The organism is Streptomyces siamensis (genome assembly GCF_039543605.1).
GTDB classification, from domain to species: Bacteria; Actinomycetota; Actinomycetes; order Streptomycetales; family Streptomycetaceae; genus Streptomyces; species Streptomyces siamensis.
Genome location: NZ_BAABKB010000075.1, coordinates 1 through 56,568, shown reverse-complemented (window position 1 = coordinate 56,568; position 56,568 = coordinate 1). Strand labels below are relative to the sequence as shown.

Below are 56,568 nucleotides of genomic sequence, written 5' to 3'. Positions count from 1 at the left end.
CCACGGCGACGGCGGGATCCCCCACCACCGGTGAACGCGAACCGAGGGTGCGGACCGGGCGCTGGTTCACCGCCCTCTTCGCGTCCTACACCCTCGAAGGCATCGGCTACATCGTCGCCGGTACGTTCCTGGTCGCCGCGATCGAGCAGGGCTCACCCGGCTGGATCGGCAGCGGCGCCTGGGTGCTGGTCGGCGTGGCCGCCGTGCCGTCGTCGGCGCTGTGGGCCTGGCTCGGGCGCCGCTGGTCGCGTCCCGGCCTGCTGCTCGCGGCGCTCGTCATCCAGGCGGTCGGCATCGCGCTGCCCGCGCTGTTCGACGGCGTGACGGCCGCTCTGGTCTCGGCCGTCCTGTTCGGGGCGACTTTCATCGGTATCAGCACGCTCGCCCTCGCCGCGGGCGCGCACCTGCGCTTCCCGCGGTCCGTCGCCCTGCTGACCGCCGGATACTCCGTCGGTCAGATCCTCGGGCCCCTCGTCGTCGCACCACTGCTTCGGCACGGCTACCACCAGGCGCTGCTCCTGGCGTCCGGCGTGGTGCTCGCGGCGGCGGTGGCGGCGGCCGTCCTGCGCAGCGGGTTCCCGCACCACGTCGTCGTTGTGCACCACGGCACGCCCGAGGGACGCTCGGGAGCCGTCGAGCGCGTTCCGACTCCGGACGGGAGCGGTGCCTGAGCGAACCGGGCCGGGGCGGCGGGCGAGGGGTCCGCGTCCTGGGTCCCTCGTTGTCACGGCACCGCGTGGCCGGTGCACGGTCACGGCATCGCGTGGCCGGTGCACGGTCACGGCATCGCGTGGCCGGTGCACGGTCACGGCATCGCGTGGCCGGTGCACGGTGGCCGAACCGCCTGACCTGTTCGCGGTCGCCACACCGGTCACCACACCGCATGACCCGTTCGCGGTCGCCGCGTGACCGGTGTCAGACCGCGGCCACGGCCTCCCGTGGCGCGGCGGCACCGAGCAGCGCCAGGCAGTTCGCCCACAGGGGGCCGAGCCGCTGGGTGCTGTTGTAGAGCTTGGCGAACAGGACCTGGCCCTCCAGCTGGGCCACCACCGCTCGTGCGGCCTCCCGCGTGTCGGTCACGGTGACGTCCTGGCGGGCGAGAGCCTCGGCGACGACCGATTCGACCATGTCGACCTGTGCCTCGAAGATCTCCTGGAGCCGTTCCCGGATGGACTCGGTCTGGTTGCTCATCTCCAGCGTGAGGTTCCCGAACATGCAGCCCGACACGGTGCCGCAGCTCTGCTGCCCGGCGCGCTGGGTGGCTTCCGTCTCCTCGAACAGCGTGCGGAGCCGTTGCAGCGGTTCCGCGTCGCTGCCGAGGATGCGCGTCCAGGCCTGCTTCTGCGCGGCCCAGTGCTCGTCGATCACGGCGAGGGCGAGGGCTTCCTTGGAATCGAAGAAGTAGTAGAAGCTGCCCTTCGGCACACCGGCCGCCTTGCAGATCTCGGCCACACCCAGGGCCGAGTAGCCGCGCAGCTCGATGAGCGCCTGCGCGGCGCTGAGGATCTTGTTCCTGGCATCGCTGGTGCGTCCCATGAGAGCAGTGTACGACCGGTCGTCTATAGCCGGCGTGTCGTCCGTCGGTTTCCCGCGTCGCGCCCGGTGATCCGCGCACCGGGCGCCGGGCCGTGCGGGGCGAGCTGCCGGGCGCAGGCGTCCCGGGCCGCGGCGGACAGCAAGGGGCCCGCGCCGTCGAACAACCGGTACAGAGCGGGGCCGTACCGCTCGGCGAGCTCCTCGTTGTGGGCCAGTACGTCGAGCTCGTTGGCGGCGGTGATCTCCAGGAAGGCGCGCAGGTCCGCGTCGGCGACGATGTGCTCGCGACCGGTGAAACGATCCCTGAAGGCGACGGGCCGGCCGGGGCCGATCCGGGGGTAGACGGTGCCGCGGTCGCAGCTGCCGTAGAGGTGGACCAGTGCCTCGGCGCGGTCGCCGATGACCTCGGCCAGGGTCGCGCGCTCGGCGACGGGCAGCAGGTGCCGGTCGAAGCCGTCGGTCCCGTAGGCCGCGTGGCACATGCCCGCCGCCTGGACCGCTTCGTCGGCCCCCCACTCCGCGAGCAGTTCCCGGACACGGCACAGGTGTGCCAGCAGGGTGCCGCCCGGGTGCGGGATCCGGGCGGCCCCGTGAGCGCGCAGAAAGGCTTCGGCCCGGGACCAGCGGGGTGCGGTCTCGGCGTGGTCGGCCGTGCCGGCGTGATGGGTCAGGGCGGCGGCATCGGGAGTGTCGGCTGCATCGGCGTCATCGGTCACCTCACGAGTCTTAGTCGTGGCCCGGCCGCGGAGACAACCCCCGCGCCAGTTGGGCGGCGGCGCTGTCCAGCAGCATGTCCAGGGCCGTCGGATAGGCGCTGGTGACCATGCGGGTGGCGAGCAGAGGTGCGGCCTCGGCGATACGGGGGTGGGTGGCTGCGGGCAGTCCGGCGTACGTGGAGCGCCACATGGCCTCGTCGGCGCGCAGCGCGGCACTGGGCAGGGCCAGGGAGGCGGCGTCGAGCGCGGCGAAGGCGAGCGTCTGGTCGATGAAGGCGTGGTAGATCCGCACCGTGTCGGGCAGCGGGAACCCGGCGGTGCGCAGCACCTCCAGGACCGCCTCGTCGGCCGCCAGCTCGTTGGCCCGGCCGCTGACACGGCTGGCGGTCAGCTGGGCGGCCTGGGGGTGGGCGACGTACTCGGCGTGGATGCGCAGTCCCACGGCGCGCAGGTCGGCCCGCCACTCCCCCGTCGGCCGCCAGCCCCGCAGGGCCCGCCCGATGAGGGCGTCGCCGATGGCGAGGGTCAGGTCGTCCATGCCTCGGAAGTAGCGGTAGAGCGTGCTCGGGTCGCAGTCGAGTGCCAGGCCGAGGCGGCGCGCGGTGAAGCCGGCACTGCCGTGCTCACGGAGCATGCGCAGCGCGGTCTCGACGATCAGCCGCTCGGACAGCACGGTGCCGCTCCGGGTGGGACGGCGGCGTCGCCGCTTCTCCTCGGGCACCACGGGTTTCGCCACGGCGGCCTCCTCACCGGACCTCTTATGCCAACGCCATTGACCTTACGGGACGCCGAGGCGTTGTATCTGCCGCGAGGGGCGCGCCTCGTTCTCCGTAGGACCGACAGGGAGTTCTTGCCATGCGTGTACTGCTCGTGGGCGCCGGTGGCGTGGGTACCGCGATCACCCGGATCGCGGCCCGACGCACCTTCTTCGAGGCGATGGTGGTCGCCGACTACGATCCGGCCCGGTCCGAGGCCGCGGTCGCGGCCGTTGGCGACGACGGCCGGTTCGTCGCGGCCCGTGTCGACGCGGGTGACACCGCGGCGGTCGCGGAGCTGCTGGCCCGGCACCGCTGCGACGTGCTGCTGAACGCCACCGACCCGCGCTTCGTCATGCCGCTGTTCCAGGCGGCGCGGGCCGGCGGCGCGGCCTATCTCGACATGGCTATGTCGCTGTCCCGGCCGCACCCGGACCGGCCGTACGAGGAGTGCGGGGTCAAGCTCGGCGACGCCCAGTTCGCGGAGGCCGCCGACTGGGAGAAGGCCGGCGCGCTCGCACTCGTCGGCATGGGCGTCGAGCCGGGCCTGTCCGATGTGTTCGCGCGGTACGCGGCCGACGAACTCTTCGACGAGATCGAGGAGATCGGTGTCCGCGACGGCGCGAACCTCACCGTGGACGGCTACGACTTCGCGCCGTCCTTCAGCATCTGGACCACCATCGAGGAGTGTCTGAACCCGCCCGTCGTGTACGAGGCCGGGCGCGGCTGGTTCACCACCGCGCCGTTCAGCGAACCCGAGGTGTTCGACTTCCCCGAAGGCATCGGTGAGGTCGAGTGCGTGAACGTGGAGCACGAGGAGGTGCTGCTCGTGCCGCGCTGGGTCGACGCCCGCCGTGTCACCTTCAAGTACGGCCTCGGGCGCGAGTTCATCGAGACGTTGAAGACGCTCCACCTGCTCGGGCTCGACCGCACGGAACCGGTGACGGTGCCGGGCGCCGACGGCCCGGTCGCCGTGTCGCCCCGGGACGTCGTCGCGGCCTGTCTGCCCGACCCCGCGACGCTGGGCGAGCGCATGCACGGCAAGACCTGTGCGGGCACCTGGGTGCGCGGCAGCAAGGACGGCGCACCGCGCGAGGTGTACCTGTACCACGTGGTCGACAACCAGTGGTCGATGGCGGAGTACGGCTGCCAGGCGGTCGTGTGGCAGACGGCGGTCAATCCGGTCGTCGCCCTCGAACTCGTCGCCACCGGCGCCTGGACCGGTTCGGGTGTCCTCGGTCCGGAGGCCTTCCCGGCCGGACCCTTCCTGGACCTGCTGACGGCGTACGGCTCTCCGTGGGGCATGCGCGAGCAGTGACCCGTACGGGCGGTGGCAGCCGGCGGTCGGACGTCCGGCGGGACCGGGCGTCCGGAGCGGGGGTGTCCAGGAAGGCCTCGCCGGCGCCGTGGGCGAGCGGTGCGCACCCAGGTGTCCGCCTCGACGGCGTCCCGGAATTCGGCGGGGCGTGCGGTGCGCGCCCAGGCGTCCGGCGGGGTCCGGTCACGCCGCTTCATGGCGTGACCGTGGCGGGCTCGGGCGCCTGCCGAGGCCTCACGAAGCGGTACGTGCGGCCCGCAGGTGCCGTGCCGTCTCCGCGGCCCGGTACGTGGGCGCGACGCCGTCGACCAGCAGGAGGTCGCCGTCGATGTGCCGGGTGCGCAGGGGCAGCAGCTCCTGGTACGCGGGCGAGTCGTACCAGGCCCGCGCGTCGGCGAAGGAGGGGAAGACGAGGATGACGATCGCGTCCGGCCAGCTGCCTTCCCGGACCTCGCGTTCCGGTGCTCCGTGGACGAGGAACCGGCCGCCGAACGGGTCCATCGTGTCCTGCACACGCTCCATGTAGGTCAGGACCTCGTCGTGGGGCTCGGCGGACGGGCGCAGGTTGGCGATGGCGTAGGCAGGCATGCGCTGTCTCCTCTTGTTCGCGGCGCTCCGCACTTGAGCACCGAAGTCCGGTGCGGTTCACGGCACTTGGCTGCCGCTCCGCATGGACAACACTGCCGGGTCGTACGGCGCGGGTCGATTACCCGGGGGGTAATGGGCGCCGGAGTCAGGCGGTCACCTTGGCGATGAACGCGGCCAGGTTCACCACCGTGCGCTCGGTCTTCTCCTCCAGCGTGAGCGACTCGTGGAGTCGGGCGCCGATTCCGGCCTCCTTCTTGCCCCGCACGTAGAGCGAGCAGCAGAGGTCGCTGCAGATGTAGGTGCCCACCGAATTGCCCTGCTGCCCGGCCTTGCCCGCCCTGGGGGCGACCATCAGGGAGACGCCTCCGGTGTGGGTGGTCAGGCATATGGAGCACATGCTGCGTCGCGTCTGCCCGAAGGCGGGGCCGCTGGTCCGCAGTCGGACGGCTCTCGGCAGGCCGTCGAGTTCGGTGACGAGGTAGGCGCGGTCGGGGGCCTGTGGGTCCCGCCAGCCGAGGTAGTCCAGGTCGTCCCAGGGTGTCTCGGCCAGCTCACGGGGGACGGACAGGCGCTTCGCCTCGCCCTTGGTGCAGTTCACGAACGCGGCGCGGATCTCTTGCTCGGTGAGTGGCTTCATGAAAGGCACGTTAATTTGCCTAAAGCTTTTAGGCAAATGCATAATGGCATCAGGCTCATGAAGGGATGGTCATGGCAGGACGTGTAGGACTGACCACCGAACGACTGGTCCGCGCGGGGGCCGAACTGGCCGACCGGGAAGGCTTCGACCAGGTGACGGTCTCGGCGCTGGCCAGGCAGTTCGACGTCAAGGTCGCGAGCCTGTACTCGCATGTGAGGAACTCGCAGGACCTCAAGACCAGGATCGCCCTGCTGGCCCTGGAGGAGCTGGCCGAACGGGGGGCCGACGCCCTGGCCGGGCGGGCGGGCGGAGCGGCACTGGCCGCGTTCGCGAACGTCTACCGCGACTACGCCCGCGAGCACCCCGGCCGGTACGCCGCCGCTCAGCTGCGGCTCGACCCGGAGACGGCGGCGGCGAGCGCCGGCGTCAAGCACGCGCAGATGATGCGGGCGATCCTGCGCGGTTACGACCTGACGGAGCCGGAACAGACGCACGCGGTGCGGCTGATGGGCAGCGTCTTCCACGGCTACGTCAGCCTGGAGATGGCCGGCGGGTTCAGCCACAGTGCTCCCGACTCGGAGGAGTCCTGGTCGTGGGTGCTGGACCACCTCGACGGGCTGCTGCGGAGCCGGCCCGCGTCCTGAGTCGGGCCGTTTCCTGAGCGGTCCCGGAGCCGGGCCGTTGCTTCAGGCGTCCCGGAGCCGGGCCGGGGTCTGCCCGCCCCGCGCCGTGCCGCAGATGCCGACATCCACACGATCGAGATCCACACCACCGACATCCACGCCACCGAACAGGAACCATGAACAGCACGCACCACTGGGTCACCACGCCCATCACCGCGGAGATCGTGCGCGGCGCCCTCGAACTGGAGCACACCGCGCACGGTGTGCTGCCGCACCGGCTGCCGGGCTGGGCCCGTGCCCAGTGCTCCGACGGGCAGCTCGCCATGGCCGAGTCCCAGCCGTCCGGCGTCCGGCTGACCCTGCGCACCCGGGCCACCGCCCTGGAGCTGGACGTCCTGCCCACCAAGCGGGTGTACACCGGTGCCCCGGCCCGCCCGGACGGGGTGTACGACCTGCTCGTCGACGGACGTCTGACGAGCCAGGCGTCGGTGAGCGGCGGTAACGTCCTGACCATCGACCTGGCCACCGGAACCGTCGAACACCGGCTCGGCACGGCGGGAACGCTCACCTTCGCCGGCCTGCCCGACGGCGTCAAGGACATCGAGATCTGGCTCCCGCACAACGAGAGCACCGAACTCGTCGCGCTGCGCAGCGACGCCCCTGTCGAGCCGGCGCCGGACCCGGGCCGCAAGGTGTGGCTGCATCACGGCAGTTCGATCAGCCACGGCTCCGACGCGCTGAGCCCGACCGGCACTTGGCCCGCGCTCGCAGCCGCGCGCGGCGGGGTGGAACTGATCAACCTCGGACTGGGCGGCAGCGCGCTGCTCGACCCCTTCACCGCCCGCACCCTGCGGTACACCCCCGCGGACCTGATCAGCGTCAAGATCGGCATCAACGTCGTCAACGCGGACCTGATGAGGCTGCGCGCGTTCGCCCCGGCCGTGCACGGCTTCCTCGACACGATCCGGGAGGGTCACCCCACCGCGCCGCTGCTGGTCGTCTCGCCGATCCTGTGCCCCATCCACGAGGACACCCCCGGCCCGTGCGCACCGGACCTCAGCACGCTCGGTACCGGACGGCTCCAGTTCGCGGCCATGGGAGACCCGGCGGAGACGGCGAGCGGGAAGCTGACCCTCACCGTCATCCGCGCGGAACTCGCGCGGATCGTGCGGGAACGCTCGGCCGACGACCCGCATCTGCACTACCTCGACGGTCGTGACCTCTACGGCGAGGCCGACTTCGCCGAACTGCCCCTTCCCGACCAACTGCACCCGGACGCCGCCACGCATCAGCTCATCGGTGAGCGCTTCGCCCGGCTGGCCTTCACCGGCGACGGAGTCTTCGCGGACGGCACGGCCTGACATCGGCGGGCCGCCGGTCGCGCGCTCAGCTCGCCGCTCAGCTCCGCGGTCGGCTCCGCGTCCCGCCCGCGGCGTCCCGTGCGCGCAGCCAGGTCTCGAACTCGGTGGCGACGATGCGCTCGTCGTGCACGTCGGCGGCGGAGTCGGACGCCAGCCAGACGATGGGCGGCCCCATCACCTCGGGCTCCAGGAACTGCCGCCCCTCGGGCACGGCCTCCAAGGGCAGCATCCCCGTCAAGGTCGGTCCTCCGGGCAGCAGTTGGTTGACGGTGACCCCCGTGTCCCGCAGGTCCGCCGCCATGATCCTGGAGAGGGCGTCGCTGCCGGCGCGCGAGGGTCCGTAGGGGACGAATCCGGCCCGGTGCATGGTCGATTCACTCACCGAGATGTTCACGATGCGGCCACCACCGGCGGCCAGCATCCGCGGGGTGACGTCGCGTGCCACGAGGAAGTAGCCGGTCAGATTGGTGTCGATCACCGCGCGGAAGCCGTCGGCCGACACGTCCCAGAAGCCCTGCGGGTGTGTCATGAAGCGTGGGTTGACCGTGCGCATGCCGATTCCGGCGTTGTTCACGAGCATGTCGATGCCGTCGAGCCGGGACCAGGCCAGGTCGACCGCCTCGGCCACGGAGGACTCGTCGCGCACGTCCATCTCGATGCCGATCGCCCCTGCGAGCCCGGCGGCGACCTCGTCCGCGCGTCCACCGGACCGGCCGGTGAGCGCGACCGTCGCCCCGGCCTCGGCCAGGGCGGCGGCCATGGCGCGCCCCAGCCCGCTCGTCCCGCCCGTCACCAGCACCTTCATCGGATGGTCTCCGTCCCACGCCCCGCGTGTCGGCCCGCGCACCGCGTGCTCTTCGGCACCTCGACGCGCTCGTGAAGACGACGCTAGATCTTGGAGCGCCCTCCAAGTCAAGCGACCGCACGGCGGGGGCCACCCGCCCGTGGGCGCACGCCCCGGTCCGTCCCCGTCGCCAGGACCGCTCGGGGCGCGCCGCGGACCGAGCCGCACGTCGGCGTCCGCGCAGGGGTCTCGGGACCGGATGCGGCGCTCGTGTTTCAGCCGGAGACCCTTGGGAAGTCGTGACGAGTCGGACATCAGGGTCACCAAGAGGGAGGTGCGACCCCATGTCAACAGGGACAATCCTCGCCATCGTCATTCCCGTGGTGGTGGTGATCGCCCTGCTCGCCGTGGTGGTGTCGATGCTCATGCGCCGCAACCGGCTGCGCGAGCGTTTCGGCCCGGAGTACGAGCGCACGGTGGAGGAGGCCGACAGCCGCACGGCGGCCGAGCGGGAGCTCAGGGCCCGCGAGAAGCGGCACGACTCGCTGGACATCAAGCCCCTGGACCGAAACGTCCGGGACCGGTACGCACGGGACTGGACCAGTGTGCAGGAGGAGTTCGTCGACCGTCCGGAGGACTCCGTGCACGACGCCGACCGCCTGGTGACGTCCTTGATGCACGAACGCGGTTACCCCACCCAGGATTTCGACCAGCAGCTCAAGGACCTCTCGGTCGAACACGGACGCACACTCGAGCATTACCGAGCCGCCCACGAGGTCGACACGCTGAGCACCGAGCACAGGGCGACCACCGAACAACTGCGCGGTGCGATGGTCCACTATCGCGCCCTGTTCGAGGAGCTCCTCTCCGACGGCGGCGGCGCACGCCACGCCCGGGTCTGAACACCCGCCGCACGAACCGCCACCCTCCGAGACACCGAGACTTCCGGAACGGAGAAGACATGCGACGCGCACACACACCTGACAGCGCCCGCAAGAGCGGTCTGTCGACCGAGGATCTCGCCAGGCCCCGCGAGGGGAGCGACGCCCGACGCGACGCACCCGTGTTCCCCGGAGAAAGCACGGGCTCGACGGGCAGCGCCCCCGGCACCCCGGCAGGCAGGTCCTCGGACACACCTGACTCCACACGCTCGGGCCCACCTACACGTACGCCGGACACGGCGGCGACCAAGCCCCCGGGCTCCGGGACGGACGCGCCGGACTCGGGAACCGCGCCCGGCGCGGCGGAACCTGCCGCACGCACCGGCACCCGGACGCAGCCCGAAGAGGCACACGCCCCGCGGGAGAACGGCGACGCTCGGGACGACGACGTACAGCTCCTCAGCCGGCAGGACGAGGAAGGATTCCGCACGCGCTGGCAGGAGACCCAGAGTCAGTTCGTCGACGACCCTCGCGATGCCGTGCACAGCGCGGACGCCCTCGTCGCCGACGTGATGCAGGAGCTGGCCTCGACGTTCGCCGATCACAAGCGGGAGCTCGAGGACCAGTGGAACCGGGGTGAACAGGCCGACACCGAGGATCTGCGGCTGGCCCTGCGCCACTACCGCTCGTTCTTCAACCGTCTCCTGGCCGCCTGAAGCGTCCCGTCGCCTCAGCGCCGCAGGTGCCCCGTGGCCCCCGCGGCGCCGGGGCGACCCGTGCGAGAGGTACCGGTCCAGCGGGTGAGGGCGGCGGTGGCCTCGGCGCGGTCGGCCGGGGACAGTTCCGCGATGGTGGCGTGATGGTTGCCGCCGGGAGCCCACAGGACCCGGGAGTCGCGCGGGCCGGGGCGGAAGGCCTCGGCGACGGAGGGGTCCTGGGTTCCGTTGACGAAGAGCAGACGGGTGCCGCGACGGCGGACCCAACGGTCGATGTCGGGCATGGCCTCGGCGTCGAAGGTCATGGGAATGTCGCGGGGGACGAAATTGCGGGGTTCGATGGCGCCCGGGTGGCGGAGAAGACCGGCCAGATGCTCCTGCGGGACGTCCAAGTAACCGAGCTGAGTGCCCAGTTGGTAGAAGTACGGGATGAAGTCCTGTGCGACCGTGTCCGTGTAGAGGGCCAGCCCGGCGACGTCGTCCAGCCACGCGTACAACGCGTCGGTGGTCGCGCTCGCGGCGGGTATGCCGGCCGCATCCGGGGCGTCGGAGTACTGCCAGAACATGAACGGCGTCCGCAGGACGGCGGTTTCGAGGGCCTTGTCGGCGCTGCCGACGATACGGAAGGTCCTGCCGGTGGAGGCGGCCCAGGCCTCGTACCGGGCGACCATGTCCTCGCGGCGCAGCAGGATCTGCCGCTGCGCCTCCTTGAGGGCGTCACGGCACTCGCGGGTGCCCACGGTCTCCAGGAAGCGGACGTACGCCGAGTCCTCGCGGTCGTCGACGTTGTCCGGGGCGGAGTACACCACGCTGCCGTCCACGTCGTGGGGGTGGAACCGGCGGTGGTACACGGTGGCCATACCGCCCTTGCTGCCACCGGTGGAGATCCACGCTCCGCGGTACAGGCCGCGGAAGAGGCGCACGACGCGGTGGTGGTCGTCGGCGGCCTGACGGATGGTCAGAAATCCATAGCCGTGTGCCGCCGGGCGTGAGGTGCCGAAGTACCGGTGCTCCACCTGGATCTGGTTGCCGCCGAGCAGTACGGCCGGTTCCGTCCGCCGGGGCTTGAGCACGGCCTCGTAGCCGGTGGTGAACAGCACGGTGGGCCGGTCCACCGAGGTGTGCAGGAGCGTGAGGCGCTGCTCGAACGTGCCTGCCGAGGGGTCCGTGTGGTCGACGGGCTGGCGCAGGCCGAGGACGAAGAAGCGGTAGCCCGGCTCCGCCCCGGCCAGTTCCTCGATCACCCTGAGTCCCGGCAGGGCCCGCAGGGCGTCCAGTACGCCGTCGTCCGTGGGGGCGGGCAGGCGGGCGGCCGCGGCCGCCGGGTTCGCGGTCACGGTCGCCGCGGCGGTGAGGGCCGCGGCGGAGGCCGTCGAAGCGAGCAGATGCCGTCTCGTCCACGTACGCATCCTGAGTCCTTCCCGAGCGGGGCGGCGCCGGTGTCACCAACTCCCCGGCGCGGCACCACGGTCTGTGTCGCTGACCGCTTCAGTACATCCGCCGGACCGGTGCGCGAAGATCCCGCTCGTTGGGGAAGTGCCTCCCCCTGACGGGGGAGACGGCGCGAGCGTCCCGTGCCGCCGACACCGCGCGCGGCTGCGCGACACGCGCCTGACGATGCCCGCACGCCCTCGGAACAACGGGCGTACAAACGGCCGAATGGCCGCGTGGCGACCGGCGCGGAAGACCCGGGGTGACGGAAGGAAGCCGCCTCGGTCGCGGCGCGCCTCCACCTCAAATGCCCTCATTTCAGCGCGACTTCGGTCGACGCGCCCTCGCCGGAATCGTGTCGGCCGGTCACCCCGGGGCGGCCTGCCGGTAGGGGCGGTCGTGCCGGGGCGGCCGGCCGCAGGGACGGGCGAGGGGCGGTCGTGCCGGGATCTGCGCCGTCTCAGGCGGCGACCCGCTCGGGCGAGATCAGCCACCGCCAGCGTGGACGCTCCGTCAGAATTGTGGCCGCAGCCATCGCGCTCACCAGGACGGCGGCCCAGAGCGGCCAGACCACCCACGACGAGACGACGGCGGCGGCCAACTGGAGGAGCACGAGCAGGATCGTGACCGGACCCGGCACCGCGACGATCACGTGCGCCTTGTCCCCCGGAGTGGAGAACACCGTCGGAAGCCCGATCAGCAAGACGACAGACAGCACAGCGAGCAGCCAGGAGTGACCCGCCAACGCCCAGGGAGTCGCCACCCAGGCGACGATCTCGGTCGCGAACCGCAACACGGACGCCGTCCGGTCGTCCGGCCGTCCCGAGGTCGTTCCCCCACCCGCAGCATCGGTCACACCGGGACCCTCTCACGGCACACCGGCCACTGTCACCGGTCCGCCGAGCGCACACCCGGCGCCCGCCACGGCGAGACACCTCTCCCCGCCCGGCATTTCTCGACACCGCCGGACAGCCCCTCCCACCTCACGGACAGCAGCAGGTCACAACCGACTCCGACGCACTGCCGGAGAAGCACCTCAAGCCCGTCTTCGTGCGCTCCTCCGTGTGACCGCCGGACGGACGGCGCTCGTGCCGGGCGCGACGCCCGTCACGTTGCGGCGCGATGGGCGCAGTCCAGGAGGGCCAGGTCGTCCTCGGACAGACGCAGCGCGCCGGCGGCCACGTTGTCGTCGAGATGGCCGGGGTCGCCGGTGCCGGGGATGGCCAGCACGTGCGGCCCCTGGTGCAGCGTCCACGCGATACGGACCTGGGCCGTGCTCACTGCGTGTGCCCGTGCCACGGCGCGCACCTCGTCGCTGTCGGTGCCGCTCGCACCGCCCTGCCGACCCGTGCCGGCGATGGCGTAGAAGGGCACGAACGCGATGTCCTGCCGCCCGCACGCGCGAAGGAGTTCGTCGTGTTCGGGCCCTACGCCGATGCCGTACATGTTCTGGACGCAGACCACCGGCGCGATCGCGCGGGCCTCGGCGAGGTGGTGCGGCTGGATGTTCGACAGGCCGAGGTGCCGGACGAGGCCCGCCCGGCGGAGTTCGGCCAGCGCGCCGAAGCGTTCGGCTATCGAGTCGTTGCCGATGATGCGCAGGTTCACCACGTCGAGGTGGTCCCGGCCGAGTTGGCGCAGGTTCTCCTCGACCTGCCCGCGCAGGCGCTCGGGGGTGGCGGGTGGCAGCCAGGCGCCCGAAGGGTGGCGGCCCGGGCCCACCTTGGTGGTGATCACGAGATCGTCCGGGTAGGGGGCCAGGGCCCGGTTGATCAGCTCGTTGGCGGAGCGCAGCGAGGAGAAGTAGAACGCGGCGGTGTCGATGTGGTTCACGCCGAGCTCCACCGCGCGGCGCAGCAGGCCGATGGCCTGGGCGCGGTCGCGGGGCACGGCGTCGTGGGTGAGGGCCGCGCCGGTCTGCGTCAGGCGCATCGCGCCGAAGCCGATCCGGTGGACGGTGAGGTCGCCGAGGGTCCAACTGCCCGCTGCCGCGGCCGTGATGGTCGTCGAGGTCATGCCCGGATGTTCTCGGCGCTGTAGGCTCCGGGCCATTGATTAAGACATGGGTGAATCCTCGGGGTGGCCGTGCTGGCGGAGCTGGCGTTCTCGGTGGGCGATCTGGCACGTGTGCGGTTCGTGGTCTCCCCGATGTGGGAGGTGGGGCCCAGCATGCGGCTGCTGCGGTCCGGCACCGCGCACCCCGTGCACCGGGCCTGGGCCCGGCAGGTGGGGCCACGACTGGCCGCCGCCGGGCTCGACCGGGGATGGCTGGCCGCACTGATCCCGCCCTCGGGGTATGTGCCCGACTTCCTCAACCCGGCACCGAAAGGCCCTGCTCCCACGCTTCAGGAGGAACTGGCCGCGATCCGGGCCACGCCGGACGGCCGGGTCCGCGAGGAGCTGGACCGGCTCCGTCAGGACGGAAGCCGACTCGGGCCGCGACTCGGTCACTTGTACGCGGAGCCGAGCGTCCACCTGGTCCGGGTGACCGAGGAGATCGCCGCTTACTGGGAACTGGCGCTGGCTCCCTACTGGGCGCGCCTGCGCACCTGCCTCGACGCCGACGTCTACCACAGGACCCGCCAGGTCGCCGAGCACGGCGTCGGCCGCCTGTTCAACGACCTTCACCCGTCGCTCAGTTGGGACGACAGCGCGCTGAGGCTGTCCTCCCGGCCGGGGCCGCTGTCCCGGCGGACGGCGGGTGCCGGGCTGCTGCTGATCCCGTCGGTCTTCACCGGACCGGGCCTGTTCACCCGGGTGACGCCGCCGGATCCGCCGCAGCTCGCCTATCCCGCCCGCGGCACGGGCACCCTGTGGGCACCTCGGCCCGTCGCCCGCACCGATGCCGTCGCCGCCGTACTGGGCCGCTCACGGACCCTGCTGCTGGCCGAACTGCAGTCCCCCGCGTCCACGACCGAGCTCGCCCTGCGCACCGGGCTCTCGGCCCCGGCCGTCTCGCAGTGCCTCACCGCGCTGCGCGACGCCGGACTGGTCAGCGCCCACCGGGCGGGCCGGTCGGTGCTGTACGCGCGCACCTTCGCGGCCGAGACCCTCCTCGCCGCCTCCGCCCCTTCTCCTCACCTCTGAAGGGCAGCCTCGCCGCACCTTGGCCCAGGACGGCCCGTGCTCCCCTCCGGCAGGCTCTCAGCGGCTCACCAGCGACGCCGACGCGGGTGCAGGGCCCGCCAGGAGAGAAGCTCGAAGGACTACACGCCAGGCATCGGTGCCCTGTTCTCCAGTGCGTGGAGCCGTCGACGCACTGCCGTCGACTGCTCCTCGACGGGTGGCAGAGCGGCCACGAGCTTGTCGAGGCTGACAAGAATCTCCTGGACCTGCCACCGCGTCGGTCCTGAGGAGGCGAACTCCGACAGCCTGCGCTCCGCCGCGTCCCCTCGCCGGCGAGCACACTGCACGAGAAGCAGAAAGCCTCGCGCTCGCGCCTCCATCGCGGGAAGGGCGGCTTCGTGCAACAGCAGCCGTTCCGCCTGGTCCAGCCTCTCCGCAGCAGCGTCTTCGTCCCCCACCGCGCCGAGCACGAGCCCGGCCACGTAGTGGGGTATGCCCGCGCGAGGTTTGAGTTCCACCGCACGATCCAGATCGGCGAGTGCCTCAGGTCCGCGGTCCAGGCTCCTCAGTACCTCCCCTCGACTCGCCAGGGAGTCTGCTTCCCTGTGGCTCGTCAGCTGCACCACGCGGTCGAGATCCGTCAGCGCGTCGTCGAACCGGTCCAGCGAGTAACGGACCAGGGCGCGTTGAAGGAGCGCCCTCGAACTGTCGGGATCGACTGCGACCGCCGCGTCAGCCGCCTCGGAGGCCTCTTCGAATCGCCCCAGTACGCGCAGAACACCCGCGGCGTAAGGCAGATACGACCCCTCAGGTCGCAGTGCTCGGAGAAGGTCGAGGTCGCTCAGCGCTTCAGCGTATCGGCCGGAGAGGCAGCGGACACCCACGCGCCGTGACAACGCCTCCACATCGGGACTCTCCGCGATGAGCCGGTCGAGGGGCGACTCGCCTTGCTCGTACCGCTCGGTGATGGAGCGGGACGCAGCGAGCGCCGCACGGGTCCACGGGTCGTCCGGTGCCAGGGCGGCGGCACTCTCGAAGTCCCCGCGAGCACGGTGGTGCCGGCCGAGTTCCTGGTACGCCACACCTCTGCCGACGATCGCCGCGGTGTCCGTGGGCGTGGTGGCCAGCACCCGTTCGAACTCGTCGAGGGCATCACGGTGACGACCCTGGAAGTTGTAGAGATGCGCACGATTGCCCCGGACCGGAAGGCTGTCCGGGTTGATGTCCAGCGCCCGGTCCAGATCCTCCTCGCCGGAGCGCAACTGTCCGGCGAGAATCCGGGTCATGCCACGGACCGCCAGCGTCCAGTCGTCCTCAGGCGCAAGCGCGAGGGCGCGATCGGCTTCCGCGAACGCCTCGCCGAACCGCCCCAGGTGCCTGAGCACCTCCGCGCGACGTGCTCGAGCCCAGACATGGTCCGCGTCGTGCTCCAGGACCGCGTCGAACACGGAGAGCGCGTCGCTGGGACGACCGCTCAGCCGCAGGGCCTCGCCCCGCACGGAGATGGCCCAGACGTCGTCCGGGCTCACCTGGATCACCCTCTCTAGATCGGCGACGGCCTGAGGGTAACGACCCGAAGCGAAGTGGAAGTCGGCGCGGAGTTTCAGAACTGACGGGTCGTCGGGGGACAGGGCGACGGCGCGTTCGAAGTCGGCGAGTGACTCTTCGGTGCGCCCCAGACGCCGGCAGACCACGGCACACGCCGCGTGAAGCAGTGCGTGGTCCGGGCGGAGTTCACTGGCGCGGCGGAAGTCCGCGAGGGCCGCGCTGTTCTGGTCCATCGCGTAGTACGTCAGTCCGCGGTACCGCAGAGTCCACTCGTCGGCGCTCATCGCCACAGCCCGGTCGAGGTCGTCGAGCGCCTGCTCGTACCGGCCCATCAGCCGGTTCGCCTCACCTCGGTGCGCGAGGAACCAGGCCGAGTTCGGAGAGAGCCGGACCGACCGGTCCAGGTCGTCGAATCCCTGTGCGTTGCGGCCCAGGGCGATGCGTACGACGCCTCGCAGGGCGAGCGACCACGCGCCTCCCGGCTCGAGCTCCAGGGACCGGTCGAAGTCAGCGAGGGCGTCCTCGTAGCGGTTCATGAGCCGGTAGGTTTCACCGCGCCCCTCATAAGCTCCCTGCCGCTCCGGCGCGAGCCGCATACTGCGGCCGTACTCCTGGAGGGCGCTGCTGTACTCCCCTCGGCTCCGGTACTCGCGGCCGCGCAGGGCGTGGGCCGCCGCACGCGTCGCGTCGTCCAGCAGCGGGGACTCCAGTAGGGCGGCGATGTAGCCGAGGACCCCACTGTCGGCCTGATCCACCGACAGCGTCAACCGTCGCCCGAAGGCGCTGAGTTCGGTGATGCCACCGTCCTGACCAGCCTGATACAGCATGGCGCTCCAGCGACGGGCCGCCGGGGCACCGTTGAAGGCGGCCCGGACCGCATGGCGGACGGCATCCGTGGTCGCCTCCGAGGCACCGGCGCACAGCCGGTGGTACGTCTCCTCGCATCGTCGCCTCTGCCATGCGTCGTCCTGCCACTGTTGCGTCTCGCCGCGGTCGGCAGCGGTGTCGGCGTCCGCGGACGCGAAGGCCGACGCCAGGGCCGAGTGCTGTATCCGCCATCGACGCGGTGACTGACGACGCTGAAGTCGCAGGATCTGCGTGCGTACCAGGTCGTGATAGCGGCACTCCCCGCCGACCTCGCTGATGAAGGGCTGTCGACGCAGCCAGGCGAGCAGTTCCGGGACGGTGCGGTCCCCGGCAGTGCCGTCCCCTGCGACGGCGGTGCGCAGAGCGTCCTCGTCGAGCCGCCGTGGAAGGGCACCCGACAACGCCGCATCGCGCAGCACGGGGTCGGTGACCCATTTCAGCAACTGCCCCACGGCGGTGTCGCTGGGGTCGCCCACCTCCGCGGCGGCGGAGGGACGGCTGGCGGCCAACGTCATCACCAGCAACGGCAGACCTCCGGACAGGGAGATGATCTCCTGGACCACCGGCTCGTCCGTGATGTTCCAGCCGTCGAGCAGTTGTCGTGCCTCCTCGTCGGAGAACAGCGAGAGCGGTACGTCCTCGACCATGGCCAGATAGCGGGCCCAGCGATTCTGGTCGAGCCTGTTCTGTCCGGAGAGCGTGACGACCACATTGACCGGCAGGGGTCCGTACCGGCCGGAGAGCAACTGGATCAGCCAGGGGTCGAGGAAGGCGGCGGTCTTCTCGTGGGTGTCGAAGAAGAGCGTGACCCGGTCACGGCTCTCGGATGCGGCCCCGAAATCCTCGACGAACACCGGTGTCAGGACTTCCACCGGCGTCGTGACCAGCTTTATCTGCTGAGGATCTCGGAAGGTGCGCACGAGCGACTGCCGTAGTTGGTCGGCGCCTTGGGCCAGCAGACCCGAATCCAGAGCGGGGGTGATCAGTCCGAGGAGTGGCACCTGGTTCGCCAGACCGATCCCGACCTGTGCCGCCGCACGGCTGCCCGCTGACGGCTCGGGGGACTCCGGCGACGCCCCTGCCTCCACCTTCAACCTGCCCTCCCAGTAGGCGGCGGCAAGTTTGTCGAAGGACTTCAGTGGTACGCCCTGCTCGGAGCACTGCCGGCTGATCGCCTGCATGACCTCCAGGACGGTGACGGAGGTCTCGTCGGTCAGGGCGATGAGCGTGTCCTGCTGCTGCGCACGGTGACGGAACTGCTCGACCAGAGTCGTCTTGCCCACACCGGCCGGCCCGTGCACATGCACGAGGAAGCGCTTTTGGGGATCGTCCGGCGCCAGAGCCAAGTTCTCTGCGAAGCGGTCCAACTCGCCACGCCGGGCCACGAAATGTGGCTGCTGCTGCTTCCGCATGAGTGACTGCAGTGAGGGCTTCTCCCGCGCCATGCGAGGAGTATTCACCCGCCCGCCGCGTCACACACTCCAAAAGAGGAGAACTCGCCCAGATCACAGTCCGGCAGGAAGCGTCCGGTACGAGGACGGTCGTAGCCCTCGCCGACTCTCACGGCGCGGAGGAGACCTCCGCGCGAGAATCCCGTCGTCGCGCCGGACACCTGCGGAGCGACCCACCGGGCACGGCTGAGCCCGTCGGGCGAAGCGCCCGGTCATCACGGCCTCGGACGACAAGTCCGGTTCCCGCTGGGATCATCGACCCCATGGAGACGCTCAGCACCCCGGCCGTCCTCGCCGCCGTCGCGGACGGACTCGGCGACTGGCGCAAGCTGGCCCAGTCCCTCACCACCCGTTATCCGGTCGCGGACATCGTCCGAGGAGCCGCGTTCGTGGCCGCCGTCGCGGAGGCCGCGGTGTCCGCGGGTCGCGACCCGGAGGTCCGGCTGGGCCACGGATGCGTCGACGTGGCCCTGTCGTCCGCGGACGACACCCGGGGCGGTCGGTGGATCACGGCGCAGGACCTCGAACTGGCCCGCACGATCAGCAGGATCGCCCGGGAGCACGACCTCACCGCCACCCCGGGTGCGGTGGCGCAGGTGGAACTCGGCCTCGACACCGCCGACGACACGGCTGTGGGCCCGTTCTGGTCCGCGCTGCTGACCGGCGATCCGGGCAACACCGTTCTCGACACGGTCCTCGACCCGACGAACCGGTTGCCCAACGTGTGGTTCCAGCGGACCGACGCGCACGACACGCCGCGTCAGCGCTGGCACATCGACCTGTGGCTGGCTCCGGAGGTGGCCGGGGAACGCATCGCGGCCGCCGTCGCCGCGGGCGGCACGGTGGTCGACGCCTCCGAGGCACCGTCCTTCACCGTGCTCGCCGACGCCGACGGCAACAGGGTGTGTGTCTGCACCGCTCTCGGCCGCGCATAGGCCCCGCGACGGGCTCGCGGGTGCCCTGGCCACCCGTCGCAGCGACCGTCGCGGTCACCCGGTACGGCACCGGCCGGTGGGTAGAGTCGCCGCTCATGAGTGACGAGTGGCGCAAGGACCGGATCGGCAGCGCACTGCGGGGTGAGAACCCCGCGGTGCTGCGACGGCTGGACGCGGGATTCGCGGTGATCGGGGACGTCCAGTTCCTGCCGGGGTACTCGGTGCTCCTGGCGGACGATCCCGCGGTGCGACGGCTGTCGGACCTGCCGAAGGGCCGTCGGCTGGCCTTCCTCTCCGACATGGACCGACTCGGCGAGGCCGTCGAACGCGCCTGCCGACGCCTGGACCCGGCCTTCCGCCGGGTGAACCTGGAGATCCTCGGCAACACCGACGGATTCCTGCACGCTCATGTGTGGCCGCGGTTCGAGTGGGAGCCCGCGGACCTGGTGGGCCTGCCGGTGTGGCTCTACCCGCGGGAGATGTGGAGCGAGGAGGACTACGCCCTCGGGCCGCGGCACGCCGATCTGCGCGAGGCGATCGGTGACGAACTCGACCATCTGGCACGGTCGCCGGGCTGAGCACCGAGCCCGCACCACCGGCCCCGCAGGACAGCCACGGGTCCACAGCCGGCGGGCAGCCACCCCTCCACCGCCGTCAGGCAATGATCGGGTCCGCCGCCGTCGGACGACGGCCGGGCCCGGCACCGTCGGACGACGGCCGGGTCCGGCATCACCGGCCGGAGACCGGATCCGGCAACCCCGGCCGGCCTTCAGGTACCGCACCACCCGGCGGCGCCCGGTCCGGACCGCCGCCGGCCCTTCCTCACGCCCGTACCGCGGAGCCCCGCTCGCTCATCCGCGGCGCACACAGGATCCGCTTCCGACGCACCCGCTTGCCCTCGATCGCCGCGACGGTCAGCCGCGCCGCCTCCGCGGCGATCTCGGCCAGCCCCCAGTCGACGGTGGTCAGCGGCGGTGTGAGCACGCGCGAGACGGGGTGATCGTCGAAGCCGACCACGGAGACGTCCCGCCCGACCGTGAGCGAGGCCTCCGCCGCGGCCGCGTACACCCCGTAGGCCAGCGAGTCGGAGAAGCAGAAGACGGCGGTGGTGCGGCGGCCCCCGTCCAGGACCCCCCTCGCGACCGCCGTCGCCTCGCTCAACTCCTGGGGACAAGGGACCAGTTCGGCCTCCAGGCCGAGCCGGTCGGCCGCCTCGCCGACATAGACGTCGGCGGGCCGGTCCGGTGTGCTCGGCCGGGTGGGCGTCAGCACCGTCACCCTGCGGTGGCCGAGCCGGTGCAGATACTCCAGTACGGCGTCGATGCCGGCCCTGTTGTCGAAGATGACCTGCCCTGCCGTACGGGCCCGGTTCAGCGAGTCCCCCACGGCCACCACGGGCAGCGCGTCGGCGATCGCCGCCCAGTCCTCCGCCGAAGGGTTCACGGGAGACACGAGCAGCGCGTCCACCCGCTGGTCGCGCAGCTGTTTGGCGAGGGCGAGCTCCCGGTCGGGGTCGCCGCCCGCGTCCACGATGAGCGCGTACCGGTCGCCGACCAGCAGCTCCCGTCCGATGGCGGCCATCAACTGCTGCTGCCAGAGGTCCTGAAGGTCACCCGCGAGGACCCCGACCATGCTGGTACGGCCGCTCGCCAGGGCGCGCGCGATGGGGTCGGCCTCGTAACCGAGCTCGGCGGCGGCCCTGCGTACCCGTTCCTCGGTCTCCTTGGAGACGTGCTGGCCCCGCAGGGCATAGGAGACGGCGGCGGTGGAGAGGCCCGTGGCCTCGGCCACCTCCCTGAGGGTGGTGCGTTTGTTGGGCCTGGCCATGCCGGGAAGCCTACCGGGACCTGTCCGATCCATGGGCGCAGGCTTGACACGCCTTCTTGTTAAGCGATTAAGTTAAACGCATCACTGAAGCGCTTAACCTCACCTCTCCCCCAGTCCCCGCAAGGATTTTCCCGAGGATCCAGCGTGCTCATCGACGTCCACCAGCACTTCTGGCCGCCCGCCTTCGTCGAGCTGCTGCGGGCCCGCACCACGTCGCCGCGCCTCGACGGCTGGACCCTGCACCTGACGGGAGAGCCGCCGTACGAGGTCGCCCCGGCCGACCACGACCTCGCGGCGCGCGCCACTCTCGCCGCCGCCGACGGCCTCGACCTGGCACTGGTCTCGCTCTCCAGCCCGCTGGGCATCGAGCAGCTGCCGCCGGCGGAGGCCACGCCACTGCTGGACGCCTTCCACGACGGCGCCCTCGCCCTCCCCGCACCCTTCGGCGTCTGGGCCTCGGCCTGTCTGTCCGACCCGGACCCCGAAGCCGTCGAGCGCGCGCTGCGCCGCGGCTGCGTCGGCCTCCAGCTCCCCGCCACCGCGCTGCTCGACGCGGCGGGCTGGCGGCAGTGCGCCCCGCTCCTGGACACCCTCGTCCACCTGGACAAGCCCCTGTTCGTCCACCCCGGCCAGGCTCCGCCCGGCACCGAGGCCCCGCCCTGGTGGCCCGCCCTGGTCCCGTACCTCCAGCAGATGCACGCGTCCTGGTTCGCCTTCCGCGCCTTCGGCCGCGCGCGCCATCCGCGCCTGCGTGTCTGCTTCGCCGCACTGGCCGGCCTGGCCCCCCTGCACGGCGAACGGTTCGCGACGCGCGGGGGCGGGCGCGGCGAGGTCGACTTCGGCGTCTTCTACGAGACGTCCTCGTACGGGACGCGCGCCGTGGACGCCCTCGTCCGAGCCGTCGGCATCGACGTGATCGTCAACGGCAGCGACCGCCCCTACGCCGCGCCCGTCGTGCCCGACCTCGGCGCGGACGCCGCCCGGCACGCCCTGCGCACCACCAATCCCCTCCGCCTGCTGCACGGGAGCTCCTGAGCCCCGCACGGGACGGACGACACCTCGAAGGAGGAACACCATGACGTACGACTCCCTCCCGGACCGCACACTGGACAAGCGCGAGCTCCAGGAACTCGTCGACACCCTCGCGGCCCGCCCCGACCTCTGGCGCGAGCAGGTCGCCTTCTCCGACGAGGCACGGCACTACGCCTCCCTGCACCGTGACGAGTACGTCGACGTGTGGCTGCTGTGCTGGACCCGGGCGAACGACACCGGCTGGCACGACCACGACATCTCGTCCGGCGCGGTCGGCGTGGTGCAGGGCGCACTGAGCGAGTCCAATCCGCGCATAGGCGGCAGTCATCTGTCCGTCACCGTCGGGGCCGGTGAGTCCTTCTGCTTCGGCCCCGAGCACATCCACCGGCTCACCGGGGCCACGGACGACGCGGTGTCCATCCACGCGTACTCGCCGCCGCTGTGGCGTCTGGGCCAGTACGACATCACCGAGGACGGCCTGATGCGCCGCATCTCCGTCTCGTACGCGGACGAGCTGCGCCCCCTGGGCAACCCGGCCGCCTGACACCCGTCCGCGCCACGACGTCCGGCGCGTCAGGGTGACGCACACGCGTTCGAACCGTGCCATTCGTCGCACACCGTGCGTGATTCATCAGACGCGCCGTCCGAATTCCCGCATATATCATGCCAAAAAGTGTGTTATTCACCCATGCACACACCTTCGCGCCGCACCGTGCTCGGTGCCTCGATCGCGGCCGCCACGTCGGGAGCCCTGGCCGCCTGTTCCGGGTCGGACTCGCGCCCGCAGACCGTCGACAGCCCGAGGCCCACGTCACCACCGAGGACCGTCGCCCGCCCGGGACCCACCTCACAGCCGCGAACCGGTGACGGCCATGGATCCGCCCAATTCGGCGGTGACGGTTTCGTCCCCGAAGGGCCACGCGGATACGTGAACCCGTCCGGTCCCGAGGTCATCGCCGCGGAGAAGCGGCGCGGGCAGGGCCCCGTCCGCACCTTCCGGCTGACCGCCACCGAGACCACCGTCGACCTGGGCGGACGATCGGTCAGAACATGGGCGTACGGCGACGATCTGCCGGGCAGAGAGGTGCGCATCAAGTCGGGCGACATCCTCGACCTCACCCTCGCCAACCACCTGCCGACCGAGACGACCCTGCACTCGCACGGCGTGCGCATGCGCTGCGACATGGACGGCGTACCGGGGCTCACCCAGTACCCGATCCGGCCCGGCGCCGACTTCCGGTACCGCTTCGCCGTGGACCACCCGGGCACCTACTGGCTGCACTCCCACTCGGGCATGCAACTCGACCGCGGCCTGTACGCCCCGCTCATCGTGGAGGACCCGCGAGAGCCCTTGTCCTACGACAGGGAATGGGTCGTCGTCCTGGACGACTGGCTCGACGGGGTGCAGGGCTCCACCCCGGACAAGGTGCTCAGGCAGTTGCACGGCAACGCTCGCCGGGCGCCGATGGACATGGGCACCGGCAACGGGGACGAGCACTCGGGCCACGAAGGGGAGGGCGACCGGTCGACCGGCCCCAACCGTGTCCTGCACGGCAGTCACAGCCGCATCCTGGAGAGCGAGGGCGGCAGCGTCGACTACCCGTTCTACCTGATCAACGGGCGTCTCCCCGGTGCCCCCTCGGTCTTCCGGGCCCGTCCCGGCGAGCGCATCCGGCTGCGGATCATCAACGCCGGGGCCGAGACCCCCTTCAGGGTGGCGCTCGGCGGTCACAAGATGACCATCACCCACACGGACGGATACCCCGTCCAGCACACCACCACGGACGCCCTGCTGCTCGGCATGGCGGAACGGTACGACGTCCTGGTCACCGTCAAGGACGGGGTGTTCCCGCTGGTCGCGCTCGCGGAGGGCAAGAAGGCCAGGGCCCTGGCCGTGCTGCGCACCGGCCAGGGCAGGAAATCCCTGCCGCAGGCCGACGTGCACCCGAAGGAGCTCGACGGACGGATCGTGCCCGCGCGCCGGCTCGTGCCCGACGACTCGGTCGCCCTCTGCCACCGCAAGCCGGACCGGGAGATGCGCGTCACGCTCACCGGCAACATGCGCCAGTTCAACTGGGGCTTCGACCACCACCCCTACTCGATCACGCAACGCCACCCCGTGCGTGAGGGCGAACGCGTCCGCATCACCCTCATCAACGCGACGAACATGTGGCACCCGCTGCATCTGCACGGCCACACCTTCGCCGTCAGCGGCATCGACTCCGCCAGGGCCCGCAAGGACACCGCGATCGTGCATCCGCACCGCAAACTCGTCGTGGACTTCAACGCGGACAACCCCGGCCTGTGGATGCTGCACTGCCACAACCAGTACCACTCCGAGAGCGGCATGATGACCATCCTCGGTTACCGCACCTGACGGCCGCGTCCCGGGCCACCGAGGTGGCCCGGGACGCCCCGCGCGGACCTGCGCGGGCACCCGGCGAGGACTGCCTCAGCCGTCGAACCCGTCACGGATCAGCCGGCGGGCCACCGCGGTGCGCGCCGCGGCGAGTTCGCCGGCGATCCTGCGGTCCCGGTCGTCGTCCGGAGCGACGGCCGCGTCCCGGGGCACGTCGGCGAGCAGGCGGGCGCCTGAGGTGGGTCGGCGGGTGCGTCGCGTCGACGCTGTGTCCGCGCAGGCTCCCGGCACGGCGCTGGCGTTCGTGCTCGTGTTCCGGGATGGACGCCATGTGCGCGGTGAGCCGCTCCCACACCTCGTCGGCGCGGTTCTCGGCCTCACGGGCGGAGCGCGGCCCCGACAAGGCCAGGGCGTTCACCTCGCGTCGCAGCAGGATCTCGGCGGAGTCCACCACCAGCAGCCGGTCCATGAGACCCACGGCGGCCTCGGAGGACCCGGCGTGGGCGGCCTCGCGATCGGCGAGGTACTCGGCCCGCTGAGCGGCGCGCAGCGTCAGTTGGTCGAGCAGCATGAGCAGGCCCTGCACCAGCAGCCCCGGCACGATGTAGACCACGTTGACGAGGATCTCGATCCCGGTCGGCTGCGGGACGGGGGCGAAGACGTAGCGCCAGGTGGTCAGCGACCGCAGGGCCGTGTGCACGACGGCTGCGTGGCGGACGTCGCCGTTGCCGTAGTGGCCGAGTTCATGGCCGAGCAGGGCGATCCGCTGCCGTGGGCCGAGGATCTCCCACAGGGGCAGTCCCAACGTCAGCAGCCGACGCCCGCGCAGACCGTACGGCATGACGCTCGCGTTGATCTCCGTGTCGACCGCGATGGCGTGCACGCCCCGGGTCCCGGCCACCTGGGCGACCTCGTCGACGAGCGCGAAGAGGGCGGGTGCGTCGGCGCGGAGCAGAACGGGCTTGTTCTCGGGAAGCCGGGCGAAGCGGGGCCGCAGCGCCGTCGCCGCAAGGAGGAAGGGGAGGCCGAGCAGCATTCCCGGCCCGCCCCAGTACCGTACGAGGAACCAGACACCGCCGAGCGCGGCCGCCAGGGTGACACCGTGGACCGCGAGGGCGATGACATAGGCCAGGGTCGCGGCGGAATCCCGCCGGGCGCGCAGCGTTCCCCCGCCCGTCACCTCCGCGAAGAGCTTCTCCCCATGTCGCCGGGCCAGAGCGCGGCGCGCCCGCTCCACCCTTCCCTCCTCGGCCCGCGGTCCCTCCGGATCCACGTTCCAGTCGCAGGCGGCGCACCAGAGGGTGAACCGGCTGTCGCCGCGTATCTCGGCCCCGCACTGCGGGCACGGCTGTGTCGTCTCTCCTGCGGCGCTCCGCATGGAATTCCCCTCCCTCGCGACCCCTCCCCAGAGGTCGCAGACATGACAGAGGGCGAGCTGATCATGCGACCCTCCCCGGGTAAAGAGGATTTCCCCATGCGGTCCGCCCGGAGATCGAAACGCAACGTCCCAGGCCACCGCGGCGCTCGGGCACTCGGACACAAAGCGAGCCGCGGAAACGCTACAGAAGGAAAAGGAACAATCTGCGACTTCCGGCACACCGGGTATTCCGGTCTTGAGACCATCCGCGCATGCGTCCCTTTCGTCCCTGGCATGCGGCCGTCATCCCCTGTGTCGCGATGGTGTCTCTCTCCGGCTGCGCCGGATCCGCGTCCGGCCCGAAGGACGGGGCCTCCGCCGCGGGCCCCGCGCACTCCGGCAGCGCTCTGCCGTCGGACACGGCGGGCGGCGGACGCGTGGTGGTCACCTTCACCGGGGCGTCGCCATTGAGCGCCGACGCGGTACGCCAGGCCGCCGACCGCATGCGCAAGCGCGCCGAACACCTCACCGGCGCCGAGGTCGAAGAGCGAGGCGACTCCATCGTCGTCACGGGGCGGGCAGCCGACAAGGATCGTCTGGAAGAGCTGGGCGACACCGGTGAACTCCTCTTCCGCCCCGTCCTGGCCCTGGACGCCGCCGGTGGCTCTCAGGCGACGCCCTCCCCCAGCCCGACGGCCCCTCAGGGGCGTGCCCTCACCCGGGGGCTGGGCCTTCGCACCGATCCCTCGGCCGTCCCGAGCGCCGGGGCGGATGCGAGCGGCGCGGCCGACGCCGCGCTCCAGCAGCGGTTCACGGCACTCGACTGCTCGGGGAAGCAGGACCCGGTGGACCGGGAGGACCGCCCTCAGGACTCCGTCGTCGCCTGCGCCGACGAGAACGACGCCACCGGCCGGGATTCCAAGTACCTGCTCGGCCCCGCCGTGCTGGAGGGCACCGACGTCAAGTCCTCGAAGGCGGAGTTCGACAAGAACGGCGCCGCCGGATGGCTCGTGCAGCTCGACTTCACCTCGGCCGGCACCGCCAAGTTCGCCGAGGTCACCGGTCGGCTCTCCACCAACCAGTCGCCGCAGAACCAGTTCGCGATCGTCCTCGACGGCGCGGTGGTGAGTGCCCCCTACGTCAACCAGAGCATCACCGGCGGCCAGGCCCAGATTGCCGGCACCTTCGACCGCCGCTCGGCCGAGCAGCTCGCCGCCACACTCAACGCCGGTGCGCTGCCCGTCGATCTGAAGGTGTCCGAGGTGACCACCCTGCCTGCGGGTTGACGCCCCGAGCGACCGGCCCCGGACCGCCCCGCGGGCGCGGCGGGGCCACTGGGGAGCCGCGGGGCCCTCGGGACACCCGTACTCGATGACGGCCGTACGGCGCCGGACATGCCCTGATCTGGAGCAATCAAGGCGATGCGACGGCCGGGCGCAGCAGGCTGGTCGCCCTGATCATTTCTCGCCGGGAGTCCGTGTGCACAGGCCGCATGAGTGGAGCCGTCCCGGGTGTGGTGCACATGCGGGCCACGCCCGGACGGACCCGACCGGTGCGGCGGTGCTCCTCCTTCCCCTGTCCGCTCCGCGCCGGAGGGGGCTGTGAGGTGGCCGGGCCGCGCCGGGACCGCGACGCCCGACGCCACACAGCCCGGCGGCATCGACCGGCTCCGGGTGCCCGCACCACCGGCGTGGATGCGCTGGCTGCCCGCCCTCTACGTCGCGTTCGTCCTGATCCTCGAACCCCTCACGCCGGTGCAGTGGCCGGTGAGCTTCCTGATCATCGCCCTCCCGGTCATCGCCGCCTTCGCCCACGGCCCCGTCGCCGTCGCCGCGATCACCTTGGCCGCGATCGGACTTGAAGGGGTGCTGGCCGGCACGCCGTGCTGCGCGGGCCGCGAGGTGGGCTACCTGTGGGACCGCCACTACGTCGCCACCTACGTGTGCACCGCCGTCGTCGGCGTACTCGGTACGATCCTCGCCGCCCACCGGGAGCGACGGGAACGGACGCTCGCGACCGTGCGTTTCGTGGCCGAGATCGCGCAGCGTGTCCTGGTCAGGCCCGTCCCGCAGCGCATCGGACGCATTCTGGTCGACACCTTCTACTTGGCGGCCGCGGCCGAGGCACGGATCGGCGGCGACCTCTACGAGGCCGTCCCCACCCGGCACGGCCTCCGTCTCCTGATCGGCGACGTCCGCGGCAAGGGCCTGCTCGCCGTGGAGACCGCCGCCACGCTGCTCGGTGCCTTCCGCGAGGCCGCTCACGACGAAGCGGACCTCGCGAACCTCGCGCGCCGTGTCGAGACGAGCATGAGCCGCAGGGCCGCCCAGCTCCCCGGCAGCGACATGGCGGAGCGGTTCGTCACGGCGGTCTTCGCGGAGATCCCCGACGACGACTCGGTGGTGCGCATCGTCAACTGCGGCCATCCGCCGCCCGTCCTCATCAGCGGCAACAAGGTCGTCGAGTTGGAGACGAACGACCCCGCACCGCCCCTGAACCTGGGCATGCTGCTCGGGGACACCTACCACGTCGAGGAGCACCCGTTCGGTCCCGGGGACCAGTTGCTGCTCTACACCGACGGTGTCACCGAGGCCCGCGATCCGTCGGGAACCTTCTATCCCCTCGTCCATCGCATCCGCTCCTGGGGCCCGCTGCCGCCCCACCGGCTCCTGGAACGGCTGCACCGCGATCTGCTCGTCTACAGCGACAACCACCTCCACGACGACACGGCCGCCCTCACCGCGTATCGCCTGCCCGACCATGCGGGGGCCGAGGACGGCACGGACTATCGGGAGCGTTGACAGGGCCCTCGGCCGAGGCCGGTCGAGCTGTCGGGCCGACGGGTCGCCCGGCCGCCGCCTCAGGAGGCCGGCGGCTCAGGGCGCCGGGCTGTCAGGCCGCTGCGCTGTCAGGCCGCGAACCCGATGTTCGTGACGTACTCGTACTGACCCCACTGGGAGCCCAGGTCGACGACCACCTCACTGATCCAGGCATCGTCGAGTGCGGCCTCGTCGCCCACGGCCCATGACTCGACGATGCGGTCCCAGCGCCGGACGTTGAGGGTGCGGTACTCGACCACGCGCTGCTGGGGGCGGGACACCTGGGACTGGTCGAGCGGATGGAACTCGACGCGGGTGCCACGGCCCGCGCGGTTCAGGCGCGCGAGCAGATAGCGGGCCACATTGTGGCGGCGCACGGTCCGGTAGGCGGTCTCGATGCGTTCGAGATTCCTCTTCGAGGGGCTGCGTCTGCCGTCCAGCCACGCCGTGAGCGTGCGGTCGGTGACCGTGAGACCGGCCGCGCGGGCCGCCTCGCGGGCGTGTGCGCTCCGGGTGAGGTAGTGCAGCCGTGCCGCCAGGCCGCGCCGGGCCGTGATCGGTGTGACGACGAAGCCCGCGAGCGCGTCGAGTTGACGGGCGACGGCCTCGTGGCCCTTGATGCCGCGAGCCCCGAACTTCCCGAACTCGATGTTCCTCTCCGGCACTTCTTCCCCTCACCACCCACCATGTCGGCCCTCGACGGATCTTCGACAGAGCGCACGTCGGTGCGCCGACATGCTACAGGCCGGGGCCCTGCCGGCCGTGAACGGCGCCGCCCGGCCTCACCGGTGGCGCGACCTGCTCATCCTCCGACCGTGTACGTGTCCTTGACCTTCACCTCGGCGACGCCGCGGCCCTCCGGGAACACCGCGCGCCAGTCGCCGGTGACGTGCAGTTCGTCGGTGCCCATGGCGCGGACGACCATCAGGCCCTCGTCGTACGCCTTGTACGCCTTCATCCAGAGGTTGGCGAACGCCTGGGAGCGGATCAGGTGCATCCAGTCCGGCCGGTACAGCTTCCGGTTGTAGTTCGACTCCCCCATCGTCGACACGAACTTGGAGTACATCGCCTTCACGTACTCCAGGGTCACCTCGTCGTCCTCGGCGATCGCCCGGTCGCGGGCGTCCTTCAGGGCGACACGGAACTTCTCCAGCAGCCCTTCCGTCGCCCCCGAGGTGAACGACTCATGGATCTCGGGTGGGTCGCACAGTCCGTACTTCGGCCCGGACAGCCGCAGCAGCAGCCGCAAGGTCGGCTCCGTGACCCACAGAGGGCCGGGTTCGTCGCGACTGCCGAGCGGGTTGGGCAGGACCGCCTCGTGGTCCCACGCGGGCGGCGTGATCAGATGCACGCCGGAACGGCGGCGGTCGTGGTCCCCGCCCGTCGAGTGCTCCAACTGCCCGATCGGGAGATGCGTCTTCAGCGCGGACAGATAGGCGCCGTTGACGTCGAGAGCGGTCACCTCGTGCGGGCCCATGGGGAGTTCGGGGCGGGTCCACTTGGGGCGGGCCTCCCAGATCCGGTCCGGGCCGCGTGCGGTCTGCTTGCGCAGGACGTCCGGGATCCAGGGGTGGGCGACGACGTCGTACCGCCCGCCCTTGCGTGTCTCGTCGAGCAGCGCCATGGCGTCCGGGATGGCCCGCTTCACGAGTGCCGCCGTGGCCGCCTCTGTGTCTCCCCGGTGCGTCGTGAGCGCCTCGGCCACGGCCTGGCCGATCGGATCGGGCGTGTCGGAGGCCGCCCGCACACGGCGGCCGACAGGGACGACCGTCACCGGCTTGCCCCGGCTGCCGGTCGCCACGGCCCTCGGGGAACGGGCCGCGGGCTCCGCCGGCTCCGCGGACGTGGTCCCGGCCGTTCGCGCCACCACTGGCCCGGCCGAGCGCGCCGGTGCAGGCCCGGCCGAACGCGCCGACGCGGTGTTCGTCGGGTCCGCCGGTGAGTCCGGGGCGCATTCCGCGGGATCCAGGTGCTGCGGGAAACCCGCGACCTGATGGCGGGCGGGACTGCCGCACAGGACGCAGGGCCGGGGCGCCGAGAGGACCTCGACCTCGTCCGCCGGGCCCTCGCCCGGCGCGTCCACGCCGTCACTGTCACCGGCGTCGGTACCGGTCCCGTCGTCCGCCGCCGAGCCGGCCGCGGACGCGAGGGCCCGGGCCGCCTCCTCCTCGGCCCGGGTCTGAAGCCTGGCCCGCGCGCCTTCGAGGAAGTACGCGTACTTCTCACGGACTTCGCCGCTCGGGTCCCGCCCCGCCTCCCAGCCGCCGACCGTGGACGGGCTGACACCGAGGGCCTGCGCCACCTGGGTGCGGGACAGGTTCAGCTCTTCGCGCAGGGGCCGGCGTGCCTCGGCCGGCGGCAGCGGAACCTCCTGCCTGGCGTTGGCCAGCAGCGCGTCGATCGCGTCGAAGTCCGTCATCGTGCCACCTCTTTCGGCCCGCCCGGAGCGGCGGCGGGAGCGCGGCGACCGCTCGTACGGCGGCGGCCGGCGGGCAGGCACTCGAAGGCCCGGGTCGGACCGGCCAGCAGGTCCAGCACGTCGATGCCGAAGTGCGCGGCCACCGCCTCGCAGTCCGCCAGGCTCCATGCGGCCGTGCCGGACTGACGACGGCTCACCTGGGCCTGGCTCACACCCAGGGCCGTGGCGAGGTCGGTCTGCGACTCGCCGGTCGCGTGCAGGAGCGCGGCCACGGCCGATCGCGCACGGTCCTCCAGACTCATCCCCATTCCGCCGAAGCTACCACCTGCAACCCATGAGATATGCGTAGGGCGCATGGAGGGTTCGCGGTTCGCGTGGCATCGGAACGTGATCGCTGCGGCACGTCGCGGGGTGTCGCCGTACCGCGCCCCGTCCCGGTGCATCACGCCGGGACGGGGCGGTCCAGCTCACGCAGCCAGCATGGGCTGATGGATGTCCCCCACTGTATGAGGCGGCACTGACAACACGGGTCCGCCGGCCTCCGGCAGCTCGCCTACGCTGGCCTCGGCGGCGGCGACGTGCGGCCGTCGGGCCGCAGGGGTGAAGGGACCGCAGGTGGCAGCAGACCCGCAGGGACTGGGCGACGCGCAGCGACGACACTGGCAGCGGACGTACAGCGATCATCCCGGCATGTACGGCGAGGCCCCGTCCGCACCCGCCGTCCACGCCGCCGCGGCGTTCCGGGCGGCGGGTGCCCGGGACGTGCTCGAACTGGGCGCGGGGCACGGCCGTGACGCCGTGTACTTCGCCCGTGAAGGCTTCACCGTCCGCGCCACCGACTTCTCCGCCACCGGCCTCGAGCAGCTGCGCGCGGCCGCCCGGGGGCAGGGGGTCGAGGAACGCGTGACGACCACGCTTCACGACGTCCGGGAACCGCTCCCCCTCCCCGATGCGTGTGTCGACGCCGTCTTCGCGCACATGCTGCTGTGCATGGCTCTGTCCACGAAGGAGATCCACGCCGCCGTCGACGAGGTCCGACGGGTGCTGCGGCCCGGCGGAGTCCTGGTCTACACGGTCCGCCACACCGGCGACGCCCACTTCGGCGCCGGCACGGCCCACGGCGACGACGTCTTCGAACACGGCGGATTCGCCGTGCACTTCTTCGACCGGGCCCTCGTCGACGCGCTGGCCGCCGGCTGGACCCTCGACGAGGTGCACGCCTTCGAGGAGGGCGACCTGCCGCGCCGTCTGTGGCGGGTCACCCAGACCGTCCGGACCGACGGGGTCTGATCCTCACGCGGCGTCACGCCGGTGTTGCTCCGTACGAGTGGCGCATCACAGGACGTGGTCGTAGCGTCGACAAAGAGACGATCGCCGGCGAACGAGGGCGGCAGGGCTGCCCGGAGTCCGCCCCCGCACGGTGGCCCGCACAGAGGTCGACGGGGCCGGCGACCGCGGGACCGGACACCGGCCAGGGGGCCGAGGACGAACGGCCGGGAGTGTACGGATGCGCAGACACACAGCAAGGACAGCGGCCACGCTCTGTGCCGCCGCGTCATTGGTGGCGGCTCTGGCGACGGCATCCGCCGCCACATCGGAGCCGTCTCCCTCGGCGAGCCCCACGGGCCGACCGCCGACCCGGCCCGTCATCGTCGACTGCTTCTGGCAGCCCCAGGTGCGCCCCGCCGACTTCATGCTCGCCTGCGGCGACGGCAACAGCCGTCTCACCTCGCTCCGCTGGACGCAGTGGGACGCGAACTCGGCGACGGCCTTGGGCGTCAACATGGTGAACGACTGCAAGCCGTACTGCGCGGCGGGCAAGTTCCATGCCTACGAGGTGATCGTGCGCCTGGAGAACCCGCAGTCGTGGACGAAGCAGCCGGAGATGCAGCACTACACGAAGATGAGCCTGCACTACCCGCAGAGCCGGCCGGACGGCTACACGCAGGTGATGACGTACCCCCTGTGGAACTGACCCACGTGCCCCTGGTGGGACCGACTCCACCGTGATGACGTCACCCGGCGGTGGCGACGGGCCGTCGCACGCCGGTGCCCCGCCGGTCGCGTACCCGTCGTACGAGATCGTCGGCCGCCGGGCGCCACTCCGGATGGTCGAAGGTGAAGCCCGCGTCCAGGAGGCGGCCCGGGACGACGCGCCGGCTCTTGAGCAGCAGTTCGGTGTCCGAGCGGAGCGCGAAGGCACCGATCTCGGCCATCCATCCGGTCGCGGGCAGACCCACCGGGACACCCCAGGCGGTGCGCAGCGCGTGCATGAACAGGCGATGCGGCAGCGGGGCCGGGGCGGCGAGGTTCACCGGTCCGGCGATGTCCTCCCGGTCGGCCAGGAACTCGACCGCGCGGACGAAGTCGCGGTCGTGGATCCAGGACACGTACTGCGCGCCGCCGGCCACCGGCCCGCCCAGGCCGAGCCGTGCAAGCCGCAGCAGCACGTCGAAGACGCCGCCAGGATCGGGGCTCATCACCATGGCCGAGCGCAGGGCGACCTTGCGGGTGCCGGGGGTCTCGGCCCGTTCCTGCTCCCGCTCCCAGGCCTTGGCGATGTCGACGCTGTAGGCCCAGTAACCGGGGACGCCGGGTTCGGCTCCGCCGAGTACGCCGTGCCGCTCGTCGTGGGCCGCGTCGAAGCGGTGGGCGTAGATGGTGGCGGTGCTCATCTGCATCCAGACGCGGGGAGGCACGGCGGCCGCGGCGATCGCCTCTCCCACGACACGGGCGGATTCCACGCGCGAGTCCATCATGGCGCGCAGGTTGGGCGCGGTGTAGCGGCAGCTCACGCTGCGCCCGGCCAGGTTGACGACGAGGTCGCTGCCGTCGATCACGTCGGCCCAGGGCCCCAGGGTCCGTCCGTCCCACGGGACTTCGCCCCGGCGTGTCGGCCGGCGCGTCAGGACGACCACCTCATGTCCCGCGGCGCTCAGCGCGCGCCGCAGGACCGTACCCACCTGCCCGGTCCCACCGGGTATGACGACCTTCACGGGTCTCCCCCTCCCTGTACGGTGCGAGCCTACGCCCAAGACTTGAACGCGTTCAAATCTTTCACGGGGAGAAGCGGGCCGCGGGCCGGGGAGGTCAGGCGTCGGGCAGCGGGATACGCAGGGACACCGCGCCGCGCAGGTCGAGCCAGGCCTCCTGGGGACCGCGGACCAGGCGGAGGACGACCTGTTCACAGTGCGAGCAGCGGGCCACCAGGCCCGGGGCGGGCCCGTAGACCCGCAGCTCGGCCAGCGGGCCGGTGCTGCCGCAGCCGGCGCAGCGGCCGGTCGCGGCGGTCAGGTCCACGGTGAAGATCTCCGAGAGAGGGCCGGCCAGGACGTTCCCGTCCTGGTAGGCGTCGGAGCCGGGGAATGCGTCCATGTCAGCCTCCACTCGGGCCGAAGCGCTCGGTACGGATGCGCCCGGGGTCGTGGCCCAGGTCGACCAGCAGATCCGCAGCGTGCTCCACGAAGCCGGTGGGTCCGCAGACGTAGACGGCGGGTTCGAACTCCGCGGGCCAGCCTGCCGCGGCCAGGTCCTGGGCGCCCAGCCGCCCGGGCGGTCTCCGCAGGCCGTCCGGCGCGCTGCGGGTGTAGACGTACGCGATGTCCAGTCCGGGATCGCCCCGGCGCAGCTCCTGCGCGTACATCAGGTCCTCGGGCGTGCGCAGCGAGTAGACGAGCCGGAAGGGGACCCGGCTGCCCACGGCACGGCGGGTGCGGATCATCGCCATCAGCGGGACGATGCCGGAGCCGCCCGCCACCAGCAGGACGGGCTCCTTCTGGTCGGTGCGCCACACGAACCAGCCCCCGACGGGCCCGCGCAGTTCCACGGCGTCGCCGACGGCCCAGTCGTCGGCCAGATACGGCGAGACCTCTCCGTCCCGCACGCGCTGGACGGTGAGTTCTATGCGGCCGGAGTCCGACGCCGAGGCGAGCGAGTAGCTGCGCTGCGTGCTGTAGCCGTCCTCGGCGGTCAGCCTCACGTCCACGTGCTGACCCGGCAGGTGGCCCGGCCAGCCGGGCACGTCCAGGACGAGAGTGCGCGCGGCGGGCGTCTCCGGACGTCGTTCGACGAGTGTGCCCACGCGCCAGCGCAGACGGTCGCCTAGTCTCCCTGATACCGCTGTTCGCGCCATGGGTCTCCGTAGTCGTGGTAGCCGGCGCTCTCCCAGAAGCCCGGTTCGTCGTCGAGCAGCAGCTGGATGCCGCGCACCCATTTGGCGGACTTCCACAGGTACAGGTGCGGGACCAGGAGGCGGGCCGGGCCGCCGTGCTCCGGGTGCAGGTCGTCGCCGTCGTAGCCGTAGGCGATCCAGGCCTTCCCGTCGAGAAGGTCTTCGAGGGGCAGGTTGGTGGTGTAGCCGCCGTAGGAATGGACCAGGGCGTAGTCGGCGGCCGTCTCCACGTCCTCCAGGAGCAGGTCCACGGACACCCCCTGCCACGTGGTGTCGAACTTGGACCACTTGGTGACGCAGTGCAGGTCGACGGTCGGCCGCTCGGCCGGGAGCCCCATCAGGTCGGCCCAGCTCCACCGGTGCCGTTCACCGGCCTCCGTGGTGACCGTGAACTCCCACGCGTCCTGCTCGATCCGCGGGGTCGGCCCCGCCGAGAGCACCGGGAAGTCGTACGTCTCGTACTGGCCCGGTGGCAGCCGCCCGGCCTGGGGCCTCGGTCGTCCGTGAAAGCCGCGGGAGACGATGGCCACGTGCTTCCCCTTCCGTTCCGGGGCGGTACTCTGCCCCAATTGTCCACCCGCACCGTGCCGGGCTGCTTCCTGAGCGCGCCACCGCGGTCCCCAGCATGGAGGGGTGCGGTTGCCGCCCGCGTCGACAGTAGAAAGATCCGCACGGGCGCGGGATCCGTCAGGTGACTGGACGCGGGCGGTCCACGGGCCGAGGGTCGTGGGGCCTGCTACCGGGCGAGGGGCCGGCCGGTGCTCCTGTGGCGTGTGAGGACGGCGGCGCCGACCTGTTCCACCGACACGCATTCCAGCTCCGCGGGCGGCCCGTCGGCGGGGAAGAGGCGCTGTCCGGTGCCCAGGACGACGGGGAAGGTCAACAGCCGGTATTCGTCCACGAGTCGGTGGGACATCAGCCGGCGCACGACGCCGAGACTGCCGGTGACGACGACGTCACGCCCTTCGCTCCGCACGGCGTCCGCCAGGTCCTGGTCGAGGACCCGCGAGTTCTGCCACGCGGAGACGTCGGTGAGCGTGCGGGTCGCGACGAGCTTCGGTACGGCGTTCATCCGGGCGGAGAACGGGTCGTCCCGGCCCGGCCACAGCCGCGAGAACAACTCCCAGGTCCGGCGCCCGAGCAGCAGGACCCCGTCGTCCAGGGCGCTGCCGAGACGGAACTTGTCCCCGGAGACGGATTCCGGGCCGTACCGGAACGCCCAGCCACCCGACGGTGTGCCCGCGGATCCGTCCGGGTCGGACACGACTCCGTCCAGGGTGATGAACTCGATGACGATGACGCTCATGATGCGAAGCCCTTCGATTCGGTGTCACCCGTACGTACCGGCGACACCGGCCCGATTCATCGCCGCGGACGCGATCAGCCGGCGGGAAGGTGCGGGGGCAGCCCGAAGGTGTCCAGTACGCCCGGGTCGGCGAACACGACGTTGTGCGTGACGCGGCCCCCGGCGACGGTCAGCACCTGCAGCGTGTGCAGCAGGTGTCCGCCGCCGGGGTGCGGGGCGTAGGCGGCGAGGGCGGGCTGCCCGTTGGCCGTGAGCCCCCGCACGGCCCAGCTCTGCCCGCGCATCCGGAACACGCGCTCCATGAACCGGCCGTAGTCGCGGCTCCCCCGGTACCACAGCGGCACCGGCGGCATCTCCAGCACCGCGTCCTCGGCGAGCAACCGTACGAGAGCGGGAACGTCGGCCGCCTCGAAGGCCGCCATGTACCGCTGGACCACCGCGCGCACCTCGGGGTCCGCCGGTTCGCCGACGGCAGCCGCGTCGTCGACGTCGCGGAGGGCGGCGCGGGCACGTTGCAGCGCACTGTTGACCGCGGCGGCCGTGGTGTCCAGTTGCTCCGCGACCTCGGCCGCGGTGAACTCCAGGACGTCCCGGAGGACGAGGACGGCGCGCTGGCGCGCCGGCAGCAGCTGGGTCGCCGCGATCCAGGCCAGCCGCAGATCGGCCCGCGACTCCGTGTCGAACCGCCCGTCGGGGAACGGCTGGAGCCAGCGGATGTCGGTCGCGGGCGTGAGCTCTGCCTCCGGGTCGTGGTCCGGCGTGCCCAGTCCCGAGGGCAGCGGCCGCCGTCCGCGGCCCTCCAGGGCGGTCAGGCAGACATTGGTCGCGATCCGGTACAGCCAGGTCCGCATCGAGGCGCGGGCGGGGTCGTACCGGTCACGGGCCTTCCAGGCGCGCAGCAGTGTCTCCTGCACCATGTCCTCGGCCTCGTGGAACGAGCCCAGCATCCGGTAGCAGAACGCCACCAACTCACCCCGGTACGGTTCGAATTCCACGGCGCTCATCATGCCCTGGGCCGGGCGCCGCAAGGGCCGGCGACGGGCCGCCTGGCATGGCGACGGTGTCCGGGGTCGCTGCGTCCGTCGCCGCAACGCACACACCCCACCGCCCGATCGGACGGTGGGGTGTGTTCTGGAGCGCCGGGCAGGCCTTGCACCTGCATCTCCCCGCAGGAAGCGGGACGTCTTTCCTTGGACCACCAACGCACGGCCTGTCACCGACAGTTGCGGCGACCTGCTCCGGAATAATCATACCTCAAGCGGGAGGTCGCTCGAAGCGGCCTCCGGGCCGGTCGCGGCGCCCGGGAGGTCAGCTCGGCGAGGGGCCGTTCGCGGGATGCGCCGGATTCGCCGCGCTGACGAGCGGAACTCCCGTCGCCGATCTCAGCCGGACACCTGTCCGCTGTCCCGGAAACCGCCCCAGCCGTGCCAGCGGTCGATCTCGATCCAGGCGCTGACGCGCTTGCGCCCCCGCTGCACGTACGGGTGTCCCACGTAGTGCTGCGACAACTGGTCGATGGCCGCCAGCCCTTCGTCGTCGCGCATCTCCACGACGCGTCCGATCAAGGTGACGTGCGTGTACCAGCTGTCGGCGTCGAGGATCGTCAGGGTGACGCGGGGGTCGCCGCGCAGGTGTTCCAGCCTCTTGCGGCCCTCGTCCATGTTGACGAGCACCCGGCCGTCGTCCCAGAGGTACCAGGTGGCCGCGGACACCGGCTGCCCGTCGGACCGTACCGTGGCGATGACGGCCGGATTGGGCTTCTTCAGCATCTCTACGGCACCCTCGGGCAAGGGGGGCTTCGACATGAGTCACCTCTTCGTCGTCGTGTTCCGGTCCCCGTGGTGGCGGATCGTCCCCTGCGATCCACGGGGCGATGACCCCACGCTGCCACACTCCCGGCCCAACAGCCCCATTCGCCACGGCTGTTGGGCATCTGGGCACACGCATTCCGTCACCTGCGCACGCCGGGGCCGTGCAGTCGCCCGGTGGGCCGTCGGCTCAGTACCTCTTCGCCCCTGCCACGATCGCCTCCCGAATGCGGTGGTAGGTGCCGCAGCGGCAGATGTTGCGGATCTCGTCCAGGTCCGCCTCCGAGATGTCGCGGCCTTCCTCCCTGGCCTGGCGGACCTTGGCGACGGCGGTCATGATCTGGCCGGGCTGGCAGTAGCCGCACTGCGCGACGTCGTACTCCAGCCAGGCCTCCTGCATCGGATGCAGGTCCTTGCCGACGGTGGCGGGCAATCCCTCGATGGTGGTGATCTCGTCGTCCCGGCCGATGTCCTTCACCGGCACCGAACAGGGGTTGAACGCCTTGCCGTTGATGTGACTCGTGCAGGCCTGGCACACGCCGAGCCCGCATCCGTACTTGGGCCCGGTGACGCCCAGGACGTCGCGGAGCACCCACAGCAGGCGTACGTCGTCCTCGATGTCGACGGTCACGGGCTTGCCGTTGAGGATGAAGGTGCGTTCGGGCACGGGGGCTCCTAGAAGGCGCGGCTCAGGCCGTCGGTGGGGGACGCGGGGATCGGCGGTGTGGTGGGCAGCGGTTCGAATCCGAGCGGCCCTGCGTGGTTGACCGGGAAGACGGTCGGCATGGTGCCGGTCGCGCGGCCGTAGGCACAGGCCACCGCAGCCATCGCGCCTGCGACGGCGAGTTCCCCGGCGCCGCCGGGTTCGCCGGTCGTCGGGGGCATCACGACGATCTCCAGCTGCGGAGGCGTGTTCCACTGACGGGTGTAGAAGTAGTTGTCCCAACTCCCCTCCTGGAAGTGACCGTTCTCCAGGTGCAGTCCGGAGGTGAGGGTGATGGCGATGCCGTCCATGATGCCGCCCATCATCTGGGCCTCCAGGCCGCGGGGGTTGACGGCGAGCCCCACGTCGACGGCGCAGACGACCTTGGTGACGCGCGGTCCGGTGAAGGCGTCGGGAATCTGCCGGCCGGTCGTCTCCGGCCGGCAGTCGATCTCGGCGAGGACCGCGACGTAGGAGTGGTACTCGGGGTGGATCGCGATGCCCTGCGCGGTGCCCGCGGGCATGCTCCGGCCCCAGCGCCCCACCTCGGCGACCTTGTCGAGGACCGCCCGCCCCCGCTCGTCCTTCAGGAGCCCCCGGCGGAACCGGTAGGGATCCTTGCCCATGCGTCTGGCCAGCTCGTCCACGACGAGTTCCTGCGCGCACCGCACATTGGGCGAGTAGATGTTGCGCATGGAGCCGGTGTTGAAACGCTTGTCGGTCTCGCTCAGCAACTGGGTGACGAGGCCGAAGTGGTACGGGGTCTGCTGGGTGAGGGTGAAGATCGTCTCGGAGAAGGTGAGGTCGCCCACGGGCAGCCGGGCGGCCTCGGCGGTGATGATCTCGCCGACGCCGTGCCCGAAGTCGGTGGCGACGGAGGTGTGCCGCTGGTCGTAGGCGAGCACTTCACCGAGCGCGTACGTGGCGCGCACCCGGGACGTGGACATCGGGTGCGTGCGGCCCTGACGGAAGTCGTCGGTACGGTGCCACATCAGCCTGACCGGCTTGCCCATCGCCTTGGAGATCTCGGCGGCCTCGGCGGCGGCGTCGTGGAAGAGCTTCCGCCCGAAGGACCCGCCGCCCTCGGTGACATGCACCTTGACCGCGGACACGGGCAGACCGAGCTTCAGCGCGATCTCCTCCTGGGCCACGATCGGGGACTTCAGGCTCGCCCAGATCTCCGCCGAGTCCGCGCGGACGTCGGCGACGGCGCAGTTGGGCTCCAGCGCGCTGTTGCTGGCGAAGTGGAAGGTGAAACGCGCGTCGACGGCCTTCGTGAGCAAGTTCAGTGCGGGCAGGGGCAGTTCGGCCCGGCGCAGCTCGTCGCGGACGCTGTCGTCGGAGGCCCCGTCGGCGGTACCCGGGCCCCAGCTCGCCCTGAGCGCGCGGACCGCGTCGATGCACTGGCCGAAGGTACGGCCGCGGACGGCCACACCGGTGGAGATCGGTACGACGTCGGTGATCCCGGGCATGGACCTGACCTCGTCGAGGTTCTCCACGGACCGGACCGTGCCGTTGATCGTCGGCGGCCGGCACACCATGGCCGGCAGAGCGCCGGGAACGTGCAGGTCCATGGCGAACTTCTTGCGGCCGGTGACCGCCTCCAGGGCGTCGATGCGCCGCTGCGCGGTCCCGACGACCTTGAACTCGGCGGGCTTCTTGAGCGCCACGGACACCTGCCCGGTGCTCACCGAGGCCGCCTTCGCCGCCAGTTCGCCGTAGCCCAGGCTCCTGCCCGTCACGGAGGAGATGACCGCCCCCGCCTTGGTGGTCAGGATGCCGACGGCCTCACCGAGTTCGAGTGCGGCGGCCTTCAGGAGCCGCTCGCGGGCGACGGCCGCGGCCACCCGGATCGGGGTGAACGTGGACACGGTGGTGTTCGACCCGCCGGTGAGCTGGTTGAACAGCAGCTCGGGACGCGCGTCGGCGAGCGTCACCCGGATCCGGTCCAGCGGCACGTCCAGTTCCTCGGCGATGAGCATCGCGCTGGACGTGGTGATGCCCTGCCCGACCTCGGCCCGGGGCAGGGCGAAGGACACCGTTCCGTCGGCTTCGACCCGTATCGTGATCAGGTTCGCCGTGGGCAGCGTCGCATGGGTGAGCATGTCGTTGAGGTCGTAGATCTCGGCCGGACCCGGCACCGAGGGGACCACGGCCGCGGCCTCGTCGGGGGCGAGGACCGACTCCCCGAGCTGGGCGGCGACGGTCAGCGTCGACGCGGCCACCACATAGCCCAGGAACCTTCGACGGCCGATCCCGTCCGCCGCGGGCCCGTCCGCCTCCGCAGCCCGTCGCGCGCGGTGGTGAGCTCCCATCAACTGTCCTCCCGACGAAGTCGCACACGCCGTTTCACGACGGCTCCCGACTGTGCACGGCCGGGGGGCGATGCGGAAGATCCCTCGCGTGTTTCCGCACGCAAGGACCATGAGGTGCCGCATACGTGAAGCTCCTGGAAGTGCCCGGCATCCAGGGTCCCCCGGCCCCGGATGCCGGGCTCCTCTCATCGCCAGGTCATGTTGATCTCGCCTCCGAAGTCGGCGTATCCGCCGCGCCGGAAGGCGTTGGCCATGGGGACGTTCCCGAGGTCCGTGGAGGCCCGGATGCGGGGGACGTCCTGTCCGGCGAGGATGCGGGTGCCCTCGGCGAGGATGTCGTCGATGTGGCCGCGCCCGCGGTGTTCGGGCAGGACGGCGAGGTACGCGATGATCGGGTTGTAGCCGTTGTGGGCCGGGACCACGAATCCCACGGGATCGCCTCCGGGCAGGGCGGCGACGCGCCACCAGTCCCGCGGGCTGGCGTACTTGGCCAGTTCCCCTTCGTAGTGCGAGACGGCGGCTTCGCGCGGGGACATCCGGGTCAGGTCGTCGCGGCTGTGCGCGTCGAGTGTGCCCTCCAGCACCGCCGTCATCAGGGCGAGCAGTTCCTCGCGGTCCCGGACCGGCCGGAACACGAGTCGTCCGCTCGGCCCGGGGACCGGGGTGCCCGGCCGCCACTCCAGGCGGAGCCGCTCGACGAAGGGCCGTGCACCGGCGCGTTCCAGGATCGTCATTCGGTCCTCGACGACGCTGCGGGCGGCGCCGCCGTCGCGCCATCCGGGCGGGACGTAGCGCGTGTACTCGGGCGGGCGGGAGCCCTCGGGCAGGGTGGCGGCCATCGCGGTACGCAACAGCCGGACGCCGATGTCCACCCGGTCGGTGTCCGGGAGGCCGTCGTCGACGTCGACGAGGTCGAGAAGGAGCGGTGTGTCGCTCCCCGGGCGGCTCCACCAGGCGGCCCTGGCCAGCAGTCGGTCGCCGCGCAGCGCGACCCACATCCATTCGGGCCGGCGGCGGCGGTGGGTCAGGTCGTCCGCCAGTTCGTCGTTGAGGGTGTAGGGCAGTCGGTTGAAGAGGTCGATCTCCTCGCGTCCGGTGATCGGGCGCATGGTCAATTCGTTCGGTTCCACGGTCTCGGCACACTCCGGTGAAAGTGCCTGTCCCGTCCTGGGGTCAGCCGCGTCGCGTGCCCCGGGAGACGACAAGCGCGATGGTCATGGGATTCATCGGCCTATCCCTCCTCTCGTCGTCACGGTCCTCGTCCCTGGTGGCCGGGATCCGGAGATCACTTGTAGCCGACGCGGGTCGTGCCCGCAACGGAGTATCGGCGCCCCGGTGCGCGGGACGCCGCTTCCGGTGTGCGCGGGCCGGCGCCCTCCGCACCCTGCGCCGCCCGGTCGCCCGGACACCCTGTCGTCCCTGCCGCCCCGGCACCGTGGCGAGCGCCTACGCTGCACTGTGGAGATCACTCCGGAAGGAGGCCGCGGACCGTGCTGAAGGACAGCGAACTGCCGTACCTGCGCCGTTGTGTGGAACTGGCGACCGAAGCACTGGAGGCCGGTGACGAGCCCTTCGGATCCGTCCTCGTGGGCGCGGACGGCACCGTGCTCGCCGAGGACCGCAACCGGGTGGCGGGCGGTGACCACACCCGTCACCCGGAATTCGAACTGGCCCGTTGGTCCGCCGCGCACCTGACGCCCGAGGCGCGCGCCGCGGCGACCGTGTACACCTCCGGCGAACACTGCCCGATGTGTGCGGCCGCCCATGCGTGGGTGGGTCTGGGACGCATCGTGTACGTCGCCTCGTCCGAGCAACTCGTCACGTGGCTGGCGGAGTTGGGGGTGCCCGCGGCTCCGGTGCGCCCCCTCCCGGTCAACGAGGTGGCCCCCGGAGTCGTCGTCGAGGGCCCGGTGCCGGAACTGACGGAGCAGGTGCACGCACTGCACCGCCGCCTGCACGCGCGCTGACCCCCGCCGGCCCGGGCCCGCACCCCGCCGACGGACGCGCGTGCGGTCGCGGTCGGTCATCCGGAGGACGGCGGGCTCGCCGGACGGACACAATGCGGCCATGGACGACCGTCCGCGGGACACCCCGAGCGGCGGCCCCCTCGACACGCGGACCACGCCCGGTGCCGCGTTCCCCTCGCACGGGAGGTGCAGGACGGTGGACTCCGCGGCGGTCGACGCCGAAGCGGTCAATGCCGAGGCCTGGCAGGCCTATGGCACGCACCACCTGGGCCGGGCCACGGTCCTGGCGGAGGTGGAGCGCATCGACTGGGGGATCGGCACGGACGCGGCTCCCGGGGCCGAGGTTCTCGGCGAGCTCGCGGGCCGGCGTGTGCTCGACCTCGGGTGCGGGCCCGCCCGGCACGCGGCGCACCTCGTGCGTGCGCACGGAGCGCTCGTCGACGCGGTCGACGCCTCGGCCTCCCAGATCGACCGGGCCCGCGCCCGGTACGGCGAACTGCCGGGCCTGCGGCTGGTTCTCGGCGACGCCGTCGAGCATCTGCGCACGGCCGAGCCGTACGACGTGATCTACTCCATCCACGCCGTCCCGTACATCGATCCTCATCGGCTGCTGCCCGCCCTGGCGGGGGCGCTCAGGCCCGGGGGGAGGCTGTGTTTCACGGTGCTGCACACCAACTCCGCGGGAACGGGGCCCTCCACGGCGGTCGCCGCCCGTCCGGAGACTCTGCGGCCGGCGGGCGGCGGGGACCTCACCGTCCGGATGTGGGTCCTCACACCACAGGCCTGGGAGGATCTGCTCGTCGCGCACGGACTCCAGGTGGAGCGGGTCGACGTGTTCGATGTGCCGGGTGCCGACAACCACGCCTCCTATCTGCTGTTCCAGGTGCGCAGGCCCGCCCGCCGCACGTCCCGGCCCCGCACCGACAAGCCCCCGGTCGCGCACGCGGCGCTCGGTGTGGGCGCGATCCTCCACGGACCCGACGGCCTGCTGCTGGGCCGCCACCGCCACGGGACCTGGGAGCTGCCCGGCGGGACCGTGGAGCCCGGGGAATCCCTCGAGGAGACCGTCGTACGCGAACTCGCCGAGGAGACCGGACTGCACGCGCGGACCGCGGACGTGCGCCTGCTGGGCACGCTCCTCGACCATGCCGGCGGCGTCCCGCGCGTCACCGTCGGTGCCGTGGTCTCGAACTGGCGCGGCGAACCGGCCGACCAGCCGGGCGAACGCGTCGGCGACTGGCGCTGGTGGGCCCTGGACGCGCTGCCTGACGGGCTGTTCGTGTGCTCCGCCCAGATCCTCACGGCCTGGCGGCCCGGCTTGCCCGTCGACCACACACCCGCCCACACGGCGTACGCCGACCCGGGCGGACCCGTTGTCCGATGACGGAGCGGCCTGCCGGACACGACGTCGGCCGATTCCTCCGCGCACCCCAGGGGGTGGGGCCCGCCCGGCGACCAGGTGCCTCGGCGCGCCCCGCACCGTCACTCGTACGGTCGCACCCGGTACGGGAAACACCCGTCGTCGTCACTCGCCGCGTGTGCGAATCGTGTGCCGACTCTTCGCACAGCTGTTGCCCTGCCGGTCACGCTGTGACGTAATCGGAGGACCCGCAGGACGGATCTTGGCGGTGCCCCTGCCGCGCCGGAAGGAGCGGCTGGGATGCACGGATATGCCACCGGTGAGGACGACGGGATCACCGCGGCGCCCGGCGGGCTGCTGGATCTGCTGCAGGTGGCGGCGGTGGTGCTCGACAGCGACGGGCGCATCGTGCTCTGGAGCCCGGAGGCGGAGCAACTGCTCGGCTACCGCGCGCACGAGGCCCTGGGCCACCGGGCCGACGACCTGCTGGTGTCGCCGGAGAACCGGCAGCGCGCCCGTGACCTGTTCGCACAGGTCCGCTCCGGAGCACGCTGGGCGGGTGTGTTCCCGCTCCAGCACCGGGACGGCAGCGAACGCTCGGTGGAGTTCCGCACCATGCGGCTGCGGGACAGTCAGGGCCAGGCCCATCTTCTGGGACTGGCCACGGACGCCACGACGGTACGGCGCGTGGAGCGGGACCTGGCCCTGTCGCACAGCCTCGTCCATCAGACCCCCGTCGGCATCGCCGTGTTCGACACCGATCTGCGCTGGGTGGGCGTCAACCCGGCGATGGAACGGATGAACGGCCTGCCGGAGGAGGCGGTCCTCGGACGTCGCGTCCGGGAGATGCTGCCGGACCTGGACACGGAGGCCGTCGAGGCGCGCATGCGTCTGGTGCTGGCGAGCGGGAGGTCCCTGCTGGACGAGCTGACCGTCGGCAGGACACCGGCGGACAAGGAGGACCGCGCCTACTCCGAGTCGTACCACCGTATCGAGGACGCCGAGGGCCGCGTGCTCGGACTGGCCGTGGCCGTCATCGACGTGACCGAACGGCAGCAGGCGGCCGCCGAGATCGCGCGGGCGCGGGAGCGGCTGTCCGTGATCGCGGACGCCGGTGTCCGTATCGGCACCACGCTGGACCTCCAGCAGACGGCCCGGGAGCTGGCGGACGTGGCGGTGCCCCAACTGGCGGACCTGGCCGCGGTCGACGTGCTCGAATCCGTGGTCACGCACGGCACCACCGCCCCGGTCAACCCCGACGCGTACGCCGAGTTCAGGGCACTGGCGGTGGCGGCCGGCTACCTCACGGACGCCATTCACGCCGCGGACCCGGTGGGGGAACTCGCCACCTACGGCTCCACCCGCATCATCACCGAGTGCGTGCGGGAGGCCAGGCCCATCCTGGTGGAACACGTGGATTCCGGGATGATGCGCCGCATCGCCCGGGACTCGCACGCAGCACAGACCCTGCGCACGGCCGGTGTCCACTCCTACCTGGCGGTCCCGCTCGTGGCACGCGGCGAAGTGCTGGGCACGCTCAGCCTGTACCGCACCGTCAACTCCCGTCCGTTCGACGAGCAGGACTGCGTCCTCGCCTCCGAACTCGCCGCGCGTGCCGCGATCTGTGTGGACAACGCCCGCCTCTACGGGCGCGAACGCAGCGCGGCCCTGACCCTGCAGCGCAGCCTGCTGCCGCCCGCGCCCGTGGACCACGAGGGGCTCGACATCGCGTTCCGGTATCTCCCGGCGTTGAGCGAGGTCGGCGGGGACTGGTACGACGTGCTGCACCTGAGCGAAGGCCGGACCGGTCTGATCGTCGGCGACGTGATGGGCAAGGGCGTCCAGGCCGCGGCCATCATGGGGCAGTTGAGCACCGCGACCCGTGCGCTGGCCCGTCTGGACCCCTCGCCCGCCGAGCTGCTGCACCATCTGGACGACATCGCGAGCTCTCTCGGCGACACCATCGCCACCTGCGTGTACGCGGTGTGCGATCCCCGCAAGGGCACCTGCGAACTCTCCAGCGCCGGGCATCTCCCGCCCGTCTTGATCCGCCCCGACGGCGGCGCGGAACTCCTCGAAGTCCCCGGTGGCGTACCCCTCGGTGTCGGCGGCATCCCCTTCGCCACCATGGAGCAGGAGATGCCGCCGGGCTCGCTGCTCGCGCTCTACACCGACGGGCTGGTCGAGAACCGCACCCAGTCCATCGACACCGCGCTCGACGCGATGACGCGGCTCCTCCAGCAGGCACAGCGCTCCCGGCACTCCCTGGAGAAGACCAGCGACACCCTGATCAGCGCGCTGCACCCCGAGCCCGACGACGACGTGGCGCTCCTCCTGGTCCGCACGCTCGACCACTCCCCCGCTCCCGGATGACCCGCGGTCCCGGGCGGGGGCGCTGCCGCCACCGGCGGCGGCAGCGCCCCCGCCCGGGCACAGTGGTGCCATGGACGCAGACGAGCAGAGCGGACTGGCCGGTGGGCGCGTGGCGACCAGACTGCCCGCCCGGGACCTCGACCGGGCGCGGCGCTTCTACGCCGAGAAACTCGGTCTGGAGCCCGTGGACGAGCGTCCCGGCGGGTTGCTGTACCGGTGCGGCGGGACGCACTTCGTGGTGTTCCGGTCGACGGGCTCCTCACCCGGCACGTTCACCCAGATGGGGTGGGAGGTCGAGGACATCGACGCCGTCGTGACCGAACTCAAGGGTCGGGGCGTGGTGTTCGAGGAGGTCGACGTGCCCGGGTTCCGTACCCGGGACGGCATCGCCGAGATCGAGGGGAACTATCCGAGCAAGGGCGCCCGCGGGGAGCGCGGCGCCTGGTTCCGCGACAGCGAGGGGAACCTGCTGGGCGTCGGGCAGCCGGTCGTCTGAGGGAACGGTCGCGCTCGGCTGTTCGCGGGGCCCGGAGCCGCGGCCGGCCGCGGCCGCGGTTCGGGGCCATCCCGCGCAGGGGCGGCGTTCGCGTGGCATGGTCGCTTGCAGGGGCGTTCACGTCCGCACGGGGCTCGCGCGGACATGCCGGCGACGGGAGGTGTGCAGGGCCGTGCAGAGACCCGGCCGGATCCTTCACGACGGCTCGTTCGCTTCGTGGCTGCGTGACCACGATCCCGAGTTCGCGGCGACACGGCGCGCCGGGCGGGCCGCCCTCGTGATGCCCGCCCTGTTCGCGTTGTGCACCCAGGTCGTCGGCTCGCCGACGATGGCGACGTACGCCGCCTTCGGCTCGCTGGCGATGCTCCTCTTCGTCGACTTCACCGGACCGATGACGCAGCGGCTGCGGGCGCACGTCGGCCTCGCCGTCGCTTGGGGGGTGCTCATCTGCCTCGGCAGCCTGGTGGCCTTCCAGATCTGGCTCGCGGTGACCGTCACGGTCGTGATCGCTTTCCTCGTGCTCTTCTCGGGCGTGGTCAGTTCCGTCCTCGCCGGCGCGTCGACCGCCCTCCTGCTGGCCTTCATCCTTCCGGTGACCTCGCCCGAGCCGCTGTCCGTGCTGCCCGCGCGGCTCGCCGGGGCGGGCATCGCGTCCGTCGCCGCCATGCTCGCGATCTCCCTGCTGTGGCCCCGGCCGGTCAGGGACCCGCTCGCCGAGCCGGCCGCGCGGGTCTGCCGTGCCGCCGCCGAGCAACTGCGCACCGACGCGTCCCTGCTGGCCGGCGGCCCGGACGCGGCGAGCGGCCCGCAGTGCCGGTCCACGGCCGACCTGGCCGCCGCCGCGGCGGCCGACCTGCGGTCCGTCTTCGACGCCACGCCCTACCGGCCGACCGGCCTCTCGGCCGGCTCACGGGCCATCGTCCGCCTGGTCGACGAGCTGACCTGGCTCGGCGACATCCTGGCCGACAGCGTGCCGCCCGAGAAGGAACGGGTGCTGTGCGACGACGACGCCCATGCCGTACGACGGGCCGCCGCCCGTCTGCTCGACGAATCGGCACAGCTGCTCGACCGCCCGCGCGACTCACCGGACGCCCTGCGCGCCGCTCAGGCCGATCTGCGCACGGCCATGAACGACATGGAGAGCAACGCCACCACCCGGCTGCCCGTGCACCACGACGCGACGGCCACCCGGACGCAGGTGCATCCGTTCATCGGTGTGCTGGATCTGTCGTTCCGGGCCCAGGAGGTCGGCTTCGCGACGCTGCAGATCGCCCGCAACGTGGACCTGGCCGCCGCCGCGGACCGGCGCAGCTGGCCGGAGGCCCTCCTCGGCCGCGAGCCCGGGGCCCTGACGAAACCACTGGCCGCGGCCCGGGAGCGGGCCGCGGCCTACCTCCAGCCGCAGTCCGTGTGGCTGCACAACAGCCTCCGTGGCGCGCTCGGCCTCGGTATCGCGGTCAGCCTCGCCAAGGTGACGACGCTCCAGCACTCCTTCTGGGTGACCCTCGGCACCCTGTCGGTGCTGCGTTCGAACGCCCTCAACACCGGGCAGAACGCCGTTCGCGCCGTCGCCGGCACCATCGCGGGCTCGATCATCGGGGCGGGGCTGCTCCACCTCATCGGCCACCACGGCACCGTGCTCTGGTTCCTGCTGCCCGTGGCCGTACTGCTCGCGGGCATCGCCCCTTCGGCCATCTCCTTCGCCGCCGGCCAGGCGGCGTTCACCGTCACCCTGGTCATCCTGTTCAACATCGGCCACGACCCCAACTGGCGGATCGTGCTGCTGCGCATCCAGGACATCGGCCTCGGCTGCGCCGTGAGCGTGGTCATGGGCCTGTTCTTCTGGCCGCGGGGCGCGGCCGCCGCGGTCCGCCGCGCGCTCGCCGAGGCGTACACGGAGAGCGCCCGTTACCTGGCGGGGACCGTGGAGTACGCGGTCGGGCTGTGCGGCGCCGGGCCCCTCTCGGCGGACGCTCCCCTCAAGGAGCGGCGCGACGCGGCTGCCGCCGCCCGCCGGCTCGACGACACGTTCCGCAGCTATCTGGCCGAGCGCGGCCCGAAACCGATGGCACTCGCCGACATGACCACGCTGGTCACGGGCATCGTGGGTCTGCGGCTCGCCGCCGACGCCGTACTGGGCCTGTGGAAGCGGTCCGGCGGACAGGACAGCGCTGCGGACCGGGCGGACGCGCGGCTCGTCATCGTGGGAGCGGCCGGCCGGATCACCGACTGGTACCGGGACCTCGCCGCCACCCTGAGCCGGGGCGCGGCCGTCCCGGACCCGATGCCCCGCAGCGCGGCGGTGGAGGGACAGCTGGTCGACTGTCTGCGGCAGGACCTGTCCGACACGGGCGGCCGTGGCCCGGCCACCGCCGTCCGCATCATCTGGACCGCCGACCACCTCGATGTCGCCCGCCGCCTCCAGTCGAGCCTGGCGGAGGCCGCCCGGCCGTTGCGGCACCGCACCTGACGGCACGGGGGACCCGGCACGACGGGCCCGGCCCGACCGGACTCCGCACGGGGTCCGGTCGTGTGCCCGTGCGCCTTCCGCGCGGGCGAGAGTGCCGAGCCGGTGCGGGCAGGGCCGAACGGCCCCCGGAAGGGTCCGGGCGGCCCGTGGTACCCGGCCCCGCCCGGCCACAGGCTGGGACCACGGGCACAGGCTGGGAGCAGCAGCCCTCCCCCACCCCCGAGGGGCACGACGCACTCACCGAACGGCTGCGGGCACAGGGAAGAAGGGAGCCGGAGCCATGACCTCCGCCACCACCATGACCGCGGCTCTCGGGACCGAGCACCGCGAACAGCTGATGCGTCTGGCCCGAGAGGTCTCGTTCCCGTCCGGCGCGCGGCTCTTCGAGGAGGGCCGGCACGCCGACCGCTTCTGGATCATCCGCAGCGGGACCGTCGCCCTCGACCTGCACGTTCCGGGACGGCGCGCCGCCGTCATCGAGTCCCTCGGCCACGGCGAACTCGTCGGCTGGTCATGGCACTTCGCGCCGTACGTGTGGCAGCTGGGCGCCGAGGCGGCGAGCCCGGTGCGGGCGCATGAGTTCGACGCCGACGCCGTGCGGGCGATGTGCGCCCGCGATCCCGATTTCGGCCGGGCGGTGGCGACCTGGGTCGGCCGGGTGGTCGCCCAGCGGCTCCAGGCGTCGCGCAACCGGCTGCTGGACCTCTACGCCCCCTACGGCAGCGGCGTCCGCGGCTGACCCGAGACCGCGTGCCGCACCCGCGACCGGAGCGCACGCCGGGGCCGGCAGGCCGTCCCGGGGCGCGGGCAGTGCCGGACCGGTGCGCCCGACCCCCGGGGCGACGTCGGTCCCGGGGCACGGTCCGTACCGGGACGACGCCGGTCCCGGAACGCCGTCCGCACCAGGGCTGGCCCCTCCCGGAACGCGATCCGTCCCGAGGCGACGGCGGCCGCCCCGTACGGGCAGTCCCCGTGCGGTCGGGCTCCGTGCTCCGTGCGGTCGGTCTCCGTGCGGTCAGTCCCCCGACTTCTCCCGTTCCGCCAGCGGTACGCGCCACACCAGTGTGCTCCCGCCGCCCTCGGGCGTGCTCAACTCCAGCTTCCCGCCGAGCTGTTGCGCGCGCTCGGCCATGTTGCGCAGACCGCTGCGGCGGCCGCCCGCCGGGATGCCGACGCCGTTGTCGCCGACGGACAGCAGCACCTCGCGTCCGTCGGTCCTGAGGGCCACGTCGGCACGGTCGGCCCGGGCGTGCCGGGCGATGTTCGTCAGGGCCTCGGAGAGCACGGCCACGACGTGGTCGGCGATCTCGCGCGGCACCTCGGTGTCCACGAGCCCTTCCATGCGCACGCTGGGGGCGAATCCCAGCACCGGCGCGGCCTCGCCGGCGAGCCGCACGACACGGGCCCGTAGCCCGGATCCCGTGGCGGCCCCGTGCGTGCGCAGTCCGAAAATGGTCGAACGGATGATCTTGATGGTCTCGTCGAGGTCGTCCACGGCCCGGAGCACCCGCTCCGAGGCCTCCGGGTGCTCGATGAAGCGCCCCGCGCTCTGCAGCGTCATGCCGGTGGCGAAGAGCCGCTGGATCGCCAGGTCGTGCAGGTCCCTCGCGATCCGGTCGCGGTCCTGGAGCACCGCGATCTCCTCGGCGTCCCGGCGGCGCTCCGCCAGCTCCATGGCGATCGCCGCCTGCGCGGCGAACACCTGGAGGGACTCGGTCTCCTTGGCCGAGAACGGCATGCCGTCGTTCTCCCGGACGAGGAGGACCACGCCCCGGACGCCGTCCGCGCCGGTGCCGATGGGTACGGCCACGGCCGGGCCGAGTCCGGTGGACCGCAGCGGCCCGGTCAGGACCCGCTCCTCGTGGGTGACATCCGCGCTGGTGACGGCGGTCCCGGTGGAGAACGCCTCGCCGATCAGGGTGTCGTCGGCCCGCAGCACCAGCCCTCGGAGCTCCTCCGCCCCGCGTCCGAGGGCGAGTTCGACGGTGAGCGGGCCGGTGTCCGCCATGGGCATCGCGACGAGGGCCAGGGCGGCCCCGGTGATCTCCCGGGCCCGGTCGGCGATCAGCCCGAGGGTCTCCGTGCGTTCCGCCCCGGACATCAGGCTGTGGGTGATCTCCGCGTTGACCCGCAGCCACCGCTCGCGCAGCCGGGACTCCGCGTAGAGCCGGGCGTTGTCGATGGCGACGCCCGCGGCCACCGCCAGTGTCAGGGTGACCGAGACGTCCTCCTCGTCGAAGGGGCCGCCGCCGCGCTTCTCCGTCAGGTACAGGTTGCCGAAGACCTGGTCGCGCACCCGGATCGGGACGCCGAGGAACGTGTTCATCGGCGGGTGGTGGGGCGGGAAGCCGTAGGAGGCGGGATGCTCGGAGATCTTCTCCAGGCGCAGCGGCTCGGGACGGCGGATCAGCTCTCCCAGGATGCCGTGCCCCTCGGGGTACGCGCCGATCCGGGCGATCTGCTCCTCGGTGACGCCGACCGTGTGGAAGGCCGACAGCCTCCTGCCGTCGGGGCCGATGACACCGAGCGCCGCGTACTCGGCGTCGACGAGCGCCGCCGCGGCCTGGACGATGCTGCGCAGCGCCTGCTCCAGATCCAGCTCCCGCCCCACCGCGAGCACCGCCTCCAGGAGGCTGTGCACCCGGTCACGCGTCCCACGGGCCGCGTCCAGCCGTGCCTGCAGCTCCTCCAGCAGTTCGTCCAGCCTCAGCTGAGGCAGCCGTACGCGGGCCTGCCGGGCCTCTTCGGGGCTTCCCACCTGCACTCCTCCAGGTGCGCTCGACGCGCGGACGGTGATGCTCACGGTATGTGCCACGGTAGTGGGAGGGGGCACGGGGTACCGAGGGCGCGTGGCCGGTTCCGGCCGCCCGCGGAAGGCCCGTTGCCGGCCCGCACCAGGTGCCCTCCACCGTCGCGGCCGTCCACGCGTGACCGGTGGGGGTCGTGCCCGCGTGACCGGTGGGGGTCGTGCCCGTACGACTGGCGACAGCCCCCTGTGAACGGTGTCGGTCCCGCATGACCTGTGACCGCCGTTCACACGGTGAAGGGCACCCCCTCCGCCGTCTCGTCCCCGACGAGTTCACGTCCGGTGACCAGCTCCGCCGCGATGCGTACGAAGACCTCCCGCGGCGCGGACACCCAGGAGCGCGGACCGGTCCGGACGAGCCGCGCGTGCTCGTCCGGATCCGTGACCACGGTGGCGGCCCCGGTGACCACGACGCTCCAGCCGGACCTGGCGGCCGGGTCGACCTGGTCGGCCTCGAAGGCGACGACCGAGTCGTCGATCGCGCGCACCAGCTCGGAGGACGCGGCGGTGCGCAACAGCACCGCACCGTCGATGTCCAGGCTGAAGTTCACCGGCAGGACGGCGGGCAGTGCCTGACGGGTGTGGACGATGCGTCCCACGGGCACCAGGGCCAGTCGGCGCAGGCACTCCGGCCGGTCGAGCTCGCGGAATCCGTCGTGTGGGTACATCGGCCCGTCCCGTCTGTCATGTCGTGCCGCCGCCCTGCGTGTCCCGGGCCGGACTCAGGTCGCGCGAACGGCGAGCTCGTGCAGCTCCCCGCCGAGCACCACCTTGAGGGCTCCGGTGTCGGCGGCCCCGGCGAAGACGTCGTAGGCCTCCTCGATGCGGTCGAGCGGGAAGGTGTGGGTGACGAGGTCACCGGTCGGCAGCCGGCCGGCCGTCGCCATCCGCAGCAGGGTCGGCGTGGAGTAGGTGTCGACCAGACCGGTGGTGATGGTCACGTCCTTGATCCACAGGTCTTCGAGGTGCAGGGTCGCGGGTTTGCCGTGCACTCCGACGTTGGCCACGTGGCCGCCGGGCCGGACCATGCGGGTGCAGAGTTCGAAGCTCTCGGGCATCCCCACGGCCTCGATGACCACGTCGGCGCCGAGCCCCTCGGTCAGATCGGCGATCAGTTGCTCGGGGTCCTCGCCGACGAGTGCCACGGCGTCCGCGCCGAGGCGCCTTGCCGCGTCGAGCCGGGTGGGGGCCAGGTCCACGGCGACGATCCGCTCGGGCGCGAACAGCCGGGCCGTGGCGATCGCCGCGAGTCCGATGGGGCCGGCCCCGACCACGACCACGGTGTCGCCGGGCCGGACCTGTCCGTTGAGCACACCCACCTCGTAGGAGGTGGGGAAGATGTCCGCCAGCAGCACGGCGTCCTGGCTCGCCATGGCGCCGGGCAGCGGATGCACGGAGAGGTCGGCGTACGGGACCCGCACGTACTCGGCCTGGGTGCCGTCGATCAGATGGCCGAGGATCCAGCCACCGCCGCCCAGGCACTGGCCGTACATCGCCTCCCGGCAGTAGCGGCAGCGTCCGCACGCGCTGATGCAGGAGACGAGCACGCGGTCGCCCGGCCGTACGGTCCCGACGTCGCCGCCGATCTCGACGACCACGCCGACGGCCTCGTGGCCGAGCACGGTGCCGGGGCGCACCTCGGGCACGTCGCCCTTGAGGATGTGCAGGTCCGTTCCGCAGATGGTGACGACGCCGACCTGCACGATCGCGTCGGTGGGTGCCTTGATGTCCGGGTCGGGGACGTCCTCCCAGGCGGACTGTCCGGGACCGTGGAAGACGAAGCCTTTCATGACGCTCCTACTGTCCTTGGTCGGCACGGAAGCCGGGGCCGGCGGCCTCTGCACGGCCGGTGCGGTCCGGGCTCCGGTGGGGCACCCGGACCGGCCCCACCAATCCAGTCTGGCCCGCTCTTCCGTCGCGCGCTTGGGCCGACCGGCCCCCGTGGCGAGCCGGCCGGCTCGCACCGCGTCCCCCGCGTACTGCCGACTCGGCCGGAGCGCGCTGCAATGGAAGGGGAACGGTTCCCGTGGGGTGCGGGCGCGAGGAGGTGCCGTATGCGATTCGAGGACCGTACGGATGCCGGGCGCCGCCTGGCCGAGGATCTGGAGCATCTGCGGAGCGAGGACACGGTGGTGCTCGGACTGCCGCGGGGCGGCGTCCCGGTGGCCCATGTGGTGGCGACGGCGCTGGACGCGCCGCTGGACGTGCTGGTGGTGCGCAAACTGGGCGTCCCGTGGCAGCCGGAGCTCGGTTTCGGCGCGATCGGCGAACACGGCGTCCGCGTCCTGAACGAGCGGGTGATCCGCGCGACCGGCGTGGACTCCGCGCAGCTGGCCGCCGTGGAGGAGGCCGAGCGGGCCGAGCTGGCACGGCGCGTACGCCGCTACCGCGCCGACCGTGCGCCGGTGCCCCTGGCCGGGCGGACGGTCGTGGTCGTCGACGACGGCCTGGCCACCGGCGCCACCGCCGAGGCCGCGTGCCGCGTGGTGCGGGACCAGGGCGCCGCCCGGGTCGTGCTCGCCGTCCCGGTCGCGCCGGAGGAGACCCTTCCGCGCCTGCTGACGGTGGCCGACGAGGTCGTGTGTCCCGCCCCCCAGCGCTGGTTCGGCTCGGTCGGTGCCTGGTACCACGACTTCGCCCAGACCACCGACGACGAGGTCACCGCGCTGCTGGCCGGCCCGGTCCCGCCCGCATCGGACCCGCCACCACCGAACCGGGAGGTGGAGGTGCCGTCGGGCCGGGAGCGGCTGGCCGCGCGGTTCGTGCTCCCGGAATCCGCCCGTGCCGTGGTCGCCTTCGCGCACGGCAGCGGCAGCGGCCGGCACAGTCCGCGCAACCGGTACGTCGCCGGCGTCCTCAATCGCGCCGGCCTCGGGACGCTGCTGCTGGACCTGCTCACCGAGGAGGAGGAAGGCGACCGGGACAACGTGTTCGACATCGCCCTGCTGGCCGGCCGTCTCCAGTCGGCGGCCGTCTGGCTGCGCCGCGAAACCGCCCTGCCGGTGGGCTACTTCGGGGCGAGCACGGGCGCCGGGGCGGCGCTGGAGGCCGCGGCCGACGACCCCGCGATCGGTGCGGTCGTCTCCCGCGGCGGCCGCCCCGACCTGGCCTCCCCCGCGGCGTTGGCCCGCCTCGGGGCCCCGACCCTGCTCATCGTCGGCGGACTCGACACGCAGGTGCTCAGCCTCAACCGGCTCGCCGCCGACCGGATGCGCTGCGAGCACCGCCTCGCCGTGGTCCCCGGAGCGGGCCACCTCTTCGCCGAATCGGACACCCTGACCACGGTCGCCGAACTGGCCCGCGACTGGTTCACCACGCGCCTCGCCCCTCCAAAGGCCGGCATTCCGCCGCTCAGATCCGCCTGACCACCGCGAACCGCAAGCCCCGGCGTCGCGCCTCCGCTTCCGCAGCCGGACCCACGTGGCAGCGGAGTTGTCACCGTAGGCACCACCGACGGCCGGTTTCGACCGTTGTGGGGTCACTAAGCGACATGTCCGTGTGGCGGGGCACGGGGTGCGCTGAGATGGCCGACTCATGATGAGCCGCGGATCGGGGATGGGCATGAGCGACTTGGCCGAATCAGTGGCATCCGGTTCCGCCGGCATGGTGGAGCGGCCGGGGTGCCGGTGCGGCGACCGCATGGACACGGGCGGCCCCCGTGCCGCGGAGGAACGGTTCCGTGGTCTCCTCGAGGCTGCGCCCGACGCCATGGTCATCGTCGACGACACCGGCACCATCAGACTCGTCAACGCCCAGACCGAAGCACT

Annotated in this window: 52 protein-coding genes (1 of these 52 only partly in view); 24 read left to right on the top strand and 28 right to left on the bottom strand. The window is 72.1% G+C overall.

From position 1 onward, the window contains the following. Positions 1–671, top strand: partial view of a YbfB/YjiJ family MFS transporter gene (locus tag ABEB03_RS44760; protein ID WP_345658928.1) — the 3' portion only. The gene continues 511 nt to the left of window position 1, outside the view; 671 of the gene's 1,182 nt are visible here — the last part of the coding sequence; its start codon lies beyond the left edge, outside the window; it ends in the stop codon at positions 669–671. Positions 672–915: 244 nt separating this feature from the next. On the opposite strand, the gene ABEB03_RS44755 is transcribed toward ABEB03_RS44760, so the two are convergent. The 3 genes from ABEB03_RS44755 to ABEB03_RS44745 are packed head-to-tail and all read right to left on the bottom strand — an operon-like array spanning position 916 to position 2,988. Then, complete coding sequence (locus ABEB03_RS44755) at positions 916–1,536, bottom strand: TetR/AcrR family transcriptional regulator (RefSeq protein ID WP_345658907.1); 621 nt, start codon at positions 1,534–1,536, stop codon at positions 916–918. A gap of 23 nt (positions 1,537–1,559) precedes the next feature. Further along, positions 1,560–2,252 (bottom strand): DUF6817 domain-containing protein, encoded by a 693-nt coding sequence (locus ABEB03_RS44750; protein ID WP_345658906.1) that lies wholly within the window; start codon positions 2,250–2,252, stop codon positions 1,560–1,562. Positions 2,253–2,262: 10 nt separating this feature from the next. Then, positions 2,263–2,988: a TetR/AcrR family transcriptional regulator gene (locus tag ABEB03_RS44745; protein ID WP_345658905.1), complete on the bottom strand. Its 726-nt coding sequence runs from the start codon at positions 2,986–2,988 to the stop codon at positions 2,263–2,265. A 119-nt stretch (positions 2,989–3,107) separates the two neighbouring features. Between ABEB03_RS44745 and ABEB03_RS44740 the strand changes: the two genes are divergently transcribed. Continuing rightward, positions 3,108–4,325: a saccharopine dehydrogenase family protein gene (locus ABEB03_RS44740; RefSeq protein WP_345658904.1), complete on the top strand. Its 1,218-nt coding sequence runs from the start codon at positions 3,108–3,110 to the stop codon at positions 4,323–4,325. A gap of 234 nt (positions 4,326–4,559) precedes the next feature. Here the strand turns inward: ABEB03_RS44740 and ABEB03_RS44735 are convergent, their stop codons facing one another. Beyond that, a complete protein-coding gene (locus ABEB03_RS44735) occupies positions 4,560–4,913 on the bottom strand; it encodes a DUF1330 domain-containing protein (RefSeq protein WP_345658903.1) in 354 nt (117 codons plus the stop codon). 145 nt (positions 4,914–5,058) lie between these two features. Beyond that, positions 5,059–5,550, bottom strand: a complete 492-nt coding sequence (locus ABEB03_RS44730; RefSeq protein ID WP_345658902.1) for an FBP domain-containing protein — start codon at positions 5,548–5,550, stop codon at positions 5,059–5,061. A 71-nt stretch (positions 5,551–5,621) separates the two neighbouring features. Between ABEB03_RS44730 and ABEB03_RS44725 the strand changes: the two genes are divergently transcribed. Together ABEB03_RS44725 and ABEB03_RS44720 are read left to right on the top strand one after the other, a co-directional pair. Beyond that, complete coding sequence (locus ABEB03_RS44725) at positions 5,622–6,194, top strand: TetR/AcrR family transcriptional regulator (protein WP_345658901.1); 573 nt, start codon at positions 5,622–5,624, stop codon at positions 6,192–6,194. Positions 6,195–6,349: 155 nt separating this feature from the next. After that, positions 6,350–7,534 carry a GDSL-type esterase/lipase family protein gene (locus ABEB03_RS44720; protein WP_345658900.1) on the top strand — a complete coding sequence of 395 codons (1,185 nt, stop codon included), beginning with the start codon at positions 6,350–6,352 and terminating at the stop codon, positions 7,532–7,534. Between the two features lie 37 nt (positions 7,535–7,571). Here the strand turns inward: ABEB03_RS44720 and ABEB03_RS44715 are convergent, their stop codons facing one another. Further along, positions 7,572–8,339, bottom strand: coding sequence for an SDR family NAD(P)-dependent oxidoreductase (locus tag ABEB03_RS44715; RefSeq protein ID WP_345658899.1), 768 nt, complete (start codon positions 8,337–8,339; stop codon positions 7,572–7,574). Positions 8,340–8,662: 323 nt separating this feature from the next. Between ABEB03_RS44715 and ABEB03_RS44710 the strand changes: the two genes are divergently transcribed. Then, positions 8,663–9,220 carry a hypothetical protein gene (locus ABEB03_RS44710; RefSeq protein WP_345658898.1) on the top strand — a complete coding sequence of 186 codons (558 nt, stop codon included), beginning with the start codon at positions 8,663–8,665 and terminating at the stop codon, positions 9,218–9,220. Between the two features lie 59 nt (positions 9,221–9,279). Then, positions 9,280–9,915 carry a hypothetical protein gene (locus ABEB03_RS44705; protein WP_345658897.1) on the top strand — a complete coding sequence of 212 codons (636 nt, stop codon included), beginning with the start codon at positions 9,280–9,282 and terminating at the stop codon, positions 9,913–9,915. Positions 9,916–9,929: 14 nt separating this feature from the next. Here the strand turns inward: ABEB03_RS44705 and ABEB03_RS44700 are convergent, their stop codons facing one another. The 3 genes from ABEB03_RS44700 to ABEB03_RS44690 form a co-directional block, all read right to left on the bottom strand. Beyond that, positions 9,930–11,324 carry a S28 family serine protease gene (locus tag ABEB03_RS44700; protein ID WP_345658895.1) on the bottom strand — a complete coding sequence of 465 codons (1,395 nt, stop codon included), beginning with the start codon at positions 11,322–11,324 and terminating at the stop codon, positions 9,930–9,932. A 482-nt stretch (positions 11,325–11,806) separates the two neighbouring features. Next, positions 11,807–12,202, bottom strand: coding sequence for a hypothetical protein (locus ABEB03_RS44695; protein WP_345658894.1), 396 nt, complete (start codon positions 12,200–12,202; stop codon positions 11,807–11,809). Positions 12,203–12,453: 251 nt separating this feature from the next. Next, positions 12,454–13,362 carry an aldo/keto reductase gene (locus ABEB03_RS44690; protein ID WP_345658893.1) on the bottom strand — a complete coding sequence of 303 codons (909 nt, stop codon included), beginning with the start codon at positions 13,360–13,362 and terminating at the stop codon, positions 12,454–12,456. A 69-nt stretch (positions 13,363–13,431) separates the two neighbouring features. On the opposite strand from ABEB03_RS44690, the gene ABEB03_RS44685 reads away from it, so the two are divergent. Beyond that, positions 13,432–14,433 carry an ArsR/SmtB family transcription factor gene (locus ABEB03_RS44685; RefSeq protein WP_345658927.1) on the top strand — a complete coding sequence of 334 codons (1,002 nt, stop codon included), beginning with the start codon at positions 13,432–13,434 and terminating at the stop codon, positions 14,431–14,433. Between the two features lie 119 nt (positions 14,434–14,552). Here ABEB03_RS44685 and ABEB03_RS44680 read toward each other — a convergent pair whose 3' ends face one another. Then, positions 14,553–18,272, bottom strand: coding sequence for a tetratricopeptide repeat protein (locus ABEB03_RS44680; protein WP_345658892.1), 3,720 nt, complete (start codon positions 18,270–18,272; stop codon positions 14,553–14,555). Between the two features lie 269 nt (positions 18,273–18,541). On the opposite strand from ABEB03_RS44680, the gene ABEB03_RS44675 reads away from it, so the two are divergent. Further along, the gene (locus ABEB03_RS44675; RefSeq protein WP_345658890.1) at positions 18,542–19,213 is read left to right on the top strand and encodes a VOC family protein; all 672 of its coding nucleotides are present in this window, start codon (positions 18,542–18,544) and stop codon (positions 19,211–19,213) included. A gap of 95 nt (positions 19,214–19,308) precedes the next feature. After that, positions 19,309–19,791 (top strand): HIT family protein, encoded by a 483-nt coding sequence (locus tag ABEB03_RS44670; RefSeq protein WP_345658889.1) that lies wholly within the window; start codon positions 19,309–19,311, stop codon positions 19,789–19,791. Positions 19,792–20,035: 244 nt separating this feature from the next. On the opposite strand, the gene ABEB03_RS44665 is transcribed toward ABEB03_RS44670, so the two are convergent. Continuing rightward, positions 20,036–21,040: a LacI family DNA-binding transcriptional regulator gene (locus ABEB03_RS44665; protein WP_345658888.1), complete on the bottom strand. Its 1,005-nt coding sequence runs from the start codon at positions 21,038–21,040 to the stop codon at positions 20,036–20,038. 144 nt (positions 21,041–21,184) lie between these two features. Between ABEB03_RS44665 and ABEB03_RS44660 the strand changes: the two genes are divergently transcribed. The 3 genes from ABEB03_RS44660 (at position 21,185) to ABEB03_RS44650 (ending at position 24,449) form a co-directional block, all read left to right on the top strand. Further along, complete coding sequence (locus ABEB03_RS44660) at positions 21,185–22,075, top strand: amidohydrolase family protein (protein WP_345658887.1); 891 nt, start codon at positions 21,185–21,187, stop codon at positions 22,073–22,075. A 40-nt stretch (positions 22,076–22,115) separates the two neighbouring features. After that, a complete protein-coding gene (locus ABEB03_RS44655) occupies positions 22,116–22,616 on the top strand; it encodes a cysteine dioxygenase (protein WP_345658886.1) in 501 nt (166 codons plus the stop codon). 144 nt (positions 22,617–22,760) lie between these two features. Further along, a complete protein-coding gene (locus tag ABEB03_RS44650; RefSeq protein ID WP_345658885.1) occupies positions 22,761–24,449 on the top strand; it encodes a multicopper oxidase family protein in 1,689 nt (562 codons plus the stop codon). A 91-nt stretch (positions 24,450–24,540) separates the two neighbouring features. Here the strand turns inward: ABEB03_RS44650 and ABEB03_RS44645 are convergent, their stop codons facing one another. Next, positions 24,541–25,809 carry a M48 family metallopeptidase gene (locus ABEB03_RS44645; RefSeq protein WP_345658883.1) on the bottom strand — a complete coding sequence of 423 codons (1,269 nt, stop codon included), beginning with the start codon at positions 25,807–25,809 and terminating at the stop codon, positions 24,541–24,543. A gap of 251 nt (positions 25,810–26,060) precedes the next feature. Here ABEB03_RS44645 and ABEB03_RS44640 point away from each other — a divergent pair, with 251 nt between their 5' ends. Together ABEB03_RS44640 and ABEB03_RS44635 are read left to right on the top strand one after the other, a co-directional pair. Continuing rightward, positions 26,061–27,074 carry a SecDF P1 head subdomain-containing protein gene (locus ABEB03_RS44640; protein WP_345658882.1) on the top strand — a complete coding sequence of 338 codons (1,014 nt, stop codon included), beginning with the start codon at positions 26,061–26,063 and terminating at the stop codon, positions 27,072–27,074. Positions 27,075–27,389: 315 nt separating this feature from the next. After that, positions 27,390–28,589 (top strand): PP2C family protein-serine/threonine phosphatase, encoded by a 1,200-nt coding sequence (locus ABEB03_RS44635; protein ID WP_345658881.1) that lies wholly within the window; start codon positions 27,390–27,392, stop codon positions 28,587–28,589. 107 nt (positions 28,590–28,696) lie between these two features. Here ABEB03_RS44635 and ABEB03_RS44630 read toward each other — a convergent pair whose 3' ends face one another. From ABEB03_RS44630 to ABEB03_RS44620, 3 genes are all read right to left on the bottom strand, one after another. Then, positions 28,697–29,272, bottom strand: coding sequence for a transcriptional regulator (locus ABEB03_RS44630; protein WP_345658880.1), 576 nt, complete (start codon positions 29,270–29,272; stop codon positions 28,697–28,699). Positions 29,273–29,409: 137 nt separating this feature from the next. Then, the gene (locus tag ABEB03_RS44625) at positions 29,410–31,026 is read right to left on the bottom strand and encodes a helix-turn-helix domain-containing protein (RefSeq protein ID WP_345658879.1); all 1,617 of its coding nucleotides are present in this window, start codon (positions 31,024–31,026) and stop codon (positions 29,410–29,412) included. Next, entirely contained in the window at positions 31,023–31,334 is a 312-nt protein-coding gene (locus ABEB03_RS44620; RefSeq protein ID WP_345658878.1) for a helix-turn-helix domain-containing protein, read from the bottom strand. The genes ABEB03_RS44625 and ABEB03_RS44620 overlap by 4 nt, the downstream gene beginning before the upstream one ends. A 307-nt stretch (positions 31,335–31,641) precedes the next feature. Between ABEB03_RS44620 and ABEB03_RS44615 the strand changes: the two genes are divergently transcribed. Together ABEB03_RS44615 and ABEB03_RS44610 are read left to right on the top strand one after the other, a co-directional pair. Continuing rightward, complete coding sequence (locus ABEB03_RS44615) at positions 31,642–32,316, top strand: class I SAM-dependent methyltransferase (protein WP_345658877.1); 675 nt, start codon at positions 31,642–31,644, stop codon at positions 32,314–32,316. A 217-nt stretch (positions 32,317–32,533) separates the two neighbouring features. Continuing rightward, positions 32,534–33,001, top strand: coding sequence for a hypothetical protein (locus ABEB03_RS44610; RefSeq protein ID WP_345658876.1), 468 nt, complete (start codon positions 32,534–32,536; stop codon positions 32,999–33,001). Positions 33,002–33,041: 40 nt separating this feature from the next. Here the strand turns inward: ABEB03_RS44610 and ABEB03_RS44605 are convergent, their stop codons facing one another. The 10 genes from ABEB03_RS44605 to ABEB03_RS44560 all read right to left on the bottom strand — a co-directional run bounded on the left by ABEB03_RS44605 (position 33,042) and on the right by ABEB03_RS44560 (position 42,438). Further along, positions 33,042–34,022, bottom strand: coding sequence for a DUF1731 domain-containing protein (locus tag ABEB03_RS44605; RefSeq protein ID WP_345658874.1), 981 nt, complete (start codon positions 34,020–34,022; stop codon positions 33,042–33,044). A gap of 94 nt (positions 34,023–34,116) precedes the next feature. Next, positions 34,117–34,401: a DUF6510 family protein gene (locus ABEB03_RS44600; protein WP_345658872.1), complete on the bottom strand. Its 285-nt coding sequence runs from the start codon at positions 34,399–34,401 to the stop codon at positions 34,117–34,119. A 1-nt stretch (position 34,402) separates the two neighbouring features. Then, positions 34,403–35,158 carry a ferredoxin reductase gene (locus tag ABEB03_RS44595; RefSeq protein ID WP_345658870.1) on the bottom strand — a complete coding sequence of 252 codons (756 nt, stop codon included), beginning with the start codon at positions 35,156–35,158 and terminating at the stop codon, positions 34,403–34,405. Next, positions 35,128–35,727, bottom strand: coding sequence for a sulfite oxidase-like oxidoreductase (locus ABEB03_RS44590; protein WP_345658869.1), 600 nt, complete (start codon positions 35,725–35,727; stop codon positions 35,128–35,130). Before ABEB03_RS44590 ends, ABEB03_RS44595 begins: the two co-directional genes overlap by 31 nt. Before the next feature lie 206 nt (positions 35,728–35,933). Further along, complete coding sequence (locus tag ABEB03_RS44585; RefSeq protein ID WP_345658867.1) at positions 35,934–36,503, bottom strand: dihydrofolate reductase family protein; 570 nt, start codon at positions 36,501–36,503, stop codon at positions 35,934–35,936. 74 nt (positions 36,504–36,577) lie between these two features. Continuing rightward, positions 36,578–37,510: a sigma-70 family RNA polymerase sigma factor gene (locus tag ABEB03_RS44580; RefSeq protein ID WP_345658865.1), complete on the bottom strand. Its 933-nt coding sequence runs from the start codon at positions 37,508–37,510 to the stop codon at positions 36,578–36,580. A gap of 375 nt (positions 37,511–37,885) precedes the next feature. Next, positions 37,886–38,308: a PPOX class F420-dependent oxidoreductase gene (locus tag ABEB03_RS44575; RefSeq protein WP_345658864.1), complete on the bottom strand. Its 423-nt coding sequence runs from the start codon at positions 38,306–38,308 to the stop codon at positions 37,886–37,888. A 193-nt stretch (positions 38,309–38,501) separates the two neighbouring features. Further along, positions 38,502–38,978 carry a (2Fe-2S)-binding protein gene (locus ABEB03_RS44570; RefSeq protein ID WP_345658863.1) on the bottom strand — a complete coding sequence of 159 codons (477 nt, stop codon included), beginning with the start codon at positions 38,976–38,978 and terminating at the stop codon, positions 38,502–38,504. Positions 38,979–38,986: 8 nt separating this feature from the next. After that, positions 38,987–41,329 (bottom strand): molybdopterin cofactor-binding domain-containing protein, encoded by a 2,343-nt coding sequence (locus ABEB03_RS44565; protein WP_345658862.1) that lies wholly within the window; start codon positions 41,327–41,329, stop codon positions 38,987–38,989. Positions 41,330–41,514: 185 nt separating this feature from the next. After that, positions 41,515–42,438, bottom strand: coding sequence for a GNAT family N-acetyltransferase (locus ABEB03_RS44560; RefSeq protein WP_345658861.1), 924 nt, complete (start codon positions 42,436–42,438; stop codon positions 41,515–41,517). Between the two features lie 381 nt (positions 42,439–42,819). Here ABEB03_RS44560 and ABEB03_RS44555 point away from each other — a divergent pair, with 381 nt between their 5' ends. From ABEB03_RS44555 to ABEB03_RS44530, 6 genes are all read left to right on the top strand, one after another. After that, the gene (locus ABEB03_RS44555; protein ID WP_345658860.1) at positions 42,820–43,296 is read left to right on the top strand and encodes a nucleoside deaminase; all 477 of its coding nucleotides are present in this window, start codon (positions 42,820–42,822) and stop codon (positions 43,294–43,296) included. Positions 43,297–43,396: 100 nt separating this feature from the next. Beyond that, entirely contained in the window at positions 43,397–44,680 is a 1,284-nt protein-coding gene (locus ABEB03_RS44550; protein WP_345658859.1) for a bifunctional class I SAM-dependent methyltransferase/NUDIX hydrolase, read from the top strand. A gap of 276 nt (positions 44,681–44,956) precedes the next feature. After that, positions 44,957–47,029 carry a SpoIIE family protein phosphatase gene (locus ABEB03_RS44545; protein ID WP_345658858.1) on the top strand — a complete coding sequence of 691 codons (2,073 nt, stop codon included), beginning with the start codon at positions 44,957–44,959 and terminating at the stop codon, positions 47,027–47,029. 70 nt (positions 47,030–47,099) lie between these two features. After that, positions 47,100–47,525 (top strand): VOC family protein, encoded by a 426-nt coding sequence (locus ABEB03_RS44540; RefSeq protein WP_345658857.1) that lies wholly within the window; start codon positions 47,100–47,102, stop codon positions 47,523–47,525. Between the two features lie 172 nt (positions 47,526–47,697). After that, complete coding sequence (locus tag ABEB03_RS44535; protein WP_345658856.1) at positions 47,698–49,995, top strand: FUSC family protein; 2,298 nt, start codon at positions 47,698–47,700, stop codon at positions 49,993–49,995. A 280-nt stretch (positions 49,996–50,275) separates the two neighbouring features. Continuing rightward, entirely contained in the window at positions 50,276–50,734 is a 459-nt protein-coding gene (locus ABEB03_RS44530) for a Crp/Fnr family transcriptional regulator (RefSeq protein WP_345658855.1), read from the top strand. A 276-nt stretch (positions 50,735–51,010) separates the two neighbouring features. On the opposite strand, the gene ABEB03_RS44525 is transcribed toward ABEB03_RS44530, so the two are convergent. The 3 genes from ABEB03_RS44525 to ABEB03_RS44515 form a co-directional block, all read right to left on the bottom strand. Further along, positions 51,011–52,753 (bottom strand): sensor histidine kinase, encoded by a 1,743-nt coding sequence (locus ABEB03_RS44525; protein ID WP_345658854.1) that lies wholly within the window; start codon positions 52,751–52,753, stop codon positions 51,011–51,013. 275 nt (positions 52,754–53,028) lie between these two features. Then, positions 53,029–53,469, bottom strand: coding sequence for a pyridoxamine 5'-phosphate oxidase family protein (locus ABEB03_RS44520; RefSeq protein ID WP_345658853.1), 441 nt, complete (start codon positions 53,467–53,469; stop codon positions 53,029–53,031). Between the two features lie 54 nt (positions 53,470–53,523). Next, positions 53,524–54,591: a zinc-dependent alcohol dehydrogenase family protein gene (locus tag ABEB03_RS44515; RefSeq protein ID WP_345658852.1), complete on the bottom strand. Its 1,068-nt coding sequence runs from the start codon at positions 54,589–54,591 to the stop codon at positions 53,524–53,526. Between the two features lie 264 nt (positions 54,592–54,855). Between ABEB03_RS44515 and ABEB03_RS44510 the strand changes: the two genes are divergently transcribed. Next, positions 54,856–56,166 (top strand): phosphoribosyltransferase family protein, encoded by a 1,311-nt coding sequence (locus ABEB03_RS44510; protein ID WP_345658850.1) that lies wholly within the window; start codon positions 54,856–54,858, stop codon positions 56,164–56,166. A gap of 238 nt (positions 56,167–56,404) precedes the next feature. Further along, on the top strand, positions 56,405–56,568 hold a 164-nt coding region (locus ABEB03_RS44505; protein WP_425589392.1), incomplete at its 3' end, for a PAS domain S-box protein.

Coding starts and splice junctions, on each gene's coding strand:
- ABEB03_RS44755 (WP_345658907.1), bottom strand. CDS start 1,536: ATGGGACGCACCAGCGATGCCAGGAACAAGATCCTCAGCGCCGCGCAG.
- ABEB03_RS44740 (WP_345658904.1), top strand. CDS start 3,108: ATGCGTGTACTGCTCGTGGGCGCCGGTGGCGTGGGTACCGCGATCACC.
- ABEB03_RS44735 (WP_345658903.1), bottom strand. CDS start 4,913: ATGCCTGCCTACGCCATCGCCAACCTGCGCCCGTCCGCCGAGCCCCAC.
- ABEB03_RS44730 (WP_345658902.1), bottom strand. CDS start 5,550: ATGAAGCCACTCACCGAGCAAGAGATCCGCGCCGCGTTCGTGAACTGC.
- ABEB03_RS44725 (WP_345658901.1), top strand. CDS start 5,622: ATGGCAGGACGTGTAGGACTGACCACCGAACGACTGGTCCGCGCGGGG.
- ABEB03_RS44720 (WP_345658900.1), top strand. CDS start 6,350: ATGAACAGCACGCACCACTGGGTCACCACGCCCATCACCGCGGAGATC.
- ABEB03_RS44715 (WP_345658899.1), bottom strand. CDS start 8,339: ATGAAGGTGCTGGTGACGGGCGGGACGAGCGGGCTGGGGCGCGCCATG.
- ABEB03_RS44710 (WP_345658898.1), top strand. CDS start 8,663: ATGTCAACAGGGACAATCCTCGCCATCGTCATTCCCGTGGTGGTGGTG.
- ABEB03_RS44705 (WP_345658897.1), top strand. CDS start 9,280: ATGCGACGCGCACACACACCTGACAGCGCCCGCAAGAGCGGTCTGTCG.
- ABEB03_RS44700 (WP_345658895.1), bottom strand. CDS start 11,324: ATGCGTACGTGGACGAGACGGCATCTGCTCGCTTCGACGGCCTCCGCC.
- ABEB03_RS44690 (WP_345658893.1), bottom strand. CDS start 13,362: ATGACCTCGACGACCATCACGGCCGCGGCAGCGGGCAGTTGGACCCTC.
- ABEB03_RS44680 (WP_345658892.1), bottom strand. CDS start 18,272: ATGGCGCGGGAGAAGCCCTCACTGCAGTCACTCATGCGGAAGCAGCAG.
- ABEB03_RS44675 (WP_345658890.1), top strand. CDS start 18,542: ATGGAGACGCTCAGCACCCCGGCCGTCCTCGCCGCCGTCGCGGACGGA.
- ABEB03_RS44670 (WP_345658889.1), top strand. CDS start 19,309: ATGAGTGACGAGTGGCGCAAGGACCGGATCGGCAGCGCACTGCGGGGT.
- ABEB03_RS44665 (WP_345658888.1), bottom strand. CDS start 21,040: ATGGCCAGGCCCAACAAACGCACCACCCTCAGGGAGGTGGCCGAGGCC.
- ABEB03_RS44655 (WP_345658886.1), top strand. CDS start 22,116: ATGACGTACGACTCCCTCCCGGACCGCACACTGGACAAGCGCGAGCTC.
- ABEB03_RS44650 (WP_345658885.1), top strand. CDS start 22,761: ATGCACACACCTTCGCGCCGCACCGTGCTCGGTGCCTCGATCGCGGCC.
- ABEB03_RS44645 (WP_345658883.1), bottom strand. CDS start 25,809: ATGCGGAGCGCCGCAGGAGAGACGACACAGCCGTGCCCGCAGTGCGGG.
- ABEB03_RS44640 (WP_345658882.1), top strand. CDS start 26,061: ATGCGTCCCTTTCGTCCCTGGCATGCGGCCGTCATCCCCTGTGTCGCG.
- ABEB03_RS44625 (WP_345658879.1), bottom strand. CDS start 31,026: ATGACGGACTTCGACGCGATCGACGCGCTGCTGGCCAACGCCAGGCAG.
- ABEB03_RS44620 (WP_345658878.1), bottom strand. CDS start 31,334: ATGGGGATGAGTCTGGAGGACCGTGCGCGATCGGCCGTGGCCGCGCTC.
- ABEB03_RS44610 (WP_345658876.1), top strand. CDS start 32,534: ATGCGCAGACACACAGCAAGGACAGCGGCCACGCTCTGTGCCGCCGCG.
- ABEB03_RS44600 (WP_345658872.1), bottom strand. CDS start 34,401: ATGGACGCATTCCCCGGCTCCGACGCCTACCAGGACGGGAACGTCCTG.
- ABEB03_RS44595 (WP_345658870.1), bottom strand. CDS start 35,158: ATGGCGCGAACAGCGGTATCAGGGAGACTAGGCGACCGTCTGCGCTGG.
- ABEB03_RS44585 (WP_345658867.1), bottom strand. CDS start 36,503: ATGAGCGTCATCGTCATCGAGTTCATCACCCTGGACGGAGTCGTGTCC.
- ABEB03_RS44580 (WP_345658865.1), bottom strand. CDS start 37,510: ATGATGAGCGCCGTGGAATTCGAACCGTACCGGGGTGAGTTGGTGGCG.
- ABEB03_RS44575 (WP_345658864.1), bottom strand. CDS start 38,308: ATGTCGAAGCCCCCCTTGCCCGAGGGTGCCGTAGAGATGCTGAAGAAG.
- ABEB03_RS44565 (WP_345658862.1), bottom strand. CDS start 41,329: ATGGGAGCTCACCACCGCGCGCGACGGGCTGCGGAGGCGGACGGGCCC.
- ABEB03_RS44560 (WP_345658861.1), bottom strand. CDS start 42,438: ATGCGCCCGATCACCGGACGCGAGGAGATCGACCTCTTCAACCGACTG.
- ABEB03_RS44550 (WP_345658859.1), top strand. CDS start 43,397: ATGGACGACCGTCCGCGGGACACCCCGAGCGGCGGCCCCCTCGACACG.
- ABEB03_RS44545 (WP_345658858.1), top strand. CDS start 44,957: ATGCACGGATATGCCACCGGTGAGGACGACGGGATCACCGCGGCGCCC.
- ABEB03_RS44540 (WP_345658857.1), top strand. CDS start 47,100: ATGGACGCAGACGAGCAGAGCGGACTGGCCGGTGGGCGCGTGGCGACC.
- ABEB03_RS44530 (WP_345658855.1), top strand. CDS start 50,276: ATGACCTCCGCCACCACCATGACCGCGGCTCTCGGGACCGAGCACCGC.
- ABEB03_RS44520 (WP_345658853.1), bottom strand. CDS start 53,469: ATGTACCCACACGACGGATTCCGCGAGCTCGACCGGCCGGAGTGCCTG.
- ABEB03_RS44515 (WP_345658852.1), bottom strand. CDS start 54,591: ATGAAAGGCTTCGTCTTCCACGGTCCCGGACAGTCCGCCTGGGAGGAC.
- ABEB03_RS44510 (WP_345658850.1), top strand. CDS start 54,856: ATGCGATTCGAGGACCGTACGGATGCCGGGCGCCGCCTGGCCGAGGAT.